The organism is Pseudoclavibacter helvolus (genome assembly GCF_014191305.1).
Classification (GTDB): domain Bacteria; phylum Actinomycetota; class Actinomycetes; order Actinomycetales; family Microbacteriaceae; genus Pseudoclavibacter; species Pseudoclavibacter helvolus.
Map to the genome: position 1 here is coordinate 1 of NZ_JACHWJ010000002.1, position 56,236 is coordinate 56,236.

The following is a 56,236-nucleotide window of genomic DNA, read 5'->3' on the forward strand; positions in this document are numbered from 1 at the left end:
CAGGAAGATGCCAGCAACAGAAAAGAGTAGCCAGATGCCCGCGAAGATGGAGAAGATAGCGGAATAGGCCATGCCACCCGCAAGGACCGAGGCACTCCTCGCCCCGAAATGGGCGAAGACTCGGGCGGGGCGGGTAGCTTGAGCCCAGGCGATCAGCGCTTTCATGCGCTCGCCGAACGGCGCCTCCGGGGGGAACTTCGGAAACGGCGGCGCGAACGTGGAACTGCGCGAACTCTTAGCTGAGTCTTGCTCGGTCACGGTCGAAGCCTACGTTGCTGTGCCGATACGCTGTCTGAGTTACCAGCACGAAGGAGTTGCTATGAAATACACGGGGTTTGGCGTCGGGACCGGCGTCGCTTTCGGTGAAGTCCTACGCATGCCTGATCCGCTCCCTGAACCTGCCGACGAGCTCGCCACAGGCGACGCCGCGACCGAGTACGAGCGGGCCATCACCGCACTCCGTGAAACCGGCGAGGGTTTGACTGCTCGCGCGGCCACCGTCGACGGCGCCGCGAAGAACGTGCTGGAGTCGCAGGCCATGATGGCCGCAGACCCGTCTCTCGCCGAAAGCATCAAGGCAGCGACCGAGGCGGGCAAGACCGCCGAGCGTGCGGTCTTCGAGTCCTTCTCCTCCTTCGCCGAGATGCTGAAGAGCCTCGGCGGCTATCTCGCTGAGCGTGCCACCGACCTCGGAGACGTCTCGCAGCGAGTCATCGCCCTACTCCGCGGCGTCCCAGCTCCCGAGGTGCCCTCGAGCGACACCCCGTTCATCCTCGTCGCGCACGACCTCGCGCCGGCCGACACGGCGAAGCTCGACCTGTCGAAGGTGCTTGCCCTCGTCACGCGCGACGGCAGCCCCAAGGCGCACACGGGCATCCTCGCGGCCGAGAAGGGCCTCCCGGCCGTCGTCGCCGTCAAGGAAGCGGACAGCCTGCTTGACGGCATGACGATCCTCGTCGACGCCGCCAAGGGCCAGGTCATCACCGAGCCCACCGCCGAGCGCATCGCAGAGGCGCAGGCCGAGATCGACCGCGTCGCGGCGATGAAGGCCGCTCCCGTCGAGCCGGGCGAGCTCGCCGACGGCACGCCGGTCCAGATCCTCGCGAACATCGGCAAGCCAGCAGATGCCGAGCGTGCAGCTGCGCTCGGAGCCGAGGGTGTTGGCCTCTTCCGCACCGAGTTCCTCTTCCTCGACAGCGACACCGCACCGACGGTCGAGAAGCAGACGGCCGACTACACGGCGGCGCTCGCGCACTTCCCAGGCAAGAAGGTTGTCGTGCGTGTGCTCGACGCCGGCGCCGACAAGCCCCTCGCGTTCCTCACGGAGGCTGACGAGCCGAACCCGGCGCTCGGGCTCCGCGGCATCCGCGTGCTCATGAAGAAGGAGCAGATCCTCCGCGACCAGCTCCAGGCGCTTGCCAACGCGCAGGCTGCAACCGAGGCGAAGGTCTGGGTTATGGCCCCGATGGTCTCCGACGCGCACGAGAGTGAGCACTTCACATCGCTCGCCCGCGAGTACGGGCTCATGACGGCGGGAAGCATGATCGAGGTGCCTTCCGCTGCGCTGCTTGCTGAGCAGGTGCTCGAGTCGAGCGACTTCGTGTCGGTCGGCACCAACGACCTCACGCAGTACACGCTCGCTGCCGACCGCCTCCTCGGAAGCGTCGCGGCATTCCAGGACCCGTGGCACCCCGCCGTGCTGCGCCTGATCGAGCGCATCGGCGAGGCTGGCGAGCACCACCAGAAGAGCGTCGGCGTATGCGGCGAGGCTGCGGCTGACCCGAACCTCGCGATCGTGCTTGTCGGACTCGGTGTTCGTTCGCTCTCGATGGCGCCTCCCGCGTTCGTCGAGGTCCGTGCAGCGCTCAAGCGAGTCACCCTCGAGCAGGCGAAGGAGATCGCACACCTCGCGATCTTCGCGAAGTCGGCCGTCGAGGCCAAGGGCCGCGTCGTGGACGCGCTCGCGACTCGCGGCGTCATCACGACTGCAGTGCCGGTCGTCGAGGTCTAACCACACAACCTAAGGCCTGGCGGTTCGCCGCCTGGCCAGTAGATCCCGAGCGGGGTGCATCCGGAGCTTTCCGGATGCACCCCGCTTTGCTGTGCGGTCGGCGTCTGCCGTCTGCCGCCCACCGCATATCCCGAGTCACGAGCGGACGCTCGACCGGCACTGCGAGCACGTGACGCGTATAGTTGTGCAGAATCCAGAAACGTTCGGAGTGTGCATGCCTGAACCCGGCCCCGTGGCCGCTCTCGAACGCGTCACGGTGCGATACGGAGCGGGGGCGCCAGCGCTCGACGGCATCGATCTGGAGATTCAACGCGGCGAGATCATCGGGATCGTTGGGGAGTCGGGCGCGGGCAAGTCGACGCTGCTTCGGCTGCTCGACGCCGACGAGACGCCGACGGAGGGGCGGGTGCTCATCCAGGGCACCGACCCGGCTACCATGCGTGAGCGCGACCGGCGAGGGCTTCGCCGACGCATCGGCATGGTGTTCCAGAGCTTCAACCTGCTCGCGAATCGAACCGCGCGGCAGAACGTCGAACTCCCGCTGCGGCTCCAGCGTCGCCGCGACCCGGCGCTCGTCGGCGAGCTCCTCGACTACGTGGGGCTCGGTGACCGCGGCGGCGACTACCCGGCGCAGCTCTCAGGAGGGCAGAAGCAGCGGGTCGCAATCGCGCGCGCCCTCGTGACGAGGCCGCCGCTGTTGCTCTGCGACGAGCCGACGTCAGCGCTCGACGAACGGACGACGAGCGACATCCTTCGCCTGCTCGCCTCGACGCGCGACGACTTCGGCACGACCATCGCGCTTGTCACACACGAACTCGCCGCGGTGAAGGCGATCTGCGATCGGGCTGCGATCCTCGACAGAGGCCACCTGCAAGGCATCGTCGCAGTGGAACACAGCGCTCGTGACGACCGCGGCTCCTACGTCGAGCACGCGAAACGGGTGCTCGGGTCGTGATCGAGCTCGTCGACAGCATAGTCACCTCACTCACGGCCAACGCCGACGCCATCTGGCAGGCGCTCGCCGAGACCGGCTACATGCTCGTGTTCTCCCTGGTCGCCGCCATTGTGCTCGGGCTGCCACTCGGCGTGCTGATCTTCCTGACCAGGCCGGGAGGCGTGCGCGAGAACCGGACGCTGTGGCGGGTCGCGAACCTCTACGTCACGGTCGTGCGATCGTTTCCGTTCCTCCTGTTCGTGGTGTTCCTCATCCCACTCACCCGCCTCGTGTTCGGCACCACGTTCGGCACCCAGGCGGCGACGTTCCCGCTGTGCTTCGTCGGTGTCGCGATCTACGCGCGGCTCGTCGAGCAGATACTGCTCGAGGTGCCATCCGGTGTGCTGCACGCGGCGAGGTCGATGGGCGCGGACACGGGGCAGGTGGTCACGCGCTTCCTGTTCGTGGAGGCGCGCAGCGGACTGGTCTACGCACTCACTTCCGCGGCGATCAGCCTGCTTTCGTACTCGACGGTGCTCGGCGTCGTCGGTGGCGGAGGGCTTGGCGACTTCGCGCTGCGCTACGGCTACCAGGAGTACGACTACCCGCTCATGTACACGACGATCGTGATCGTCATCGTGTGCGTGCAGCTGCTCCAGACCGGCGGCCACAGGCTTTCGGTGGCGCTTGACCGCCGGTGACCTTCATCTCAAATTCTTGCTCACCAACATCCACGACCAACTGCATGCACGACCCGCAAAGGAACCAACAGCCATGACACTTCGACTTCGCACGATCGGGGCAGCGCTGGCCGTCGCATCCCTCGCCCTTCTCACGGCCGGATGCGCCCCGTCGGCCGGTCAGACGGACGGCGGCGGCGACGTGGTCACGATCAAGGTCGCGGCCACGGTGACCCCCATGACGGACGTCGTGGAGGCGGCGGCCGAGGCGATCGAGGAGGGTTACGAGATCGAGCTGGTCCCCGTCTCCGACTACGTGCAGCCGAACGTGCTTGTCGAGAACGGTGAGATCGACGCCAACTTCGTGCAGTTCGTGCCGTTCATGGAGGAGTTCAACACGAAGAACGACGCGTCGCTCGCGGGCGTGAAGCCGATCTACTCGACGGTCGTCGCCTTCTACTCCAAGAGTCTGGGCTCACTCGACGAGCTGCCGCAGGGTGGCAGCGTCGTCATCCCGAACGACAGCGCCAACGCGGCTCGCGCACTGCAGTTGCTCGCCGACGATGGCGTCATCACGCTTGACGAGGGTGTCGAGCGATTCAAAGGCAAGGTTGCTGACATCACTGAGAATCCCCGGGAGCTGACGATCACGCAGGTCGACCTGCTGCAGCTCAACACGGCCTACGAGGAGGCGGATGCGGTCTTCAACCTGCCGTCGTTCGCGCGTCAGCTCGGGTTGACGCCCGTCGACAACGGCCTCGCGGTCGAGCAGGACCCTCAGTTCGCGGTCACGCTCGTGACGCGCGAGGACAAGCTCGGCACCCCGAAGATCGCTGCGCTCGAGAAGGCGTTCACGAGCGACAAGGTGCGGGAGACGCTTGAGTCGCTGGACGTGCCGCCCGCGTTCTAAGCCGACGTGCTCGTTGGGAGTGACCGCTGCCGGTCGGTTCACCACCTCGGGCCCATTGAAGTCGATCGCTGCCCGGCGATTCCCCCTCTGAGTGGGCGCTCAGAGGGGGACTCGCCGGGCAGCGATCAGCTTGTTGAGCTGAGTTCAGCGGAGTTGAGTTGAGCGGGCCCGGGCCTGGGCTCGGCTGGGAGCGAAGCGAGCTGGCTCGGCGGGGTGGCGCGAGAGGTCAGGCGTCGAACTCGCGGAGCAGCAGCGAGGCATTGTGCCCGCCGAAGCCGAACGAGTTCGAGAGCACGGTGCGGATGCGCGCTGGCCGGGCCTCGCGGGCGACGACGTCCAGTTCTGGGAACTCGGGATCGTCGAGGTTGAGCGTCGGCGGGATCACCGAGTCGCGCATCGTCAGCAGTGAGATGACGGCTTCGAGAGCCCCGGCGGCGCCCAGCAGGTGACCGGTTGCCGACTTATTGGCCGTCACGGGAACCCCGCCGAGACGGGCGCCGAGGAGCTCGCGCAGGGCGGCCGTCTCCATGGCGTCGTTCAGTGGCGTGCTGGTGCCGTGCGCGTTGACGTGCTCGAGGTCGCCTGCGTCGAGGCGGGCGTCGTCGAGGGCCGCTCGCATGGCGGCGAGGGCGCCGCTGCCGTCGGGTCTCGGAGCTGTCGGGTGGTAGGCGTCCGACGTCGCGCCGTAGCCGGCGACCTCGCCCAAGATCTCAGCACCACGTGCATGCGCGCCCTCTTCCGACTCCACGAGCAGGGCGGCCGCACCGGCCGCCATGACAAACCCGTGGCGCGCGCGGTCGAAGGGCCTGCTGGCCGTCTCCGGTGCGTCCTCGTGTCCGAGTGCTAGGGCGCCGAGGGTCGCGTTGACGGCCAAGTTGACCCGGTTGAGGCAGTCATCGGCCGCGACGACAAGGACGGCGTCGGCGTACCCGTGCCGGATGGTGCGCATCGCCTCGCCGAGCGCGACGGTGCCGCTTGCGCACGTCGCGGAGAGCCCGGCGCTCGCGCCGCGGGCCCCGTAGCGCTCGCTGAGGTAGGCGGCAGCCGCGTCCGGCCCGCCGTAGACCACGACGCCTGGCGGCACTCTGCGCGGCCCTGAGGCGTCGAGGATGCGCGCGGCGTCCTGCGTGAGCGAGACGGGGCCGGAGCCGGTCGCGATGGTCACGGCGAACCTCGTCGCGTCGAACGGGAGCGAGCCAGGCGCGATGCCGGTCGAGCGCATCGCCTCGTCGGCGGCCGCCACGGCGTAGTGCGCGTGGCGGTCCAGGCGCGCGACGTCACGCTTCGGCAAGTGGGCCGCGGCGTCGAAGCTGCGCACCTCTCCGGCTACCCGCACGGCGAGGTCGGAGACGTCGACGCTCTCGATGAGCCGGATGCCGCTCTGTCCCGCGAGCAGTGACGACCACGTGCTCGTGACGTCGAGCCCGTTGGGGGTGACGGCGCCGACGGCGGTGACGACGGCGCGCCTCATAGCCGCACCGCCTCGCCAGCGGTGACGAGGTCGAGGACTGCAGCACGGCGGATCTTCCCACCGGCCGTGCGCGGGAGGAGCTGCGCACGGTAGAGGCGGTGGGGCACGAACTGGGGTGCTAGGTGCGCGCGCAGGTGGCCGAGCATCTGCGCCTTGGTGGGGAGTGCATCCGCGTCGCCTTCGACGACAACCGCGACGATCGAGCCGAGCTTGCTGTCCGGCAGCGCGACGGCGCAGCACGCCTCGCAGCCTGGGAGCGAAGCGAGTGCGCGTTCCACCTGGGGGAGGGACACTTTGTGCCCGCCGGAGACAGCGACGTCGCCTGCCCGGCCGAGCAGCTGGATGCGCCCGTTCGCGAACGCCGCGAGGTCGTTGACGCTCGCCCAGCCGTCGGCGTCGGTGATGCGGTCCGCGCTCGTCGCGGAGAGGTAGCGCTCGACTGCCGAGCCCACGCGGATGTGCAGGGTGCCGGTCTCGCCGGCAGGCACCTCAGCCCCCGCTTCGTCCCGCACGCTCACCTCGACGCCACCGAACGGAGTCAGGTTGGTGCCGTCACCCTCGTCGCTGAAGCCGATGAAGCCGATCTCTGAGGCCCCGTAGTAGCTGCGCAGGTGCGCCTCGGGAACGGCTTCCTCGAAGCCGCGGCGGATGTGCTCCGGCTGGTTCGCCCCGCCCGTGATGACCTCGACCAGCGAGTCGAGCGGCAGGTGCCCGCGGCGGGACGCCTGCAGGACGGCAAGCAGCATGGCCGGCACCCCGACGAGGCGCTCCACGTGCTCACCCGCGATCGTGCGAGCCGCGGCCTGCGCGTCGAAGCCGCTCTGCAGGTAGAGCGAGCCGCCGGTGGCGAGCACCTCGACAAGCGCGTAGAGGGTGAGGCTGTACGAGAGAGGGCCGGGTGCGATCGTCGAGCGTCCGTCGGTCGTTCCGAGGTACCGGCGGCTGATGTCGACGTTGTGGTCCCAGCTGCCGCGAGTGCGCAGGAAGCCCTTGGGTAGGTCGGTGGTGCCGGAGGTGAAGAGCAACAGGAAGGGCTCGTCGCGCGGGCGGATCTCTGGGCCCGGGGCCGACGCGCCCCGCTCGGCAAGCGCATCCGCCGCTGCCAGGTCGAACGCTGCCAACGAGGTGACTGTTCCTCCCCACGACGTGGCGTCGAGTTGGGCCTCGAACTCCGGATCGTCGGTGATGACCAGCGCGGGCTCAACCCGCCGCAGGATCTCAAGGCGATGCTCGAGCGGCCACAGGGGGTCGAGCACGGCCGCGACGGCGCGGAAGCTGATGACTCCCGTGAGGAGGCGGGCGGCGTCGATGGCACGCGAGAGGGAGACGGTGACGATTGGCACGCCGCGTGTCTCGGAGGCGGAGGCGCCGCTCGCGATCGGCTCGGAGGAACCGAGCAGGGCCTCGACGCCGGCCCTGACGGCCGCGCACGAGCGGGCGAGGTCGCCGTAGCTGAGTCGCTCGCCGTCACCGGCAAGCGCGGTGCGCGTGGGTGAGTGGGCTGCGGTGGTGATGAGCGTGCGAGTGATGGGCACCAGGCGAGTCTAGAACGTGCACTGGCCCGCGCCTGAGTCTGTGCCGCAGTCGTGTGGAGTGTCCTCGCTGGCCGCTTCGTTCCCCGGCGCGCGAGTGGCAGCTCTGAGGGTCCAGAACGTCAGTCGACGGCACCGTTCCGCAGCTCGCGGCCCTTTGCGACGTCCTTCTCGATCTGCTCGAGCCGCTTCGCGCTCGCCTTCGTGTCCCGAGGGGGCAGCTGGATGCTCTGCTCGGCCGGGATACCCCCGCGCAGCTGTCGCACGCGCTCGATCTCCGCGTCGCACTGCGCACCGAACAGGAGCGCGAGGTTGACGATCCAGAGCCACAGCAAGCCGATGATGACGCCGGCCACGCTGCCGTAGAGGCGCTCGTAGCTGGTGAAGTTCGCGACGTAGAAGAAGAACCCCGCGCTCGCGACGCCGGTCACGAAGAGCGCGATGAAGGCGCCGAGCGTCATCCACTTGAACTTCGGCAGCTTCACGTTCGGCGTCCCGTAGAAGAGCACGGCGATCATCACGATCACCACCAGTAGGACGATGGGCCACCGCGCGACGCTCCACACGGCGAGTGACGCGTCGCCGAGGCCGATGAGGCCGCCGACCGCGGACGCCACCGGGCCGGAGAGCGCGAGGATTGCGAAGATGACGAGCATCAGCACGAGGAGGACGATCGTCCAGAGCATCATGATCGGCCGAAGCTTCCAGAACGGGCGGCCCTCGTCGATCTCGTAAACCGTGTTCATGGCGTGCGAGAAGCAGTTGACGTAGCCGGACGCCGACCAGAGCGCGCCGAGGAGACCGACCACAAACGCGGTGCCGGCGCCGCTCGACTCGCCAAGCTGCTGCACCGTGTTGCGCAGCGTCTCTGCGAAGGTCGTGTCGGCCAGGTGGGTCGCCATCTCGTCGATGAACGACACGGCTGTCGCAGTGAGGCCGAAGAGGCCGATGACCGACATGAGTGCGAGCAGAGCGGGGAAGAGCCCGAGCAGCATGTAGAACGTGAGGGCCGCGGCGAGCACAGTGCTTTTGTCTCGCAGGAACTCGCGGATCGCTCGCATCAAGATGTACCGCCAGGCGGGTTTCAGGACTGGGCCGAGCCCTTCCGGCTTCCGCGGGTCGCGTGCATCCGGCGCGGTGTGCGCTTTGACGACACTGGTCTCGTGGGGTGAGCCGGGGGTGGTCATAGACGAAGGCTAGGCGCGGTCGGAGTGCACCGCACGGAGGGCGCGCGCTCAGGCCGCACCTCGAGACGAGACTTGCTCTCCTGGAGACGAGAAAGGGAGCAGCCGAACCCGGCTGCTCCCTCACTCACGTGCTGCTCTTGGCTAGACGCGGCCCTTGAGCATCGCCTGCTTGACCTCGGCGATCGCCTTCGTGACCTGGATGCCACGCGGGCAGGCCTCGGTGCAGTTGAAGGTCGTGCGGCAGCGCCAGACGCCCTCGCGGTCGTTGAGGATGTCGAGGCGAACCTTCGCGTCCTCGTCACGGGAGTCGAAGATGAAGCGGTGCGCGTTCACGATCGCGGCCGGACCGAAGTACTGGCCGTCGGTCCAGAACACGGGGCACGACGTGGTGCACGCGGCGCACAGGATGCACTTGGTCGTGTCGTCGAAGCGCTCACGGTCGGCGATCGACTGGAAGCGCTCCTTGCCCTTCTCGGGCTTCGACGTCGTCTGCAGGAACGGTTGGACCTCGCGGAAGGCCTCGAAGAACGGCTCCATGTCGACGATGAGGTCCTTCTCGAGGGGAAGTCCCTTGATGGCCTCGACGTAGATGGGCTTCGAGATGTCGAGATCCTTGACGAGCGTCTTGCAGGCGAGGCGGTTACGGCCGTTGATGCGCATGGCGTCGGAGCCGCAGATGCCGTGCGCGCAGGAGCGACGGAACGCGAGCGAGCCGTCCTGGTCCCACTTGATGCGGTGTAGCGCGTCGAGGATGCGGTCAGTCGGGTACATCTCGACGTCGAACGCCTGCCAGTACGGCTCCGTGTCCGTCTCGGGGCTGTAGCGGCGCACGTTGAGCGTCACCGTGAACGGCTTGGGAGCCTCGATGGGCGCCTCTGGTGCTTCAGTAGTTGCAGCAGTCATTCGATGCGCCCTTCCTAGTACTTGCGCTCGGTCGGCTCGTAACGCGTCACGCGCACGGGCTTCTTGTCGAGACGGATGTGATCGGCGGGGTCGGGGGATTTCCGGTCGCCGGTGAGGTACGCCATGGTGTGGTGCATCCAGTTGACGTCGTCGCGCTTCGGGAAGTCGTCGCGCATGTGTCCGCCACGGCTTTCCTGGCGGTTGAGCGCGCAGTACACAAGCACCTCGGCGAGGTCGAGCAGGAAGCCGAGCTCGATGCCCTCGAGGAGCTCCGTGTTGTAGCGCTTGCCCTTGTCGAATACCGCGATCTGCGTGTACCGCTCGCGCAGCGAGTGGATGACCTTGGTCGCCTCGGTCAGGGTGTCCGCCGTGCGGAAGACCTGGGCGTTCTTGTCCATCGTCTCCTGCAGCTCGCGGCGCAGGCCGGCGACCGACTCGGTGCCGGTGGATGCCTGGAGGTCGTCGACCATGCCCTTGACGAACGCTGCCGCGTCGTCTGGGAGCGGTGCGAACTCGGCGGTCTTGACGTACTCGACGGCGTTGCGGCCGCTTCGCTTGCCGAAGACGTTGATGTCAAGTAGCGAGTTGGTGCCGAGGCGGTTCGAGCCGTGCACGGAGACGCAGGCGCACTCGCCGGCGGCGTACAGGCCGGGGATGACGGTCTCGTTGTCGGAGAGCACCTCGCCCGCGTTGTTCGTGGGGATGCCACCCATCGCGTAGTGCGCGGTCGGGTAGACGGGCACCGGCTCGGTGACTGGGTCCACGCCGAGGTAGGTGCGCGCGAACTCGGTGATGTCTGGCAGCTTCGTCTCGAGGACCTCGGCGCCCAGGTGGGTGCAGTCGAGGTAGACGTAGTCCTTGTGCGGGCCAGCGCCGCGCCCGTCGAGCACTTCCTGCACCATCGAGCGGGCGACGATGTCACGAGGCGCGAGGTCCTTGATGGTCGGCGCGTAGCGCTCCATGAAGCGCTCACCCGAGGCGTTGCGAAGGATCGCGCCCTCGCCGCGTGCGCCCTCGGTGAGGAGGATGCCGAGACCGGCGAGGCCGGTGGGGTGGAACTGGTAGAACTCCATGTCCTCGAGTGGGAGGCCGCGGCGCCAGACGATGCCCATGCCGTCACCCGTCAGCGTGTGGGCGTTCGACGTGGTCTTGAAGACCTTGCCGAAGCCACCCGTCGCGAAGATGAAGGCCTTCCCCTGGAAGACGTGCAGCTCGCCGGTCTTGAGCTCGAGCGCGACGATGGCCGCGGGGACCTCCTGGCCGTCGACCTCCGTCATGACGATGTCGAGCGCGTAGAACTCGTTGAAGAACTTCACGTTGTGCTTGACGCAGTTCTGGTACAGCGTCTGGAGAATCATGTGACCGGTGCGGTCTGCCGCGTAGCAGGCACGGCGGACGGGCGCCTTGCCGTGGTCGCGCGTGTGTCCGCCGAAGCGACGCTGGTCGATCTTGCCCTCAGGCGTGCGGTTGAACGGGAGGCCCATGTTCTCGAGGTCGATGACCGCCTCGATGGCTTCCTTCGCGAGGATCTCGGCAGAGTCCTGGTCGACGATGTAGTCGCCGCCCTTAACGGTGTCGTAGGTGTGCCACTCCCAGTTGTCGTCCTCGACGTTCGCGAGGGCGGCAGCCATGCCACCCTGGGCCGCGCCGGTGTGCGAGCGGGTTGGGTAGAGCTTCGTCACGACGGCCGTGTCAGCGCCCTGTGCGGCCTCGATGGCCGCGCGCATCCCGGCACCGCCAGCGCCGACGATGACGATCTCGTGCTGGTGGTAGTGGACGCCGTCGACGGTTCGCGTCGGAGCGAGCTTCTCTGCCATATGTCTGTGGCTCTTCTTTCTCAGGTGGTGGAAGTCGTGTGGCCGAACGCTGCGGCTAGGCCGAGCAGAAGCTCGGCAGGTTCTCGGCAGCGCCGTTTGCGGGGCACGGGTCGAACGTGTAGATCACGAGGAGGCCGAGGACGATAAGCACCGTCGTGACGATGAACAGCGTGACCTGGAGTGCGCGACGCGTGGTCGCCTTCGACACGTAGTCGTTGATGATGGTGCGCATGCCGTTGGCGCCGTGGATGAACGCGAGGACCAGCATGAGCGTGTCCCAGACGACCCAGAACGGGTCGGCCATCTTGCCGGCGACGAACGCGAAGTCGATAGCGGCAACACCCTGTCCGACCATGAGGTTCGTGAACAGGTGGCCGAAGATGAGGATGACGAGCAGCACGCCGGAGACGCGCATGAACGCCCAGCCGATGCGCTCCCAGTTGGTGCTGTTCTTGGCGGCAGCTGCAGCGCGCGGGTACTCGATGGTTTCGATAGTCATGGCAACTCCCTCCTAGTGGCTGAACACGTTGATGAGGTGGCGGGGCGTGAAGCCGATCATCGTGACGACGCAGAGGCCGATGACGATCCAGAACATGAGCTTCTGGTACTTCGCGCCGCCAGGCAGGAAGTCGATGAGGATGATGCGGATTCCGTTGAACGCGTGGTAGCAGATAGCCGCCACGAGCCCGACCTCGCCGATACCCATGATGGGGGTCTGGTACGTGTGGATCGCCGCGTTGTACGCCTCGGGGCTCACTCGAACGAGCGACGTGTCGAGCACGTGCACGATCAGGAAGAAGAAGATGGAGACGCCGGTGATGCGGTGGAGAACCCAGGACCACATGCCCTCGTTCCCCCGGTACAGCGTGCCGCCACGATGCGGCTTCTTCGCTGTGTTCTTCGGGGCTGTCGAGCCCGCCGGAGCTGGTGTCTGTACGGCTGACACGGGTTTGCCCTTCTGTCGCGTTGCGTTCTTCCGCTCAGGACTCTTGCGCCGAGGAGGTGAAGATGAGCGGCAGGCCCCAACCACACTGCGTTGGGCATGTTGATACCCGCCTAGACTACGCCTCCCGCGGTTTTCGGCTGGGAAGGTAAGCCTTCCTTCGGCCGGATCGCGAGAGGCGATTCAGCCTGGACCGGGACGCTCAGGAGAGAGGAAGCGTGGTCGGCTGTCGTGCATCCGACATGACCGATGCGTAGTGGCCGAGGAGCTCGTCACAGACGCTCGCCCACGAGCGTGAGAGCACCCTGCGCCGGCCGGCTTCGCCCATCCTGGCTCGGAGGGCCGGGGAATCGGCGAGGTGCTCAAGCATGCCTCTGAGGTCGAGGTCGCCCGCGCGGTCCGGGTCGAAGTGGAACCCGTCGACGCCGTGCTCGATGAGGTCGATCGGGCCGCCAGCGTATGGCGCAACGACGGGGAGCCCGCTCGCGTGCGCCTCCTGGATGGTCTGGCCGAACGTCTCCTCTGTCCCCGTATGTACAAACACGTCGAAGCTCGCGTACGCAAGAGCGAGGTCGCGCCCGCCGAGTCTTCCGGCGAAGTGGGTCGGCACGCCCTTGAGGGCTCTGCGGATGCTGGGCTCGGAGGGGCCGTCGCCGACCACGACAAGCTGCACGTTGTCGAGGCCGCGCAGGGAGGAGAGGCGCTCGACCTGCTTCTCCGGTGCCAGTCTGCCGACGTAGCCGACGACTGTGCGCGAGTCGGCTCCCAGTCGGCGGCGGCTGTTCAGGACGGCCGGTTCGTGCTTGTTGCGGGGGTGGTAGGTCTCGAGGTCGACCCCGCGGCCCCATCTGATGGCGTTCGTGATCTTCGCGCGGCGCAGATCGCCGAGGGCGGCGGTGGACGGCGCGAGTGTGAGGTCGGCGTTGTTGTGCAGCCAGCGGATGAACCACCAGGCGAAGCCCTCCATAGCGCTGAGCCGGTTGCGCTTCGTGTAGCCGGCCACGTCGGTCTGGAAGACGGCAACGCTCGGGATGCCTCGGCGCTTCGCGGCGGCGATGGCCTGCGACCCCAAGAAGAGAGGACTCGCGGCGTGGACGACATCCGGGGCGAACTCGGCGAGCAGTCGATCAACCCTGGGGGAGGGGAGGCCGACCGGGAACTGCCGGTAGTCGAGCGCAGGCACTTCCACGACCCGGAAGCCCCGGTACTCCCTCGGCGAGCCCGCCGCCGGGGTGATGACGATGGCCTCGTGCCCACGGAGCGCGAGGTGGTCGAGCACCTTGCACACGCTGTTCGTCACGCCGTTGACAGTGGGGAGGAAGCTCTCGGTCACAACCGCGATGCGCATAGGGCGAACGTAGGCGCAGGGTGTGGCGGCGAGGTGAACTCCCGGCGACACCTTCTCGACGAGTTATCCACAGCTTCGTCATGCCGAAACGGGCCGGTGACGGTGTTCCCCTATGGTGTTGCGCATGGCAGATGCGATCGATCGGTTCTATGGCGTGATCCCAGCGGGAGGCGTCGGCTCACGGCTGTGGCCGCTCTCGCGGGCTGAAGCCCCGAAGTTCCTCCACGACGTCGTCGGAAACGGCTCGACCCTTCTAAGGGCGACCTGGGACCGACTTGCGCCTCTGTGCGCGGAAGACAGGCTCCTCGTCGTGACAGGCGAGGCCCACGCCAAGGAGGTGCGTGCCCAGCTCCCGGAGCTCATCGACGAGAACATCGTGCTCGAGAGCGAGGGGCGAGAGTCCACGGCTGCCATCGGCCTGGCGGCGGCCATCCTGCAGCGTCGCGTTCCAGACGCGATCATCGGGTCCTTCGCCGCTGACCACCTGATCGGCGCGACCGACCGATTCGCGGCCGCGGTGCGCGAGGCCGTCGAGGCGGCTGACGCCGGCGCGATCGTGACGATCGGCATCCAGCCGATCGAGCCTTCAACGGCCTTCGGGTACATCCGCGCGGGCAAGCCGCTCAGCATCCCCGCGGCGCCGAGCGCACGCAAGGTGGATGCGTTCGTCGAGAAGCCCAAGGAGGCAACCGCCCGTCGCTACCTCGCGTCTGGCGAGTACCTCTGGAACGCAGGCATGTTTTTCGCTCGCGTCGACCGCCTCATGGAGGCGCTCGCGGAATCCAACCCGGTGCTGGCTGCCGGTATCAACGAGATCGCGGATGCGTGGGGCACCGATACGCAGGCCGAGGTCACGGCTCGCGTCTGGCCTGGCCTCGAGAAGATCGCCATCGACTACACGGTCGCGGAGCCAGCGGCCGCACGCGGCGAGCTCGCGGTGATCCCCGGCTACTTCCAGTGGGACGACGTGGGTGACTTCGCAGCCGTGAGCCGCCTCCGCAAGAGCACGAACGGCAACGGCGTGACCGTCCACGGCGACGAGAACAACGTCGTCGTTGTCGACGGCTCCGGCCTCATCGTCAACCACACCGACCGCGTTGTCGCCATCGCCGGCATCAAGGACATCGTCGTGGTCGACACCCCGGATGCGCTGCTCGTGACGACGGCCGCAAACGCGCAGAAGGTCAAGCAGCTTGTCGCCGAGATCAAGGCGTCGAAGCGCCCCGAGGTGCTCTAGGCCTCAGCGCAGAGATAAACGCCAGGCGCGCACGGATCGTAGCTTCACAACGATCGGTGCGCGCCTGTAGCGGTCCCAGCTCGGCTCCCACTACTCTTCCGGCATGTCACGCTCTCGCATCCCAGGCGCCATCGGCGCCCTCGCTGTCGCAACGCTCGCACTGACCGCCTGCCAGGCACCGCCAGAGGCGCCGAGCTCGACGGGCGAGGCGTCCGCTGGCAGTGACTACCTCGCGTGCATGGTCGCCAACAGTGGCAACATCCAGGACCGCTCCTTCAACCAGGCCGTCTTCGAGTCGCTCGAGGCCGCGCAAGCGGAGTACGGCGTGGAGATGCGCGAGACGGTCTCGCAGTCGCAGGCAGATTACGAGACGAACCTCGAGACGATGGTCGGCGAGGGCTGCGACTACATCGTCACCGTCGGATGGGAGCTCGCCGACGCGACAAGGGCATCCGCCGAAGCGAACCCGGACATCACCTACTCGATCGTCGACGAGGTCGTCGAGGGGCCGAACGTGGCCTCGATCGTGCACGACACCGCGCAGGCCGCATTCCTTGCCGGCTATCTCGCGGCGGGCGTCAGCAAGACCGGCGTTGTCGGCACCTTCGGCGGAGGGAACCAGCCGCCCGTCACGGTGTTCATGGACGGCTTCGCTGCAGGCGTCGAGCAGTACAACACGGCGAAGGGCGCTTCGGTGCGCGTCGTCGGCTGGGACCCGAAGACGCAGCAGGGGTCGTTCACGGACGACTTCACGAACACCAATGCTGCGCAGACCACGGCGCAGGGGCTCATCTCCCAGGGCGCGGACATCATCATGCCCGTCGCGGCCCAGGCGGGCGAAGGCGCGGCCGCGGCCGCGCTGGCCGCTGGCGACGTCGGAATCATCTGGGTCGACTCCGACGGCTACGAGCTCCTCGGTGAGGAGTACCGCCCCCTGCTCGTCACGACGGTAGAGAAGCGCATGGAGCCCGCCATCCTCGGCGTCATCGGCGCCGACATCGACGGCACCTTCGAGGCGGGCAACAACGTCGGCACGCTGGAGAACGACGGTGTCGGCCTCTCCTCCTTCCACGATTGGGACTCGAAGGTTCCTGCAGAGCTGAAGTCGGAGATCGAAGACCTCAAGGCCAAGATCATCTCGGGGGAGATCGTCGTCGAATCTCCGTCGTCGCCCACGGGCGCGAACTGATCCATGAGCGGTGGCATGCGCTCCTCACCGACCGATTGGCCCGGATTTTTCCGGCCTCGTGAGAATCGCTGGCCGACGCGCCGAGAAACACACCCGTAACTGTGCAACGGTCGGGTTTCGATTCCGAATTCGACCGAATTTTGACGCCGAGCTACGGCTATGCTCGGGCAATCACCAGCTCCGCCGGAGTCCGCGTTCTGCGGTCCGACGGACATCCAACTCAGGAGGACCGAGAGTGGCTATCTCTTCGAAGCAGCGTTTCGCTGCAATTGGCACGGTGGGCGTCGCAGCTCTCGTGCTCGCCGGTTGTGCACCTGCTCCAGAAGCGGGCGACGCTCCCGCTGAAGGTGCATCCGACTTCACCGCGTGCATGGTTTCTGACGAGGGCGGGTTCGACGACCGCTCCTTCAACCAGCTCGCACACACTGGACTCGAGAACGCGGAGTCCGAGCTCGGTGTCAAGGTACTCGAAGCTGAGTCCGCGACACCTGACGACTACGCGGCGAACCTGACGACCATGGTCGACCAGGGCTGCAGCATCATCGTTCCCGTCGGCTTCAAGCTGGCAGACGCGACGGCAGCAGCCGCTGAGGCTAACCCTGAGGTCGACTTCGCGATCGTCGACGTCGAAGGCCTCGGCATCCCGAACGTCCTCGAGCTCAACTACGACACGGCTCAGGCCGCGTTCCTCGCGGGCTATGCAGCTGCCGCGTACTCGAAGACGGGCACCGTCGCCACCTACGGCGGCGCGGCCATCCCGACCGTCACGATCTTCATGGACGGCTTCGCCAACGGCGTCAAGCACTACAACGAGGTCAAGGGCAAGGACGTCAAGGTCATCGGCTGGGACGTCGCAGCACAGCAGGGCTCGTTCGTGGACGACTTCACGAACGTCTCCCGCGCCAAGGAGATCTCCACCGGCTTCCTGAGCCAGGGTGCAGACGTCATCCTCCCCGTCGGCGGCCCCCTCTACCAGGGTGCAGCTGAGGCAATCCGCGAAGGCGGCCAGGATGCAGTCATCCTCGGTGTCGACTCCGACCTCGCCGTCGCAGACGAGCAGTACGCGGACATCATCCTCGTGTCGATCATGAAGGGACTCGACGTCACGGTTCTCGACGCGATCTCGCAGAGCCTTGACGGCACCTTCGAGGGTGGCACGACCTACACGGGTGTCCTCGAGAACGAGGGTGTTGGCCTCTCCGGCTTCGGTGACTTCGAGTCGAAGCTGCCGGCAGGCACGACCGACGAGATCGACGCGCTGAAGCAGGAAGTCATCGACGGAAAGTACCCAGACCTGTCGCCTTCCTCTCCTAAGGTCTAAACCTCTGCACGTCCGGATTGGCCTCCGGGCACAACATGAATGCGGGGCCGTCGCGCAACTCGCGGCGGCCCCGTAGCATGCCTACGCATGCATTCCGAGGTGGAGCGGCAACCCGCCGCCCGCCTCGAGCACGACCGGCCCAACCGGCCGTTTCCCGCACTACCGCACAGCGAAGTGGACCGCTATGAAACTCGAGCTTCGAGGCATCACCAAGCGATTTGGTGCCTTCACGGCCAACGACAACATCAACCTCACGATCGAGGGGGGCGAAATTCATGCGCTCCTCGGTGAAAACGGTGCTGGCAAGTCGACCCTTATGAACGTGCTCTACGGCCTGTACCAGGCCGATGAGGGCGAGATCCTGCTGGACGACGTCGTCCAGCACTTCTCCGGTCCTGGCGATGCCATGGCCGCGGGCATCGGCATGGTCCACCAGCACTTCATGCTCATCCCCGTCTTCACCGTCGCGGAGAACCTCATGCTCGGGCACGAGCCGGCGAACGGGGCCGGGGTCCTCGACATCGACAGCGCGAGGCAGAAGGTGCGCGACCTCTCCGCGCAGTTCGGCTTCAACATCGACCCTGACGCGCTGGTCGAGCACCTGCCCGTCGGCGCGCAGCAGCGAGTCGAGATCATCAAGGCCCTCTCGCGCGACGCGAAGATCCTCGTGCTGGATGAGCCCACAGCCGTGCTCACGCCGCAGGAGACCGACGAGCTCATCGTCATCATGGACCAGCTGCGCAAGGCTGGCACCTCGATTGTCTTCATCACGCACAAACTGCGTGAGGTCCGCAAGGTCGCGGACCGCATCACCGTCATCCGCCGAGGCAAGGTCGTCGGGACTGCGCTGCCAAGCGAGTCCAACGAGGAGCTCGCTGCGAAGATGGTCGGCCGTGCGGTCGACCTCGACGTCGACAAGGAGGCACCGAAGCTCGGTGACACGACGTTTGTCGTCTCTGAGCTGACGGTCTTCGACGAGGTGGGGGCCAAGCAGGTCGACGAGCTCAGCTTCGACGTGCGCGAGGGGGAGATCCTCGTCATCGCCGGCGTGCAGGGCAACGGGCAGACGGAACTCACGGAGGCCATTCTCGGCCTGCACAAGAAGGCCCTCGGTTCGATCACGCTCGACGGCAACGAGCTCATCGGGCAGTCGGTCAAGAAGACGCTGGATGCGGGACTCGGCTTCGTGCCGGAGGACCGCACCGAGGACGGCATCGTCGGTGACTTCACGATCGCCGAGAACCTCGTCCTCGATCGCGCCGACCGTCAGCCATTCTCGAACGGCATCGCGCTCAACCTGCGCGAGATCACGGCCTTCGCGGAGAAGAACGTCAAGGACTTCGACGTTCGCGCACCCTCCATCGAGACAGCCGTCGGCCGCCTTTCCGGCGGAAACCAGCAGAAGGTCGTCCTCGCGCGTGAGCTCGGCCGCGACCTGCGGATGTTCATCGCGTCGCAGCCGACCCGCGGACTCGACGTCGGATCAATCGAGTTCGTCCACGAGCAGATCGTGCGCGTGCGCGACTCGGGCATCCCGGTCATCATCGTCTCGACGGAACTCGACGAAGTTGTGCAATTGGCGGATCGGATCATGGTCATGTACCAGGGCAAGAGCATGGGAATCGTTGGACCGGACACGTCTCGCGACGTACTCGGCCAGATGATGGCGGGGGTTGAGGTATGAGTCAGCTTCAGAACGTGACGGCAGAGACGCCGCCGCCACCAGGCACTCAGGTGCCAGTAGCTGCGAGCGAGCAGTCGCCGTGGCACGGCCTCTGGCGAGACATCCTCGGAGGCGGGCCGCTGCGCTCGATCCTCGCGATCGTGCTCGCACTGCTCATCGGCTCGCTCCTCGTCGTCTTCACGAGCGATGAGGTCCTCGAGACCACCGGCTACTTCTTCTCCCGACCGATGGACCTCTTCGCCGCGGCCGGCGGAGTCATCGGCGGCGCGTTCCGCGCGCTGTGGGAAGGCGCGATCTACTCGCCCCGCAACGGCTTCGTACCGCTGACGAACACGCTCATGTGGGCGACCCCGCTCATCACTGCTGGCCTCGGCGTCGCATTCGCGTTCCGCGCCGGACTGTTCAACATCGGTGGCCAGGGGCAGATCCTCATCGCCGCGCTCTTCACGGGCTTCGTGGGCGCGAGCCTGCAGCTTCCCTTCGTCGTACACGTGCTCGTCGCAACGTTCGCCGGTATCGTCGGCGGCTCGATCTGGGCTGGCGTCGCCGGCTGGCTGAAGGCGCAGACGGGGGCCCACGAGGTCATCGTCACGATCATGCTCAACTGGATCGCGTTCTGGGGCATCACGTACCTGCTCAAGACACCGCTCTTCCAGGCTGAGGGCGCTGGTGGAAACGCCAAGGCCAAGCCGATCGTCGAGTCGGCGCAGCTGCCAGACCTCGTGGGTGCCGCCGACTGGGGCTTCATTCTCGCGATCATCGCCGCCTTCGTCTACTGGTGGATCATGGAGCGCACGACGGTTGGCTTCAAGGTGCGTGCCGTTGGCCTCAACCCGAGCGCTGCTCGAACGGCCGGCATCAACGTCGCGTTCATCACCTTCCTCACGATGGCGATCGCGGGTGCCTTCATCGGCCTCGCGGGAGCCACGCAGGTGCTCGGTCGCGCAACCGCCGGCTACGACCCGGGCGTGCACGCCGGCATCGGATTCGACGCCATCACGGTGGCGCTTCTCGGAGCGGGCCACCCCGTCGGCATCATCCTCGCGGGCCTCCTCTTCGGAGCGCTCAAGGCGGGCTCGTTCCCGATGCAGGTCGTCGAGGGCATCCCGATCGACATCGTCGCCGTCATCCAGGGGCTCATCGTTCTCTTCATCGCCGCGCCTCCGCTCATTCGGGCGATCTTCCGCCTGCCGAAGCCATCCGGCATCCGCCTGCTCGACCGCATCCGCGCGTCGCGCGAGGGTCGGGATGACGCAAGCTCGGGCAAGAAGGACGACAGCCGTGGCAAGAAGAACGAGGTGAACGCATGACCGCAGTGACGCCAAGCACCGAGGAGCAGATCCCGGTGGGCGCGAGCACCAAGGCTGAGGTCCGCTCCACGCGCAGCTGGAAGGCGCCCATCGCGTACGCCTTCTTCAGCGCCCTGGTGCTGGTCGTCTTCGGGCTGCTCGCTCCTGCGGGCGCCTCGAGCACGATCGACCTGAACTCCGACGGCGTGCCGCTCAAGTTCGACCCGCTGGTCCTCCCGACCATGGTCACCAACCTCATCATCGGCGTGATCCTCGCCGGCATCACGGTCGTCGCGTTCCTGCGCACTGCAGCCGGCAACAAGCTGCCGATGTGGGTCATGGTCGTGTTCGGCATCCTCTGGGTGTGGGCGCTCATCGTCTTCATCGGCGCCAACGCCAACGTGCCGCTCACGTGGCTCCTCACGGGAACGCTCGCGATCTCGACGCCGCTGATCTTCGGATCCATGGCCGGCCTCGTGTCCGAGCGGGTCGGCGTCGTGAACATCGCCATCGAGGGCCAGCTCCTCGCCGGCGCGTTCACCTCCGCGCTCATCGGCTCGATGACGGGCAACCCGTTCCTCGGCCTCCTCGGCGCGATCCTCGCGGGCATGCTCGTGTCGCTCATCCTCGCCGTCTTCTCGATTCGCTACCTGGTCGAACAGGTTGTTGTCGGTGTTGTCATCAACATGCTCGTGATCGGCCTGACGAACTTCCTCTACTCGGGCGTCATGACGCGCGACAGCGGGTTCCTCAACACGATCGCGCAGAACGAGAAGTACCCGCGCTTCGCGATCCCGTTGTTGAGCGACATCCCTGTCATCGGGCCGCTGCTCTTCGACAACACCTTCATCGTGTGCCTGATGTTCCTCACGGTGCCTGCGCTCACCTTCGCGCTGTTCAAGACCCGCTGGGGCCTGCGCCTCCGCGCCGTCGGCGAGCACCCGAAGGCTGCGGACACGGTTGGCATCAAGGTCAACAAGACGCGCTTCTGGAACGTCCTGCTCTCCGGCGCCATCGCCGGCGCAGGCGGCAGCTTCTTCACGCTGGGAAGCGTCGGCTCGTTCAGCCAGGAGATGACAAGCGGTCAGGGCTATATCGCCCTCGCAGCCCTCATCTTCGGACGCTGGCACCCGGTCTACGCCACCCTCGCCGCGCTGCTCTTCGGCTTCGCCTCGAACCTGAAGACCCTCGTGAGCCAGGTCGGGGCGAACATCCCGCCAGAGTTCATGGCGATGATCCCGTACATCGTGACGATCCTCGCGGTCGCCGGTTTCGTGGGCCAGTCCCGCGGCCCGGCCGCCGCTGGCAAACCCTACGTAAAGGCCTAGCAATGACGGCAACAGGAACCGAAGCGCTCGAGCCCGACTGGGCGATCCTCCGCCAGGCGGCGCACGACATCATGACGAAGGCGTACGCGCCCTACTCGAACTACTCGGTCGGGGCGGCCGCGCTTGTCGACGACGGTCGAATCGTCGTCGGCTGCAACGTCGAGAACGCGAGCTACGGTGTCGGCCTCTGCGCCGAGTGCGGACTCGTGTCCGCCCTCCAGGCGAGTGGTGGCGGAAAGCTCGTCGCGTTCACCTGCTGCAACGGCGATGGCGACGTCATCATGCCGTGCGGCCGCTGCCGTCAGCTGCTGTACGAGTTCTCGGCGCCAGGGATGCTCCTGGACACCGTCTCGGGCATCCGCACCATCGATCAGGTACTGCCGGATGCGTTCGGCCCAAGAGATCTCGAAAGGATCGCATGAGCTCCACCCCCGCCCAGTCCGCAGTCGAGGCGTTCGACGCCGTTGACCTCATCAAGGCGAAGCGCGACGGTCGTTCGCTGTCGACGCCTGAGATCGACTGGCTCATCTCCCGCTACGCAAATGGCTACGTGGGCGACGAGCAGATGGCCGCCATGGCGATGGCGATCTTCCTCAACGGTATGGAGCGCACCGAGATCCGCGACATGACGTTGGCGATGATCGCCTCTGGCGAGCGGATGAACTTCGACGGGCTTGGCAAGGTCACTGTCGACAAGCACTCCACCGGTGGCGTCGGTGACAAGATCACCCTCCCGCTCATGCCCCTCGTCGCGTCCTTCGGGGTCGCCGTGCCGCAGCTCTCCGGCCGTGGGCTCGGGCACACGGGCGGAACGCTCGACAAGCTCGAGGCCATCCCCGGCTGGCGTGCCGAGCTCTCCAACGAGGAGATGTTTACCCTCCTCCAGGAGATCGGTGGCGTCATCTGCGCGGCCGGCGCAGGCCTCGCTCCTGCCGACAAGAAGCTCTACGCGCTGCGCGACATCACGGGAACCGTCGAGTGCATCCCGCTCATCGCCTCGAGCATCATGTCGAAGAAGATCGCGGAGGGGACCGACTCGCTGGTGCTCGACGTGAAGTTCGGCTCCGGCTCCTTCATGGGCGACATCGAGCGCTCGCGTGCGCTTGCCGAGACCATGGTGGCGCTCGGCGAAGACGCGGGGGTGCGCACCTCGGCGCTCCTCACGAACATGAACGTGCCGCTCGGCCTCGCGATTGGAAACGCCAACGAGGTGCGCGAATCGGTCGAGGTACTCGCAGGCGGCGGTCCCGCCGACGTCGTGGAGCTCACGGTCGAGCTGGCGCGCGAAATGCTCCGCCTGGCTGGAAAGCCGGACGCGGACGTCGAGGGCGCGCTCAAGAACGGTGCTGCGATGGATGTGTGGCGCCGCTGGGTCTCCGCGCAGGACGGCGACCCCGACGGTGCGCTGCCCGTTGCGCGCGAGATGCATGAAGTGCGCGCGGACCGCGACGGCGTGCTGGTCCGCCAGGAAGCGCTGCCCTTCGGTATCGCCGCCTGGCGCCTCGGCGCCGGACGGGCACGCAAGCAGGACCCGGTCATCCACGCAGCAGGCATCGACCTCGTCGCGAAGCCGGGCGACACCGTGAAAAAGGGCGACGTGCTCTTCACCCTGTCGGCCGAGGATGCAGCGCGCTTCCCGCGTGCGCTCGACGCCCTCGAAGGAGCGTACGAGATCGGCGACGCCGGCTCGGAGATCCTCACTGGCGGCCCGCTCATCGCCGGCCGCGTCGGCGCAGAGTAGTTGGACGGGCGGTGTGGAGAAGGGAAACCTTCTCCACACCGCCGCGCCAAGTCGCGCGCGCGTTGCCTCTGCCGGATAGAATCATGGCTCTGGACGGCCGCACTTTCTGGATCGCGGCCACATTCGAAGGGGAACACCGTGTCTGTGCAGAGCTCCGCGCCATTCGACGAGGGCGATTTCACGCTGCGGGACGGCACCAACATCCGTGCGCTGCCGAAGGTCTCGTTGCACGACCACCTCGACGGTGGGCTGCGCGCCCAGACGATCATCGAGCTTGCCGACGAGATCGGCCTCGAACTTCCAGCGACAAATGCGCCCGAGCTCTCGAACTGGTTCGCCGACCAGTCCGACTCGGGGTCGCTCGTCGAGTACCTGAAGACCTTCGACGTGACCACAGCAGTCATGCAGACCTCGCACGGCCTGCGTCGCGTCGCCCGCGACTTCGTCAACGACCTCGGCGCCGACGGCGTCGTCTACGGCGAAGTCCGTTGGGCTCCAGAGCAGCACCTCAAGCGCGGGTTGAGCCTCGACGACGCGGTCAACGCGGTCCAGGCCGGCATCAACGAGGGTATCGACGACGTGCGCTCGCACGGCAAGCGCATCCGCGTCGGCCAGCTCGTGAGCGCCATGCGGCACGCGGGCAACGGGCTCGAGATCGCGAAGCTCGCCGTCCGCCACCGCGAGCAGGGCGTCGTCGGCTTCGACATCGCGGGCCCTGAAGACGGTTTCCCGCCCACCAACTTGCAAGAGGCGTTCGACTACCTCATGTCGGAGCGCTTCCCAGCGACCGTCCACGCAGGCGAAGCGGCCGGCCTTGACTCCATCGAGAGCGCCATCTTCGACGCGCATGCCCTCCGCCTCGGCCACGGCGTGCGCATCGCCGAGGACATCGACCTCGAAGGCGAAGACGAGGACGGCACATACGTCTCTCTCGGTCGGCTCGCGCAGTGGGTGCGCGACCGCCGAATCCCGCTTGAGCTCAGCCCTTCCTCGAACCTGCAGACCGGCGCCATCACCGCGTGGGGCGAGAACATCGAAGACCATCCCTTCGACCTGCTGTACCAGCTCGGGTTCACGGTGACCGTCAATACGGACAACCGACTCATGAGCGCGACGAGCGTCTCGCGAGAGCTGACGTTGCTCGCCGACACCTTCGACTACGACCTCGCTGACCTCGAGACCTTCCAGCTGAACGCCGCCGAAGGTGCCTTCTTGCCGATTGAAGACCGCGAAGAGCTGGCCGAGATCGTGAGCGAAGGGTTCGACGAGGCGGGAGCATGAACGCGCAGGCCACTCCTGAGCTGCAGTTCGACTCCACCAGCGTGCGCCTCGCCGAGCATGCCCTCGACTGGCGCCAAGCAGTCGGTCAGATGGGGGAGCTGCTCGCCGAGCGCGGATTCGCGAAGAGCGGGTACACGAGCAATATGGTTCGTGTCATCGAGCGTTTCGGCCCGTACGTCGTTGTCGGCCCCGGCGTTGCGCTCGTGCACGCGCGGCCAGGTGAAGAGACGATCGAGAACGGCCTCGCCGTCATCACCTATCCGGAGGGCGTCGGCTTCGGCCACGCGCGCTACGACCCCGTAAGAGTTGTTGTCGGTATGACCGCGACGAGTGCATCCGAGCACCTGAAGCTCATCGCGGCGCTCGCCAAGACCTTCGACAACGACGCCGTCCTCGGCGAGCTCATCGCGGCGGCGTCGCCCGAGTCGCTCGTCGAACTGCTCAAGCCGAGGCTCGTCGCAGCTGGGCTTCTCGTCGCCTGAGGTTCTTTCGCTGAGGGACGCTGAGCTGGGCTGACGTGTCCTGCCAGCTCGCCACTCGAGCCTGCCAGCGATCGCCCACCGTCGTGTCCGATTTCCGCGAGCGATGGTCGGTTGAACCTGCCAGACTCGTCACATGGCAAGCACCACCCTGACCAGAGAAGACCGGTACCGCGCGATCCTCGCCAAGGACCGCCGCTTCGACGGGCAGTTCATCACCGCGGTCGGCTCGACCGGCATCTACTGCCGGCCGAGTTGCCCGGCGCGCACGCCGAAACGTGAAAACGTCACCTTCTACCCGACGAGCGCGGCAGCGCATGAGGCGGGCTATCGTGCCTGCAAGCGCTGCCTGCCGGACGCTGCTCCCGGTGACCCCGCGTGGAACGTGCGCGGCGACGTCGCGGGCCGCGCCATGCGGCTCATCGCGGACGGCGTCGTCGAACGGGAGGGCGTCACGGGCCTCGCGGCGCGACTCGGCTTCTCTTCACGCCACCTCGGTCGTGTGCTCGCGGCAGAGCTCGGCGCGGGCCCGCTGGCCCTCGCGCGTGCGCAGCGGGCGCGGACGGCGGCGGCACTCCTCGGCGCGACCGAGCTGCCGCTCGCGGACGTGGCGTTCGCGGCAGGCTTCGCCAGCGTGCGGCAGTTCAACGAGACGGTGCAAGAGGTCTTCCAGTTGACCCCGACGCTTGTTCGCGCGAAATCGCGTGGACGGTCGACGACAGGCGCAGACCAGCTCGGCGGCGCGAGCGCCTTCGGCAGCGGGCTCGCTCTGGGTGACGGCGCCGTGCCGCTGACCCTTGCCCTCGCCTATCGAGAGCCGTACGACGCGGCTGGCGTCTTCGCCTGGCTCCGTGAGCGAGCCATCGCCGGCGTCGAAGTCGCGACCGAGAACAGCTACGAACGCAGCCTCAACCTGCCGGGTGGGCCAGCGTGGTTCGGCGTGGATGCAGCTGGCTCGCAGTCGTCGTCGCTGCGGCTTCGTGCGCGACTCACCGACCTCAGCGACCTGCAGACCCTCGTCACGCGTGTGCGACGGCTCTTCGACTTGGATGCTGACCCGACGGCCATCGACGGGGCGCTCTCCGTGCATCCCGCCATCGCAGCCCGTGTGCGCCTGCGCCCCGGCCGCCGCCTCCCTGGCGCCGTGGACCCCGACGAGATGCTCTTCAGGGCGATCATCGGCCAGCAGATCACCGTCTCGGCGGCGCGGACGGCCCTTGGTCGGCTCGCGGCGCGGGCGGGAACGTCGCTGACGCAGGAGGGCGACGCCGAGGAAACGAGCGCGGACCAAGGCGTGACCCGACTCTTCCCGCGTGCATCCGCCATCGCGGCGCTCGGCGAAGAGTCGTTCGCGGGTCCGCGGTCGCGATCGGCGACCATCACGAGCATCGCCGAGGCGCTCGCGAGCGGAGAGCTGCAACTCTCGGCGGGTGATGACATCGCCGAGCAGCATGCAGCGCTCACGGCGTTCAAAGGCATCGGCGACTGGACGGCCGGATACGTGAGCATGCGTGTCCTCGCCAACCCCGACGTGCTGCTCACGGGTGATGTCGCTCTGCGGAGCGGCGCGAAGGCCCTCGGGTTGCAGTCGGAACCCAAGGCGCTGATCGAGGTCACGGAGCAGTTCAGGCCGTGGCGAAGCTACCTCTCGCTCCACCTCTGGGGCGCGACTCCGCCCAGAACGCGGGCAGGCGCCACGAAGAGCGCCGTCGCACAGACCACACCTCTCACTACGGAGACACCAGCATGAGCACACAGACCACCCCAAGCGCACCCAGCCAGGACTGCGCCGTCATCGAGACGATCAGCACCCCAGACGGTCCGTTCACGATCATCGCCAGGGAGAGCGACGGGGCGGTCCTCTCCTCCGGCTGGAGTGACGATGAGCAGCGCGTCGTGGCCCGCATCACACCCAAGGCCAGGCCTGCTGCCCTTGTGCGCGGCCGCACCGCCGCCTCCGCGGCAGTTCGGGCCTACTACGACGGTCAGCTCGACGCTATCGACGACGTGCTGGTGGCCCAGTTCGGGGCGGAGTTCCGGATGCAGGGTTGGTTCGGGCTGCGCGACATCGCGGCAGGGCATCCGCTCACCTACACGGAGTTCGCGACGGCGCTTGGACGTCCGACGGCCGTTCGAGCCGCGGCTAGCGTGTGCGCATCCAACGCCCCGGCGCTCTTCGTGCCGTGCCACCGCGTGCTGCGATCTGACGGCACGCTCGGCGGCTTCGCCTGGGGCGTCGACGTGAAGCGCTCGCTCTTACAACGGGAGCTCACCCACGCGTCCTGACGCGCGCATCCGCTCGCTACCGTTTTGCCCGTGCTCGCCCGTGTTCGCAACTGCGCTCCGCCCTGCGCGCGCAACCCAACTCCCGAGACGGCTGCGGGCGCCGGGGCGGGAGCGACAGCGAGGGTTCGACGGCAAGAACGGCAAGAGCCCCTCGGGGCGGAAAGATCTCCAACCCGAGGGGCTCTGTGGATGCGAAGGGCGCTGCCTACGCGCTGGTGAGCGTCACACGCAGCGCTTCGCCAGCCTGGGCGGCCTTCGCCTCGGCGTCTGCGGCGCGCTCGGCGGGTGAGCCATCCTCGCTGGATGCGTCGACGTAGACCTTGATCTTCGGCTCGGTCCCCGAGGGGCGCACCATGACGCGGGTGCCGTCGGCGAGCTGGTAGCGCAGCAGGTCGATAGGCACTTCATCACCGGACAGGTCTCCGGTCTCGACGACGGCAACGCCGCCGACCTCGGTCGGGGTGTGGCTGCGCAGCACCGCCATGACCCTCGGGATCTCGGTGATGTCGTCGAAGCGCACGGACACCTGCGTCGACACGAACGTGCCGAACCGCTCCGCAAACGCGTCGTCGTGGTCGATGAGCGTGCGCCCCTCGGCCTGCAGACCCATGATGAGCTCGAGGATCGCGACGGATGCGGAGATGCCGTCCTTGTCGTGCACCGTCTCGGGGTTCACGAGGTAGCCGAGCGCTTCCTCGTAGCCGTAGAGGATGTTCGGGGCGCGAGAGATCCACTTGAATCCGGTTGGGGTCTCGGCGTAGTCGAGCCCGTACTCGTGGGCGATGCGGCCGAGGGCCGGGGCTGAGACGACCGAGGTGGCAAGCGTGCCGTGCACGCCGTCCGCCTTCGCCTGCTCTGCCGCTCGCCAGCCGAGGATCTTGCCGATGTCGTTGCCACCGAACCGGCGCCACCCGGATGTGTCCTTGACGGCAACCGCGAGCCTGTCGGCGTCGGGGTCATGCGCGATGACAAGGTCGATGCCGGCAGCATCCGCCGTCTCGTAGGCGAGGTCCAGGGCGCCGGGCTCCTCCGGGTTGGGGAAGTCGAGCGTTGGGAAGGCGCCGTCCGGTTCCACCTGCTGTGCGACGACGACGGGCTCATGGATGCCGAGCTCGGCCACGACCGCGCGGAACGTCTCCCAGCCGACGCCGTGCAGCGGCGTGTAGACGAAGCGGATGTCGCTCGGCGTGCCGCGCAGGAGCGCGGCGGTGGCGGAGACGTACTCGCTCACGACGGACTCGTCTGCCGTGGCGTAGGCGGGAGAGCGCGGGATCTCGGGCACCGTGGTGCCCGCCGCGACGGCGGCGATGGCCGAAGCGATCTCGAGGTCGACGGGAGCGACGATCTGCGAGCCGTCGTCGGCGCCGCCGAGGTAGACCTTGTAGCCGTTGTCCCACTTCGGGTTGTGCGAGGCGGTGACCATGACACCGGCGGATGCACCGAGGCGGCGAACCGCGAAGGCCAGGACGGGTGTCGGCAGCTGCCTCGGCAGGATCGTCGCGGCAACACCAGCGGCCTGCATGATCTCTGCCGTGTCCTCGGCGAAGCGCTTCGAGTTGTTGCGAGCGTCGTAGCCGATCACGATGGACGGCGAATCCTCGCGCGAAAGCAGGAAGTCGGCGAAGCCGCGGGCCGCCTGGGCGACGAGGACCCGGTTCATCCGGTTGGGGCCGGCGCCGAGCCTGCCGCGGAGGCCCGCAGTCCCGAAGGCGAGGCGCGCAGAGAAGCGGTCGTGCAGCTCGCGCCAGGCGTCGGCGCGATCGCTTGTGTCGCTCTCCTCGATGACCGTCAGCTCAGGAGAGACGTCGCCAGCGGCGTCGAGCAGCTGCTGCAGCTCGGCGCGCGTGACCTCGTCGGGGTCCTGGGACAGCCAGGAGGTCGCGTTGTGGCGCAATGCGACCTGAAGCTGGCGTGCGAGGCCGCTCATCAGAGCTTCACCACGATCTGCGAGAGCAGTTCGGCGAGGTCGGCCTCAGCGGCCTTGCCTGCCTCCAGCACCTCGGTGTGGCTCAGCGGGTTCGGCGAAACGCCAGCGGCCGGGTTCGTGATGAGCGACATGCCGAGCACCTCCATGCCAGCTTCGCGGGCGGCGATTGCCTCGAGTGCCGTGGACATGCCGACGATGTCGCCACCGATGGTGCGGGCCATCTTGACCTCGGCTGGCGTCTCGTAGTGTGGGCCGCGGAACTGCACGTAGACGCCCTCATCGAGGTCGCGCACCGTGATCGCCAGCTCGCGCAGGCGGGCCGAGTACAGGTCGGTCAGGTCGATGAACGTGGCACCTTCGAGGGGTGAGTCGGCCGTGAGGTTGATGTGGTCGGAGATGAGGACCGGCGTGCCAGGGCCCCACTCTGGCCGCACCCCGCCTGCCCCGTTCGTGAGGATCATGACGGAGGCGCCGGCAGCTGCCGCGGTGCGGACGGAGTGCACGACGCGGCGGACGCCCTTGCCCTCGTAGTAGTGGGTGCGAGCGGCGATGACAAGTGCGTGCTTGCCGTTGGCAAGGCGGATCGAGCGCAGCGTGCCCGAGTGGCCCGGAATGTCTGACTTCGCGAACCCGGGCACTTCGTCGGCCGGGATGGTCGCGATCGTCTCGCCGAGCATCTCGGCTGTCTGACCCCATCCGCTGCCGAGGGTGAGCGCGATGTCGTGACGTTCGACACCTGTCTTCTCGGCGATAACCGCGGCGGCTGCCTGCGCGAATTCGAAGGGTGAGGTGGCTGGATCGTCGATCGACTCTGATACGTGCGTTGACATGCTCCCCAGAGTAGCGACCGGGAAGCGGCGAGCGGGGACCACGAGCGGATGAACGCCAGGGTCGTCAGGAAATGGCCCGGATACTCGCCCGGTTTGGCGGGTTCATGCGGGAGGAGGACAATAGCCGCATGGCCACGCCTTTTGATCGTAAGCACCGCATCGTTGTCGTCGGCGGGGGGCCAGGCGGGTATGAAGCCGCACTCTCGGCAGCCCGCCTCGGCGCAGAAGTCACTCTCATCGAACGTGTTGGGGTCGGCGGCTCCGCCGTCCTCACCGACGTCGTCCCTTCCAAGACCCTGATCGCCAGCGCAGAGGCCGCCACCGCGATCCGCGAGTCCGGCGAACTCGGCGTGCAGTTCTTCGCGAAGGGCGACACGGGCAAGCCCCTCAAGCCCGAGGTCGCGGTGAACCTCTCGAAGCTCAACAAGCGCCTCCTTCGTCTCGCGCAGAACCAGTCGGATGACATGCAGCGCACCCTCGAGGAGGCTGGCGTCAACGTCATCCAGGGCGAGGGCAAGCTGGACGGCAACTCGGCGGTCACGGTGGGCACGGGCTCCGGCGGGCAGGACTTCGATCGCATCGAGTTCGACTCCGCCGTCATCTCGGTGGGTGCTCGCCCGCGCACCCTCGACTCGTGCAAGCCGGACGGCGAGCGCATCCTCACCTGGACCCAGCTGTACAACCTCAAGGAGATGCCGAGCCATCTCATCGTCGTCGGATCCGGCGTCACGGGCGCCGAGTTCGCCTCGGCGTACTCGGCGTTGGGCGCGAAGGTCACGCTCGTCTCGAGCCGCGACCGCGTGCTTCCCAACGAGGACGCGGATGCGGCTGACGTGATCGAGGACGTCTTCAAGCGGGGCGGCATGACGGTTCTGTCCAAGTCTCGCGCGGCGACCGTCGTCCGCGACGGCGACGAGGTCGTGGCGACGCTCGACGACGGGCGAGAGGTGCGCGGCTCGCACTGCCTCATCGCGGTCGGCTCCATCCCGAACACTTCGGGCATCGGCCTGGAAGGCGCCGGCGTCGAGGTCACGCCCTCCGGTCACATCCGCGTCAACCGCGTCGCCCGCACCTCTGTGCCGAATATCTACGCGGCGGGCGACTGCACGGAGTTCTTCCCGCTCGCGTCCGTCGCGTCCACGCAGGGGCGCACGGCGGTCTTCCACGCGCTGGGTGACGAGGTGCGTCCCATCAACCTCCGAAACGTGGCCTCGAACATCTTCACGTACCCGGAGATCGCGACCGTCGGCTGGCAGCAGCGCTCGATCGAGGACGGCACCCGGGAGGGGCGCGTCTACAAGCTGCCGCTGAGCGAGAACCCGCGTGCCAAGATGCAAGGTGTCCGCGACGGCTTCGTGAAGCTCATCGCGGGCAACGATCTCGGCACGGTCATCGGCGGCGTCATCGTCGCGCCGCGCGCCTCCGAACTCGTGCTGCCACTGTCGATCGCGATCGAGCAGCGCCTCACGGTCGACCAGGTTGCGCGCGCGTGGGCCGTCTACCCGTCGCTCGCGAGCAGCATCTCGGATGCGGCTCACGCCATGCACGTGCCCTACTCGGAGCAGACGAAGAGCTAGGCGGCCTCTGCGGGCGCTCGCTGCTAATCCGCATTATCCTTTTCGCGCTCCGCCAGCGTTTTGGCGGGCAGTCCCGTCGAGCGCAGGTATCGTGACGATTGGCTGCGCGTTGTGCGTGGCTGGCGGAATCCACGATTGGGGAGCGATGATCGATGTCGAGCAAGTGAATGGAGTCTGGGCGTTCGACCCTGAGCACACCCGTATCGGGTTCTCGGCGCGTCACGCCATGATCACCACGGTGCGAGGGGCGTTCAATGACGTCGAGGGCGAGCTTCTGGTCGACGCCGACGCCCCCTCGAAGTCCGAGGCCACGCTGACGGTGAGAGCGTCGAGCATCGACACCCGGAACGCGAAGCGTGACGAGCATCTGCGCAGCGCGGACTTCTTCGACGTGGATCGCTGGCCGGACATCACGTTCGTCAGCAGGAAGATCGAGGAGATCGACGAGGGCTCGTACGCCGTGACCGGAGATCTCACGATCCGCGACGTCACCCAGGAGGTCATGGTGCCGATCTCGTTGGTCGGGGTCGAGACGGATGCGTTCGGCGTGCTCCGAGCGGGCTTCGAGGGGAGCCGCCGATTGCTGCGGCGCGACTTCGGACTCGAATGGAACATGCCGCTGGACTCCGGCGGGGTGCTCGTGTCGGAGCGCATCACGTTGGAGTTCGAGATATCGGTCATCAAGACCGAGTAGTCGGGCCCGCACGGAGGCCGACGATCCGCAGCATCCCCCTCTGCGGATCGCGGTGCGCTCAGCCGCCGAAGTACTCGTTCCAGATGTCGATGGCGAGCTTGACGAAGAGCACGCTCACGACGATGAGGAAGACCCAGCGGATGAGCTTGCTTCCGCCGCGGATGGCGGTGCGCGCGCCGAGGTAGCCGCCGGCGACATTCGAGATGGCGAGCACGGCGCCGAGCGCCCAGAGGACGTAGCCCTGCGGGGCGAAGAAGAGCAGCGCGCCGAGGTTCGTCCCGAAGTTGACGATCTTCGCCTTGGCGCTCGCCTGCAGGAACGAGTAGCCGAGCAGCGAGACCAGGGCGATGACGAGGAACGAGCCGGTGCCCGGCCCGAGCACGCCGTCGTAGACGCCGATCGCGAAGCCGATGAGCCCCGCGACGACGTGGTGCTTGCGCCCCTCGTACTTGAGCTTGTCGAGCTGCCCGACGCTCGGCTTGAACGCCGTGAAGATGCCGATGCCGAGGATCGCGATGGCGATGATCGGTTTGAAGGCGGCTGCAGGGATGCTCGACGCGAGGATCGCGCCGCCGTAGGCCCCGAAGAGCGCGATCGCCGCCATCGGCAGCGCCGTGCGCAGATCCGGCTTCACTCGCCTGAAGTACGTGATCGAGCTGGTCGTAGTCCCGGCGATGCTGCCGAGCTTGTTTGTCGCGAGCGCCTGCACCGGCGTGACACCGGGCAGCGTGAGGAGCATCGTGAGCTGGATCAGCCCGCCGCCCCCGACCACCGCATCCACCCACCCGGCCGCGAAGCCGCCCGCGATGACCAGCGCGAGCAACCAGCCGTTGAAGCCCTCGAGGCCGGTGAACGACTCGAGCCAGCTCGGGTCGGTCGCCGCGGTCGTCGCGTGGATCGGTGGTGAGAGCAGCGCGGGGGTCAGGAAGGAAGCGTCGAGCACCTGCTGAGGCTACTCGGCGTCGGCGAGCTCGAGCAGCTTCGTGCCGCTCGAGACCGTCTCGCCTGCCGCGCCCGTGATGGACGCGACGATGCCGTCGCGCGGAGCCTGGATTGGCTGCTCCATCTTCATGGCCTCGAGCACAACGAGGAGGTCGCCCTTGACGACCTTCTGGCCCTCCTCGACGGCGAACTTCACGATGGTCGCCTGCATGGGCGCAGTGATGTCGCCGCTCGAGTGGGTCTCGACGTTGGTGTGCGACCGGCGCTTGGGGGCGTGACCGGCCATGGTGCGGCCGGCGCCGCCGTGGCCCGCGCCGGTGACGGCGAGCAGGCGCTCTGGCAAGGAAACCTCGAGGCGCTTGTCGTTGACCTCGACGACGACGTTGCGGCGGGCCACTGGCTCGTTGACATCGCCGGCCTCGCCACCCCAGGGCTCGATCGTGTTGTTGTACTCGGTCTCGATCCAGCTCGTGTACACGCCGAATTCGCCGTTCTCGGCGGTGAAGGCGGGGTCGCGCACCACTGAGCGGTGGAACGGCAGCACGGTTGGCATGCCGTTCAGCTCGAAGTCCTCGAGCGCACGGCGGGAGCGCTCGAGCGCCTCCTCGCGGGTTGCGCCGGTGACGATGAGCTTCGCGAGCAGCGAGTCGAACGCGCCGGAGACGACGTCTCCCTCGCGGACGCCGGAGTCGACGCGGACCCCTGGTCCGCCGGGAACGCGGAACGTCGTGACGGTTCCTGGCGCCGGGAAGAATCCGCGGCCCGGGTCCTCGCCGTTGATACGGAACTCGAAGGAGTGGCCGGTGACCTGGGGGTCGTCGTAGCCGAGCGCTTCGCCCTGTGCGATGCGGAACTGCTCGCGCACGAGGTCGATGCCCGTCACCTCTTCGGAGACGGGGTGCTCGACCTGGAGGCGGGTGTTGACCTCGAGGAACGCGACGGTGCCGTCGGCGGCGAGCAGGAACTCGCAGGTCCCGGCGCCCACGTAGCCGACCTCCTTGAGGATGGCCTTGGACGCACGACGCATCTCGGCTTCCTGCTCCGCCGTGATGAACGGGGCAGGGGCCTCTTCCACTAGCTTCTGGTGGCGGCGCTGCAGCGAGCAGTCGCGAGTCGAGACGACAACGACGTTGCCGTGCGCGTCTGCGAGGCACTGCGTCTCGACGTGGCGGGGCTTGTCGAGGTATTTCTCGACGAAGCACTCGCCTCGGCCGAAGGCCGTGATGGCCTCGCGAGTGGCAGATTCGAAGAGCTGGGTGACCTCGTCGCGTTCGCGTGCGACCTTCAGACCTCGACCGCCGCCGCCGAACGCCGCCTTGATCGCGACGGGCAGGCCGTGGACGTCGATGAAGGCGAGCACCTCGTCGGGGCCGTCTACGGGGTTGAGCGTGCCTGGAGCAAGAGGTGCGCCGACCTTCTCCGCGACGTGGCGGGCGGTGACCTTGTCGCCGAGTGCCTCGATGGCCTCGGGGGACGGCCCGATCCACGTGAGGCCCTGGCCGATGACGGCGCGGGCGAAGTCGGCGTTCTCGGCGAGGAAGCCGTAGCCGGGGTGCACGGCGTCTGCGCCGGAGCGGCGGGCGATGGAGAGCAGCTTGTCGATCACGAGGTACGTCTCGGCGCTTGTCGTGCCGCGCAGCGCGTAGGCCTCGTCAGCGAGGCGTACGTGGGGGGCGTCGCGGTCCTGGTCTGCGTACACGGCGACGGAGGAGATACCCGCGTCTCGAGCCGCTCGTGCGATGCGTACGGCGATTTCGCCACGGTTGGCGATGAGGAGCTTCGAGATTCGCGACATGGTTCCTAAGCCTATTGAGGTCGGGGCGGCCGGATTTGGCTCGATTCGACAAACTTATCCGGAGAAGGTTGTCAGATGCGCCCGGTTGGAGGTTCTCACCACGCCGAAGCGCTGTCAGGTGGACGACATTGGTCTTGCGGCACGTTCCCACAGGGCGGGAACGTGATTGCACAGAGTGTTACCTCGTGTTTAGCTACAGGGCTACAGTTTTTAGCCAGCCAGGCACCTAGCCAGTAATGGTCAAGCGTGCCAGGTCCGATCTGGGCCCACCCCATTGCCGTCCACTCCGCGTCTTCAGTGACGCGCATCCACCACGTTAGTGGATGCGTCGCTCGAGACGCCTCGTCGTTCCGGAGAATCGATGCTCGGTAAGCTCCTCGCCCGTTACCTACGGAAGTACTGGCCGCTCCTCGCGGGCGTGCTCGTCTTCCAATTTCTACAAGCGCTCGCGTCGCTGTACCTTCCGCGACTCAACGCCGACATCATCGACAAGGGCGTCGCCAACGCCGACACCGACTACATCTGGTCGACCGGCGCCGTCATGCTCGCCATCTCGCTCGGGCAGATCACCTGCTCGATCATCGCGACGGTCTTCGCGGCCCGCGCCGCCATGGCGCTTGGCCGTGACATCCGCGCCGATGTCTTCGCCCGCGTGAGCAGCTTCTCCGAGCGCGAGGTCTCGCGCTTCGGTGCGGGCTCGCTCATCACGCGCAACACGAACGACGTCCAGCAGGTCCAGATGCTCGCGATGATGGGCTCGACGATGCTCGTCTCCGCCCCGATGCTCGCGATCGGCGGCATCATCATGGCCCTGCAGCAGGATGTCGGCCTCTCCTGGATCATCGGCGTCGCGGCCCCGGTGCTGCTTGTCCTCGTCGGCATCATCATCAGCCGCATGGTGCCGCTCTTCCGCCAGTTCCAGGTCAAGCTCGACAACATCAACCGCATCCTGCGCGAGCAGCTCACGGGCGTTCGCGTCGTCCGCGCGTTTGTGCGCGAGCCCATCGAGGAGAAGCGCTTCGAGGTCGCGAACAACGACCTCTTCATCCTCGGCAAGCGAGTCGGTGACCTCTTCGTCACGCTGTTCCCGCTCGCGATGCTCGTCCTCAACATCACGGTCGTCGGCGTCATCTGGTTCGGTGGCATCCAGGTCGACCAGGGCACCGTCGAGATCGGCACGCTCTTCGCGTTCATGGCCTACGTCATGCAGATCCTCATGGGTGTGCTCATGGCGAGCTTCATGACGATCATGATCCCGCGCGCGGCGGTGAGCGCGGATCGTATCTCCGAGGTGCTCGCGACCGAGTCGACGCTCATCATGCCGGCCAACCCGGTGACCGACTTCCCTCAGCCTGGCGTCGTCGAGTTCGACGACGTCGAGTTCACGTACCCGGGTGCAGAGGAGCCGGTACTCACGGGCATCTCGTTCCGCGCCGCCCCCGGAGAGACGGTCGCCGTCGTCGGATCGACGGGTGCGGGCAAGACGACGCTCGTGTCGCTCATCCCGCGCCTGTTCGATGCGACGGGTGGCACCGTCAAGGTCAACGGGGTCGACGTGCGCCAGGCGGATGCGGAGCTCCTGTGGGACGGCATCGGCCTGGTCCCGCAGCGCCCGTTCCTCTTCACCGGCACGATCGCCTCCAACCTCCGGTACGGCCGCGAGGCCGCGACGGACGACGACCTCTGGAAGGCGCTCGAGATCGCGCAGGCCACGGCGTTCGTCCAGGAGAAGGACAAGCAGCTCGAGTCGCGCATCGCCCAGGGCGGCACGAACGTCTCTGGCGGACAGCGCCAGCGACTCGCCATCGCTCGCGCGATCGTGCACGAGCCGCAGGTGTTCGTCTTCGATGACTCCTTCTCGGCGCTCGACCTCACGACCGACGCCAGACTGCGCCGCGCCCTCTGGGAGAAGCTGCCGCATGTCACGAAGATCGTGGTCGCCCAGCGCCTCTCGACCATCGTCGACGCCGACCGCATCGTCGTCCTCGACGACGGGCACATGGTCGGTCTCGGAACGCACGACGAGCTGCTCGAGAGCTGCACGACGTACAAGGAGATCGTGGATTCCCAGCTTGCAGTGGAGGCACAGTCATGAGCCATGACGCAGAGAACCAGAACCAGGATCCCAAGAGCGCCCGCCGTGGCAGGCGGAAGCCCAAGGAAGTCGTCGAGAAGGTCCTGACGGAAGAAGAGCAGCTCGAGCTGGAGCTTGCCGAGCAGGCGAGGCAGTCCTCCGGCGACTGGGACAGCGTCGCACCAGGCAAGGCGAAGAACTTCGGGCAGAGCTTCGGTCGACTCCTCGGTCGCCTCCGCCCGTACCGCGCGGCGCTCATCATCGTGTCGTTCCTCGGCGCCGTCGGCGTCGTGCTGTCGGTCATCGCGCCGAAGGTGCTCGGCGAGGCCACGAACCTCATCTTCGAGGGTGTCGTCTCAAGCCAGCTGCCTGCTGGCGCGTCCAAGGACCAGGTCGTCGCGGGCCTGCGCGACTCCGGCCAGACCCAGTTCGCCGACATGGTCGCGGCGATGGACATCACACCAGGCGACGGCGTGAACTTCGAGCGCCTCGGCACGGTGCTGCTGTCCGTGCTTGCGCTGTACGTCTTCTCCGCGCTGCTCATGTGGCTGCAGGGCTACGTCATCAACATCATCATGATGAAGGCGATGTTCAAGCTGCGCGAAGACGTGGAGCGCAAGATCAACGCGCTCCCGCTGAGCTACTTCGACCGCGTGCAGCGCGGCGAGCTGCTGAGCCGCGTCACCAACGACATCGACAACATCACGCAGACCATGCAGCAGTCGCTGTCGCAGGTCGTCACGAGCGTGCTCACCGTCGTCGGCGTGCTGGTCATGATGTTCTCCATCTCGTGGCAGCTCGCGCTTGTCGCGCTCATCACGCTGCCGCTCATGGGCGTCATCTTCGGCGTCATTGGGCCGAAGTCGCAGAAGAACTTCGCCGAGCAGTGGAAGAAGACGGGGCGCCTCAACGCGCGCGTCGAGGAGTCGTTCTCGGGCCACGCCCTTGTGCGCGTCTTCGGCCGTGAGAAGGATGCACGCGAGCAGTTCCAGGTCGACAACGAGCAGCTCTTCCAGGCCGCATTCAAGGCGCAGTTCTGGGCTGGCGTGATGATGCCGGCGATGATGTTCATCGGCAACCTCTCCTACGTCGGCATCGCGGTGCTCGGTGGCCTCATGGTCGCGAGCGGCAACCTCCGCCTCGGTGACGTGCAGGCGTTCATCCAGTACTCGCAGCAGTTCACGCAGCCTCTCGCGGAACTGGGCGGCATGGCCGCTGTGCTGCAGTCGGGTACTGCGTCGGCCGAGCGCGTGTTCGAGCTGCTGGACGAGGAGGAGCAGGAGCCCGATTCGAAGGATGCGCCCAAGCCGGTGAACGGTGCGGGCGAGATCGTCTTCGACGACGTCACCTTCTCGTACTCGCCGGAGCAGAAGCTCATCGAGAACCTCAACTTCTCGGTCGAGCCAGGCCAGACGGTCGCTATCGTCGGGCCGACGGGTGCAGGCAAGTCGACGCTCGTGAACCTCATCATGCGGTTCTACGAACTCGACGGTGGCCGCATCCTCCTCGATGGACAGAACATCGCCGAGCTCAGGCGCGACGACGTCCGTAGCCGCACCGGCATGGTGCTGCAGGACCCGTGGCTCTTCGCGGGATCCATCCGCGAGAACATCCGCTACGGGCGGCAGGACGCGACCGACGAGGAAGTGCTCGCAGCCGCGACCGCCTGCTACGTCGACCGCTTCGTGCACTCACTCCCTGAGGGCTACGACACGGTGCTCGACGAGGACGCGTCGAACGTCTCCGCCGGTGAGCGCCAGCTCATCACGATCGCTCGCGCGTTTGTCTCCGACCCACAGGTTCTCATCCTCGATGAGGCCACGAGCTCGGTCGACACCCGCACGGAGCTGCTGCTGCAGCAGGCGATGGCGGCGCTCCGTCAGGGCCGCACGAGCTTCGTCATCGCGCACCGCCTGTCGACGATCCGCGACGCCGACCTGATCCTCGTCATGGAGCACGGCTCCATCGTCGAGCAGGGTACCCACGACGAACTCGTGAAGCAGGGCGGCGCGTACGCGAGGCTCTACAACTCGCAGTTCGAGCAGGCCGTCAGCGACCTCGACGCCGAGCAGAGCCAGCTCACCTCGTAGTCCTGATTCGCTGACCGGGCTCGTCCCGGAATCCGGCTTGGCCGGGTGCATCCGCTTTCCCGCGGATGCACCCGGCCATTTGCGTTGGTGCCCCGGGTGTTCGACGCGGCGGCGCCTCGCGCGCGAAACCTGACTCGGACAGGATGGGAAGCAGCTCGTTCCCCGTTCCCCGTTCCCCAACGAAGGGCAGCCATGTACTACAGCAAGGGCAACTACGAAGCGTTCGCGCGTCCGAAGAAGCCGGCGGGGGTCGACGAGAAATCGGCCTACCTCGTTGGGGGCGGGCTCGCGTCGCTCGCGGCGGCGGCGTTCCTCATCCGCGACGGCCAGATGGCCGGCGACCGCATCACGATCCTCGAGGCGTCCAATGCGGATGGCGGGGCCCTCGACGGCGCGGGTGATGCCGAGACCGGCTGGCTCATCCGGGGCGGCCGCGAGATGGAGAACCACTTCGAGTGCCTGTGGGACCTCTACCGTTCCATCCCCTCGCTCGAGATCGAGGGTGCCTCCGTGCTCGACGAGTTCTACTGGCTCGACAAGGAGGACCCGAACCGCTCCCCTCGAGCGCGCAACGGTCAACCAGGGCGAGAGCGCCAACACGGGCATGGACTTCACGCTGAACACAAAGGCGACGAAGAACATCATCGACCTCGTGCTCTCGCTGCCTGAGACCCTCTACGACAAGCGCATCAACGAGGTCATGAGCAAGGACTTCTTCGAGTCGAACTTCTGGCTCTACTGGCGCACGATGTTCGCCTTCGAGGAATGGCACTCGGCTCTCGAGATGAAGCTCTACGTCGAGCGCTTCATCCACCACATCGCCGGCCTCCCCGACTTCAGCGCGCTGAAGTTCACGAAGTACAACCAGTACGAGTCGCTTGTGCTGCCGCTCATCACGTGGCTCTTCGCGCAGGGTGTGACCGTGCAGAACGGCACGCGGGTCGTCAACGTCGAGTTCGACATCACGCCGGAAAAGAAGGTCGCGAAGGCGATCGAGTTGATCCGCGACGGCGAGCACGGCGGACTCGACCTCACGGAGAACGACCTCGTGTTCGTCACCAACGGCTCGCTCGTCGAGAACTCCAACTGGGGCGACCACCACACGCCCGCGCAGTACAACCCAGAGGTGCTCGAGGGAGGCAGCTGGTACCTGTGGCGCAAGATCGCGGCTCAGGACCCGTCGTTCGGTAACCCCGACAAGTTCTGCACCACCCCGGAGGAGTCGCAGTGGGAGTCGGCCACCGTGACGACGCTGGATGCTCGCATCCCGGCCTACATCGAGAAGATCGCGAAGCGCCCCACGCGTTCCGGGAAGGTCGTGACGGGCGGCATCGTCTCGGCCAAGGACTCGAAGTGGCTCATGAGCTGGACGGTCAACCGCCAGCCGCACTTCTCGCAGCAGCCTGACGACCAGACCGTCGTGTGGGTGTACGCGCTCTTCACAGACGTGCCTGGCGACTACGTGAAGAAGCCCATGCGCGACTGCACGGGCGAGGAGATCACGCGTGAGTGGCTCTACCAGATCGGGGTTCCCGACGGCGAGATCGACGAGCTCGCCGCGACGGGCGCCATCACGAGGCCGTGCATGATGCCCTTCATCACGGCGTTCTTCCTGCCGCGCAACGGCACCGACCGCCCGCAGGTCGTGCCGGAGAAGGTCGTGAACTTCGCGTTCATCGGCCAGTTCGCGGAGTCGTCTCGCGACTGCATCTTCACGACGGAGTACTCTGTGCGCACCGCGATGGAAGCCGTCTACCAGCTCCTCGGCGTAGACCGCGGTGTGCCAGAGGTGTTCGGCTCGATCTACGACGTGCGTGAGCTCATGAAGTCGACGTCATACCTGCGCGACGGCAAGAAGCTGCCCATCCCGGGCTTCGCGTGCCGGTTCGTCGACAAGACGATCAGCGGGCGGATGCTCGAGCAGTACAACGTGATCTAGCGGCGCCGCCCGCCCCGCCGTTTTGGCGCCGATCCTGGCCGTTCGTTTCGCGCAGCTCCCGGCCGTTCGTCTCGGGATGGGTTCCGCACTTCGGGATGGGAAAGAACCCATCCCGAAGTGAGAAACCCATCCCGAGATTAAGTGGGACGCTCGCGCGCGGGAGAGCGCGCGAGGGGGAGAGCGAGTGCTAGACGAGCATCTCGTAGACGCCGGAGCCGATGAAGATCAACGCGATCACGACGAGGCCGATCCAGAAGAACTTGCGTGTGCGCGTGACGGGTTTGCTCATGGGGGAAGCCTACGTGCGGAGCGCCCGCCGCGTGGCGGGCGCTCCTGCGCGTCCGGGCTAGGCGGCCGACCAGCCGCCGTCCGAGGGCAGGATGACGCCGTTGACGTTGACGCCGTCATCGCTCAGGAGGAAGGTGATGGATGCGGCGAGCGCGGTGCCCGTAGTGGGGGTCGGCAGGATCGCCATGGCCTGCTGCACGCGCTTCGCGCCGAGCTCCGAGTCGAAGCGCGCCTCGATGTTGGTCGCGACGCCGCAAGGCGCGACGGCGTTGATGCGGAGTCCGCTTGGGCCGTACATGAAGGCGCTCGACTTGGTGAGGCCCGCGACGGCGTGCTTGGACGCCGTGTAGGCGGCGCCGGCGGCCGACCCGCGGAGGGCTGCCTCGGAGGCGACGTTGACGATCGAGCCCTTGCCGGCGGCGAGCATCGCTGGGACGACGGCGCGCATGAGCTTCATCGTTCCGGTCACGTTGACGGCGAAGACGCGGTTCCAGATCTCGTCGCTGACCTCGCCGACCGGCGTCATGTTGTCCATGATGCCTGCGATGTTCGCGAGGCCGTCGATCTGTGAGCCTGCCGCCTCGACGATCTGGGCGACGCCTGCGTCGTCGGTGATGTCGGCAGTGAGGGTGACGATGTCGGCGCCATCGTGCTCCGTGACGAGGGTTGCCAGGCGCTCAGCGGAGACATCGACGGCGATCACGCGACCGCCCTCGCGCGCGATGCGCGACGCCGTGGCCTTGCCGATGCCGGAACCGGCGCCCGTGACGATGACCGTCTTCCCGGCGAAGCGGCCGCCGGTGATCGCTTCCACCCACGCCGCGGCCCGGGGCGCTCGCGGGGCGTCGAGGTCGGTGACGGGGCCGAACGCTCCTGGCTCAGCGGGGGTGACCTCGCCGCTGTTCACGCGCGCGATCATCGCATCCACCATCTCCTGCGGGAACTTGCCCTGGCTGAGCTCGACGAGCTGCGAGAGGGGCACGCCCGCGACTGGTGCGAGGGAGGAGGCGTCCTGGCCGCCCTGAGCGAGGATCTCGCGGATGACGACGCCGCCCGTCGGGTCGGTGAGCCATTCGCCGATGGTGTTCGCGGAGGTGAGGGGGTACGCGTTCGAGGTCATCTGGATGCCAGCTTTCTGCTTGGTCCGCCAGTCAGTGCTCGGGGAGCGCCTTCTCGGGCGGTGACAGCTTCGGATCGAACGAACCGGACAACACTGTCCGGATTATGCTATCCCGGTGTCGACTCCAGCGAAAGCCAATCGGGGACCGAGTGCGGGGCCCGAGAATCGTCGTGCTCTCATCGAGGCCGCAAGGGTCGTGTTCGCCGAAGGGGGAGTCGACGCGCCGCTCAGCGCGGTCGCCAAACTGGCGGGGGTCGGCCAGGGGAGCCTCTACCGGCACTTCCCTGACCGGGGAGCGCTTGCCCTCGCGGTGTTCGGGGAGGCGATCGTCGAGCTCGAGGACCTCATGGCGGCACCTGATTCCGATCTTGCCGAGCTCCTCGAGCTCATCGTGCAGCAGATGCTCGTGTCGGTCGGGCTCATCCAGCTCACGTTGACCGACACGGCAGATGCGCACGGCGCGAGCGTGCGCGACCGGATGCTCGCCTTGCTTGGTACCGCCCTCGCGCGTGACCGGCCGGCCGGTCGAGTGAGCGATGACATCAGTGCGGAGGACGTCCTCCTGCTGCTCTCGATGCTCGCCGGCGTGCTGCCTCGCACGCCGCGCGATGAGCGCGAGGGCGTGGCCCGCCGCTCGATCGAGCTGTTCTGGCGGTCCTTCGCCCCCTGAGTGAGGTCCGTCAGGCGCCTTCCGAGAACTGGCGGAGCACGCGGCGAATGCCGCGGAAGCCGATCACGAGGCCCTGCAGTTCTTCGTCGCTGAGGTGGGCGGCGAACTCGTCGGTGTCTGTGCGGAGCCCGAGGAAGCGTTCGTGCAGCCGGATGGCCTTGCAGGTGGCGGTGAGGTGTCTGATGCGCCGGTCGGGCTTGCCCTCCGTGCGGGTCAGAAGACCGTTCTCGACGAGCTTGTCGATGCTCGCGGATGCTGTGGGCACGGCGACCCCGAGCTGCTCGGCTGCCTGCGAGACGGTCGTGACGATGCCGGTCGTGACGAGGAACACGGTCTTCAACTGCTGCGCGGTGATGTCGAGCTCCAGGAAGGGTGCCATGTGCCTCGCGGAGAGCCCTCGCGTGAGCTCGGCCTTGACCTCGTTCAGCTGCGCAAGCAGCTCTTCGCGGGACTCGTGTGCCTGCATGGGAACCTCCTGGGATTGCGAGTCTCTCACTAATAGTGAGGACTTTCCTAAGTATAGTTCGGAGGGCGGCACCAGAGCTGGTGTTGTGAGGAGAACGGAGCAGACCATGACGAATCAGACCTGGTGCATCGCCGGCGGCGAGGACGGAGCAGATCGGCAGCTCGCCGATGCGCTGCTCCGCGGCGGAAACACGGTCGCTATCGTCGGCCGTAACGTGGCGCCCTTCGCCCTGCTCGTCGACGACTACGCCGACGCGGTCATGCCCGTCGAGATCACGGCGACGACCTCTGAGGCTCTCGCCGAGCTCCGGGAGAGCATTGAGCTCAACCTCGGCGAGGTGACGCACTTCGGTGTGCTGCTTGGTGGGCTCGGCGAGGGGACGCCCGAGCAGGTGGCCGAGCGCCTCCTTGGCAAGCTCGACAGGGCGGGCAAGCATCGCGGTGCTCAGCACAGCGATGGCCAGGTCTCGCAGAGCTGGCCGACAGACACGCAACTGATCCTCGTGCGCGGCACAGCCGAGGGGACCAGCACTGGGAACCGAGCCGCCGAGAATACGGACATCGAAGCTCGCATCCAGCTCGGGGCTGCGCACTCCAGGCAGCCGATGCCGACTGTGCACGTGCGCGAGCTGGCAGAGCTCATCCGCGGCGAGTCCGCCGTCGCGCTCAGCTAGCTCGATGCCGGGCCGGCTCGACCTCTGACGGCTAGGCTGACCGGGTGATCTCCCGTGCCAAGAACCTCGTCAGAGCAGTGCGATCGCGCGCGGCGCGCGCCCTCGGCAGCGGCGCGGGGGAACGCCCACTGACGTGGGCCATCAAGGTGCCGGCCCCGGACTCCCCAGAAGGCGACGTCTGGGGAGACGTGTTCTACGCCGAGGATCTCGCCAAGGCACTGCGCCGCCTCGGTCAGACCGTCTATGTCGACCGCTGGGAGACGCGCAATCGGCCCGACCCGAGCATCCCGGACGACGTGGCAGTGCACCTGCGCGGCTTCCACCGGCCAGAGCTCGTCGATGGGTCCGTCAACATCCTCTGGATCATCAGCCACCCGGACTGGGTGAGTGAGGACGAGCTCGACCTGCCCTTCGACCTGCGACTCGCGGCGAGCGTGCCGTGGGCAGCCGTCATGTCGCGTCCTGATCGAGAGATCCGGCCGCTGCTGCAGGCGACCAACGCTGACCGGTTCACGCCAGCGCCGCAGCCGGGTGACCTCGAGTCCGATGTGCTGTTCGTCGGGCGCTCGCGCAACGTCTTCCGGCCGATCGTGCGGGACTCGATCGCCGCGGGCGCCGACCTCGACGTCTACGGCGACCTGTGGGAGCAGTTCATCGACAAGCGCCACATCAAGTCCGAGTACCTCGACAACGCTGCCGCCCCGGGCGCGTACCGTGGCGCGCGCATCGTGCTCAACGACCACTGGGACGACATGGCGCGGCACGGCTTCGTCTCCAACCGCCTGTTCGACGCCGTGGCAGCTGGCGCCATCGTCGTCTCCGACGAGATCACGGGTGGCTTCCCCGTCGAGTTCGGCGACTCCGTGCGCACCTACTCGTCGGTTGACGAGCTCCGTGGCCTGCTCGCTGCGGGAAACCACGGATGGCCAACTGAGGAACAGCGGGCGGCGACCGCGCGCAAGGTCGCCGAGTTCCACTCCTTCGATGCGCGCGCGATGACGCTGCTCGTCTCGGCGCGCGAACTGCTGGCTGCACGCTCCTGACCTGCGTCCCCCACCACGCGAGACAAGCCGACGCAGCTAGACCTCGCTGGGGGCCGTCGCCTTGGTCACCGCCTCCAGGATCGGCGTGCCGACCTTGCCGCTTCCGAGTCCGACCGCCTCGACCGAAGCGAAAGCGGCAGCGTTCAGCACGATGACCGGAGTGATGAGCGAGAAGCCCGCCGCTTCGACGATGTCCCTGTCGAACTCCACGAGCACCGTCTCCGGGGTGACCTTGTCGCCGACCTTGACCCTCACGTCGAACCCCTTGCCGTCGAGCTCGACCGTGTCGATGCCGACGTGGATGAGGATCTCGAGCCCGTTGTCGAGCTGCAGCCCGAAGGCATGCCCCGTCGTTTGGGCAACGGCGACGGTGCCGGTCCCCGGGGCGTAGACGACGCTCCCGCTCGGCTTGATGGCGGCACCTGGGCCCATGATGCCCTGGCTGAAGACGGCGTCAGGTACCTCCGAGAGCGGAACGATTTCTCCCTCGAGTGGGGGAGAACACCTCGACCGTGCGGGGTGCGGACTCGCGCGCGCGGAGCGCGGACGCCGCGATGACGTCTTCAGTGGTCTCGCCCTTCTTCGCCGTCTCCAGGTCGGCGACAGGCACACGTGCCGCCTCGAACGCGGCCTGCTGCTCCGGGCTGCGGTAGCCGGAGAAGATCACGAGGAACATCGACACGAAGAACGCTGCGCCAACGGCGGCGGCGTACAGCGGGATGTTGTCGAAGGCCGGGATCGTGAGCAGGGAGGTGAACACGAACGCGCTCGTCTTCACGCCGCCGCCGATTCCGATGATGAGCCCACCTACGAGGCAGCCGACGAGCATCCGCCCGTAGATGCGCTTGAACCGCAGATGGATGCCGTACAGCGACGGCTCCGAGATGCCGCCGAGGAGGCCAGCGGCGAGGGCGCCCGTCGAGGTCTGCCTCATCTGCGCGTCCTTCTCGCGGATCGACAGGTACAGCACGCCCGCCGTGGCGCCGAAGCACGCGAAGTTCCAGGCACCCATCGGGCCCTGGATGTAGTCGTAGCCGAGCGTCTGGATGTTGAGGAGCATGATCGCGTTGATGGGCCAGTGCAGGCCGAGCGGGACCATGAACGGGTACGCGAGCGGGATGACAATGGCGAAGATGAGCGGCGAGAAGTCGTTGATGGCGCGCAGCAGGTTGGCGAGCCCGGCCCCCGTGTAGACCCCGATCGGGCCGATGAGGAACGCCGTCATCGGGATCATGATGAGCATGCTCAGGAACGGCACGAAGATGAGGTGCAGGTCTTCAGGGATGAGTTTCTTCAGGCCCTTGTAGAGCGGCCCAAGCAGCGCGGCCATGAGCAGCGGCGGGAACACCTGCGAGCTGTAGTCGAAGACCGTCAGAGGGAGCCCGAAGATCGGTACGACCGACACCTGCGAGCCGAAGACCTCGATGGGGTCTATGCCATCCGCGAGCCCCGTGAAGCCCGGCAGCATGACGACGCCCACGATGGCGAAGCCGATCCAGGGGTCGGCGCCGACCCGCTTCGACGCGTTGTAGGCGATGTAGAGGGGGAGGAAGATGAAGACCGCCTGCCAGCACAGATTGAGGAAGCGCCACGACGGCGGGAGGTCGGTGCGCGGGTCGGCCCAGTTGGGGATGACACCCAACGTGCTCATGAGGGCCATGAAGGTGATGAACAGGGATGCGCCGAGCAGCGCCCCGAGGATCGGCCGGAACGAGTCGGAGAGGAACTCGAAGACGCTGTCGAGCCACGCGAACTTGCCGCGGGGCCCCTTCGCCCTGGCGGCGGCCTTGATGGAGGCTGCGTCCTCCGGGTCGGCGGGTGCCCCGCCGCCCGCCATCGCTGGGAGCGCCTGGATGTCGTTGTAGACGTTCTGCACGCCGCCGCCGATGACCACCTGGTAGCGCTCGCCCGACTGCGGGACGACGCCCATCACGCCAGGGATGGCTTCGACCGCCGCCTGATCGATGCCGGATGCGTCGCGCAGCTGGAACCGAAGCCGGGTTGCGCAGTGCGTGAGGTTCTCGATGTTCCCGGCGCCGCCGAGCTGATCGACGATCGCCCGGGCTGGCCCCGAAGCGCCAGATGGGTCTTGTGGCATGGCTGGACCTCCATCGCGGGGCGTCCTCGTTGACGTCTGGATCGCGATGCTACGCCCGGCCCCCGACATTCACCAGGGGCGAGAGAAGTCTGTGCTCATTTCGTGTCCGAATACGCGGACTGTCCGATCGATGGGCACCGCGAGCCGCTGAGTTGCGGGGCGTCAGGCCCGATTCCAGAGCTCAGGCCAGCCGATCCCGTATCCGCGCACGAGGCGTCGGAGGGCCGGAAGCGACAGTCCAACGACCGTCGACGGGTCGCCCTCGATGCGCTCGATGAAGGGTGCGCCGAGCGAGTCGATCGTGAACGCGCCCGCCACGTGCAGCGGCTCGCCAGAGGCGACATACGCATCGATCTCAGCATCGTCCAGGTCGCCCGCGAAACTCACGCTGGCGCTCGCGGTGCTGCCGACACCGTCCCCCGCGGAAGCGCTGCCACCACGGCGGTCGACGAGCCAGTGCCCCGACCACAGTGTGCCCGTCTGGCCACGCTGCGCGAGCCAACGTTCACGGGCGATCTGCGGCTCGTGGGGCTTGCCGAGCATCCGGCCGCCGATCTCGAACATCGAGTCGCCGCCGAGCACAAGTCCATCGAGCGGTTCGCCCGTCGTCGGGTCGGGAGCATCCGCAACCGCCAGCGCCTTCGCGCGTGCCAGCAACTGGACGTACTCGCTCGGCTCGAGTGGACCCTCCCCAAGGCGCGCCTCGATCACGGCATCCTCATCCACGCTCGACGGGATGACGATCGGCTCGATGCCTGCCTGGCGGAGCAGCATGAGGCGGGCGGGCGACGTCGAGGCGAGGTACAAACGCATGAGGCGAGAGTACCGGGGGAGCGGCCACCCCAGAGATCGAGCAGAAATCGAACCGGGGCCGAGTAGGGGCCGAGTCGCGTTCGATCCTGGGTCGGGCATCTCGGCAGCTGGCACGCATGCGGCAGTCAGGGGGCGGTCAGCCAACGCGCCACCTCCTGCCAGAGTGCGTCAAGGCCGCTTGCATACGATCTGTCGCATGCTCATCAGGCTCCTCACATCGGCCACGCGCCCAGATTCCGAAGGGAAGGGCGCTTGGTGACCCGCCTCGAGTCGCGGTACCGCGCGCCGAAGCAAACTAGGTTCTCCCGTTCCTCGGTCGTGTGGGATGCGCCCGGCGTCGAGGCGGTTGCCGCACCCTCCACGCTCGCCTGGGTGGCCGAAGCGACCGGGTACGTTGAGGCCGCGAGTGTCGTCGAGAACGCCGTCGGCGGGATCACCGCGAACTCTCGAATCTCGGCCCCCGTCTCCGAGAGCACGGACTCGGGCGCGCAACCGCACCTCGAGTATCTGCTCGAGACGGACCCGGTGCTGCGAACGCGGCTCGTTTCGCTACGCCGCCCTGGCACCGGCGAGACTCTCACTATCACCTCGAACGGTCGCGGCGACTGGCGCGTCGGCGATCAGGCGGCCCCAGAGCTCAGGGGCGCCCTCGACGTCGACATCCGCGCGACGCCTCTGACCAACACCTTCCCCATGCGCAGGCTCGGACTCGAAGTCGGAGAACAACGAGAGATCGAGGTCGCCTACATCGACACGGACACGTTCGCGGTCTTCCTCGACCGACAGCGCTACCGGCGACTCGGGCGAACTCGCTACCTGTTCCAAGCCGTCGACGGTTCGTTCGAGCGCGAGATCGCGACGGACAAGCAGAGCTTCGTCGTCACCTACCCTGGCCTGTTCACGCGCCTCTGAACCGCAACCGCGAAGATCGGTGGATGCGCACGGCTAGGCTCGAGCGCATGACCCAGGACGGCACGACCCAGGACACTCCGGCGGAGATCAACCCAGGCGACGAGATCGAGCTCGAGGTGGGCGACATCGCGCACGGGGGCATCTTCGTCGCTCGCCACGAGGGCAGAGTCGTGTTCGTCGCCGATGCCGTGCCCGGCGAGCTTGTCCGCGCCCGCGTCACCGAGGTGCGGAAGTCGTTTGCGAGGGCCGTCGCGACCGACGTGCTGCGTGCATCCGCCGACCGGCAACCGCACGTCTGGCAGGAAGCCGCCATCGAGCGGGCTCCCGAAGAGCGGGCGGGTGGCGCCGAGCTCGGCCACATCCGACTGGCGCGCCAACGGGAGCTGAAGGCGCAGGTGCTCAGCGAGTCAATGGCGCGCTTCGCCGGCCATGAATGGCAGGGCACCGTCGAGCCGCTCCTCGGCGACGACGAGAACGGTGGCACGCGCTGGCGCACCCGCGTCACGCTGCACGTCGACAAAGACGGCAGGGTCGGCCCATACGCGGCCCGCTCGCACCGGGTCATCGAGACTGAGACGCTGCCGCTCGCGCACGGAGACATCGAAGAGCTCGCTCCCCTCGGTGAGCGGCTCGCGGGCACCGGACGCATCGAGCTCGTCGCTCCCGCCGAACTCGACACACGCATGCGCACGATCCTCGACGGTGCGCACGGCCGTAAGCCAGGTGTGGTCACCGAGGTCGTCAACGGGCGCGAGTACAAGGTCGACGAGGACGGGTTCTGGCAGGTGCACCGCCTCGCCGCTGAGACGCTTTCCAACGCGGTCGCAGATGCCCTCGACCCCGCGCTCGTCGACCCCGACGCCGTGAACCTCGACCTCTACGGCGGCGTCGGCCTGCTCGCCGCCGCCTTCGCGCAGGAGGCCGGTCCTGGCGCGTTCATCGAGACCGTCGAATCGAACGCGGCGGCGACGGGCCATGCGACGGCGAACCTCGCCGAGTGGCGTGGAGCGAGTGCCGTCACGGCACGCGTCGACCAGTACCTCGCGCGCCTCGAACGCGACGCAACGCACCTCGACCGCGAGGGCGTTCGCCGCGGAACCGTCATCCTCGACCCGCCACGCTCTGGTGCAGGCAAGGATGTCATCGATCGCCTCGCCGGCTTCGGGCCAGCTCAGCTCGTCTACGTCGCCTGCGACCCGGTCGCCCTGGCTCGAGACACTGGGCTGCTCCTCGCGCACGGCTACTCACTCGAGTGGATGCGCGCCTACGACCTCTTCCCGAATACGCACCACTTCGAGACTGTGGCGCGCTTCGTGCGGGTCTGAGCCCGGTCGAGCGGAGCGGGTGCGATCTCGAGCATCCGAAATTGAGAACGCCGGGCACCCGCGAAAGCGAGGTGCCCGGCGTTCTGTCGTCTCGGCGGGGCCGAGAGGTGGGATCTTGCCCGTCTAGCGCGCTGCGCCGGCGAGCGTGCCCGTCGTCTGCGTGGCCTGGTCGGTGACGATGCACTGGATCAAGCGGTCGCCTGCGTCATCCCAGCTCTGCTGCGTCGGAGTCAGGTACGAGAAGTACAGCGAGCTCTGGTCGTAGGGGAGCCCGATGAAGGTGGCGAACTGCGCCGTGCAGTCGGCTTCGGCCTGCGTCGTGATCGCCTCGTCACCGGGGAAGTCTCCTGCCGGCATTTCGACCTCGTGGTAGACCTCGTAGTCGTGCGGGTCCGAGCACGGCACGACGGGGATCTCGCTGACCATGGTGCTGCCCGCATCGTTGAAGCAGTCGCCGACGGCGAGCTTGAAGACGTCGAGGTCACCCGACTCCGTGACCTCCTGCGTCTCGCCGTCCCGGACCTCGCTCTCGCCTCCTGAGAGCTCGCCCTCGACCGAGTCGACGATCTCCTGAGCAGCGGAGCAGCCGCTGAGGCCGAGTCCGAGCAGGGCGATAGCCCCAATCACGAGTGCAGATTTGACGGTGGTCTTCGGCATATTTTCTCCTGGGAGTTTGGTGGTTTTCGCTCACTTTAGCGACAAACGCGAAGGTTTTAGAGTCGCTTCTCGAGCAGCAGGGTGACGGCGCGCTCCTTGAACTCGACTGGGCAGTCTCCGAAGTAGGCGGAACTTGGTGTCAGGGCCTGCGTGTAGCACTCAGCGTGCCCTTCGACGGCGGGGACGGCATCGCCGCCATGGCCGGTGAATTGGCCGTAACCCTCCTCCTCGAGTACGCGGAGCATCTCGTCGGGATTCGGGAAGACATAGGCCTGCTGTGCGTGGCCGAGCTCGTGGATGAGCACGGCAGCTCCGACGTCGGTGATGACTGGGAACAGGGTTGCGTCGTCTGCTCTCAGATGGATGCTCGCCGTCGGCTGTTCAACCGGGCACCCGTTGCCCTCGCACCACGACTGCTTCGTGCAGGCCTGCGCCTCTTCTGGGCAGGCCGTCTGCCCGTCGGTCGCCCACGTTGCCGGCACGCCGGTCGCCGCGATGAACGCTTCGATGCCGGCGTCCCCCTCCGGCCACGGGCCAACTGGGGCCGCGACGAGGGGCGGGTAGGCCAATGAATCGCTCCTCGCCTCGTCGTCAGGCACGACGACTGGCTCGAAGCCGCTCTCGGTACCGAAGACGTGCACGCCGAACCACTCGCGGATGCCCTCGGGCCCCCACGGGTCGGCCGCTGTCGAGCCGCTCCCGTCAGCCTCTGGCAGCCCGGCCGGCGTCGCGAACACGAGCATCACTGCGATCAGCGCCACGACGGCCAGTACGAAGCCGCCCGATGATCGCTCTGTGCGCATGCGCCGGGAGTCAGCTCCGGTAGGAGCCGCCGAACGGGTCACTCGCGGAGCCGCCTCCGCGCATCCCACGCTGTGACAGCTGCCACGCGGTGCGCCGCTTGACGATGTCGCGGGGGCGATCGAGGTCCTGCGCCGACTCGATCATCGAGGCGAGCACAAGCGTCGCCGCCGCGAGCTCGTCCTCGCTCGGGTTGCCGCTGACCGTTCGCACGATGTGCTCGAGGCCCACGTGCGACGGAATCTGCTCCTGGCTCACAGTGGGATGTTCCCGTGCTTCTTGGGGGGAAGCGATGCCCGCTTCGTGCGCAGCGTGCGCAGGGCCTTCGTGACGATGACGCGCGTCGAGGCCGGCTCGATGACGGAGTCCAGCTCGCCGCGCTCCGCCGCAAGGAACGGCGAGGCGACGTTGTACGTGTACTCGTTTGCGAGACGCGTGCGCACGGCGGCGACGTCCTCGCCTGCCTCTTCCGCCCGCTTGATCTCGCCGCGGTACAGGATGTTGACGGCGCCCTGGCCGCCCATGACCGCGATCTCGGCCGTCGGCCAGGCGAAGTTCAGATCTGCGCCGAGCTGCTTCGAGCCCATCACGATGTACGCGCCGCCGTAGGCCTTGCGCAGGATGACGGTGACAAGCGGGACGGTCGCCTCCGCGTACGCGTAGAGCAGCTTCGCGCCACGACGGATGACTCCGGACCACTCCTGGTCAGTGCCGGGAAGGTAGCCGGGCACATCCACCAGCGTCAGGATCGGGATGGAGAACGCGTCGCAGAACCGCACGAAGCGGGATGCCTTCTCACCGGCTTCGATGTTCAGGGTGCCTGCCATCGCGTTCGGCTGGTTCGCGACGATGCCAACCGAAGTGCCGTCGACACGAGCGAAGCCGATGATGATGTTCGGCGCGAACAGCGGCTGCACCTCGAGGAAGTCGCCGTCGTCGACGATGAGCTCGATGACCTGCTTCACGTCGTACGGCTGGTTCGGGGAGTCGGGGATGACGGTGTTGAGCTTCTTGTCGAGATCCGTGATCTCGAGCTCGGTGTCGATGTCGTAGCTCGGGAGCTCTGCCTGGTTGTTGTCCGGCAGGAACGAGAGCAGCTGGCGCGCGTAGTCGAGCGCGTCGTCTTCATCCGCCGCGAGGTAGTGGGAGACGCCGGTCGTGCGGTTGTGGGCGAGCGCGCCGCCCAGCTCCTCGAACCCGACCTCTTCACCCGTGACCGTCTTGATGACGTCTGGCCCCGTCACGAACATGTGGCTCGTCTTGTCGACCATGATCACGAAGTCGGTGAGCGCGGGGGAGTAGACGGCGCCGCCTGCGGCCGGGCCCATGATGATCGAGATCTGCGGGATCACGCCGGAGGCCTGCGTGTTGCGGCGGAAGATCTCGCCGTACTTGCCAAGCGCGACCACACCCTCCTGGATGCGCGCGCCGCCGGAGTCGAGCATGCCGATGATCGGCACCCCAACCTTCATGGCGTGGTCCATGATCTTGATGATCTTCTCGCCGGCAACCTCGCCGAGGGATCCGCCGAACGTCGTGAAGTCCTGCGAGTACACGGCGACGCCACGACCGTGGATCGTGCCGGTGCCCGTGATGACGGCGTCACCGTACGGACGTCGCTTGTCCATTCCGAACGCGGTGGTGCGATGGCGCACGAACTCGTCCAGTTCGACGAAGGAGCCGGGATCGAGGAACTCGAGGATGCGCTCGCGCGCCGTCTTCTTGCCCTTCGCGTGCTGCTTCTCAGCCGAGATCTCCTCCGCCTGAGTCACCGCTTCCGCGTGCCTCGCCCGAAGGTCGGCGATCTTTTCGGCCGTCGTCGAGATCGCCGGGGTGGAAGCGGTCGGTTCAAGTGGTGCGGAGTTCACCCGCGCTACTTTACCGGGCAACGGCTCACATGCGGCCGTACGGGTTAGCCTGATTCCCTGGTGAAGTGCAAGAGGAACGCACGACGCACGACATTTGAGAGGTTGGCGGTATGACTCAGGGGACTGGCGCACCGAACGGGGCCGCGCCCCGACCGGGCGCCGAGGTTGTACCGCTGGCACCGGATGCACAGGCGCAGCAGTGCATGTTGCTGTCGAGCGCGCCCGTCGTCCCTTACGACTCTGGCGTTCGCGGTGCTGCTCCGGCTGCTCCGGAGGAGTCGCGGCGCAGCGTCTGGGGAATGTGGGCGCTCGGCGTCGCCGCCCTCTCTCTTGTGCTCGCGTTCATCCCGGTTCCAGTTCTCAACATCGCCCTCGCGGTCTCCATCGCGGCCGTCGCATTTGTGCTCGCGATCGTGGCGCTGTGGCAGAAGCGGCGCTCCAAGGCGCTCGCCATCGCCGCGCTCGTGACCCTCTTCGTCGCCGGCCTCGCCTCCGTCGTCATGACGTTCGTGTACCTGTCCGTCATCGGCTCGGCGATCGCGGGCGCGCAGTGAGCGCCCCGGCCATCACTCAGCTCCTTCTCGGAGGGCGCGCCGCCGGAACCGAGCTCCGCCTCATCTCCGTGCCAGAAGCCACCTCCACCAACGACGTGCTCGCCGACATCTGGGAGCGCACCGGCGGGGAAGCGAGCCAGAACCCCGCGCTCAGCACGCTGGTCACGTACGCGCAGACCGCTGGCGTCGGTCGCCACGGACGCGAGTGGATCTCCCCTCGCGGCAAGTGCCTCGCCGCATCCACGCTCGTGAGGCTCGTCGACGACGAGGCTGCGCCCCGCATCCTCGGCTGGCTGCCCCTCATCGCCGGCCTCGCGCTCCGCAGCGCGATCCTCGAGCTGTCGCCGCCAGCACCCGGATTCCGGCCGGACGAGCAGGCCGCCCGGGTCGAGATCAAGTGGCCGAACGACGTCCAGATCGACGGCAGCAAGGTCGCGGGCATCCTCGGGCGGGTCCTTGGCACGCGCGATGGAGAGCTCTCGTGCGTCGTCGGCACGGGCGTCAACATCACCCTGCAGGCCGACGAGCTCCCGACTCAGCAGGCGACCTCGCTCGCGCTCAGTGGCATGCTCCCCGCGCGCCAGGCGGAGCTCCTGCCCGCGTACCTCTCCGAGTTCGTGGCTAGGCTCGAAGCGCTCCGCGAAGCCCGCGGCGACGCTGTGGCCAGCGGCGCGCACGGGGAACTAAGCGACGTCTGCTCGACGCTCCGCGCCCGAGTGGCGGCCACCCTCCCCTCCGGAGAGGTCCTGCACGGCTTCGCGACCGAGCTCACGCCAGAGGGCCACCTCGTGATCCGAAGCGACGACGGCGAGACCAGGGCCGTCGCGGCGGGCGACGTCGAGCGGGTCCGCCCCGAGAACGGGGTCTGATGCGCGGCCGTCCACCGCACCCCAGCGACCAGTCCTGGGATCAGATCTTCGGAGCCCCGGCCAGCGCGCAGCAGCCAGGCCAGCAGTACACCGCGCAGCCTCAGGCCGCCCAGTACCCAAGCCAGCAGGCGCCTTGGCAGCAGGCCGCGCCCGCCCAGTACGGCGATCCCAACCAGCAGCACTACCAGCAGTCGCGTCAGCAGCACCCGGGGCAGTCATACGGCGGATACGCGCAGCAGACTGGGGTGCAGCCCGACGGCCACCAACAGCGCCCCTACGAGCCGCTCGGCATGCGCCTCCCCGAACAGACGATCATGCGCGTCCGCAAGCACGGTCGGTGCCTTCTCCTGCCGTCTCTCGTGCTCATCGCTGGCTTCGCGGCCGCCGGCTACAACCTCGGAGCGCTGCAGGAAGCGACCATCGGCACCCGTCACGCCTGGCTGCTGATCTCGCTCGCCGCGATCGTACTGCTCGGCATCGTGCCGATCGTGGTCTGGCTGCAAGCGCGCAACCGCATCACCACCCACCGAGTTGTGCTCTCGCACGGCACGCTCACGAGCGAGACCCGCGAGATCTACATGAACTCGATCGTCGACGTGACCGTGCGGCGCAACCTCTGGCAGGCGATGTTCCGCTCAGG

Annotated in this window: 50 protein-coding genes and 2 pseudogenes (1 of these 52 cut by a window edge); 30 read left to right on the forward strand and 22 right to left on the reverse strand. The window is 67.3% G+C overall.

The features are described from left to right. Window positions 1–258: pseudogene (locus tag FHX72_RS07015) on the reverse strand (hypothetical protein); the annotation flags it as partial. Window positions 259–319: 61 nt separating this feature from the next. On the opposite strand from FHX72_RS07015, the gene ptsP reads away from it, so the two are divergent. From ptsP to FHX72_RS07035, 4 genes are all read left to right on the forward strand, one after another. Then, a complete protein-coding gene (ptsP, locus tag FHX72_RS07020) occupies window positions 320–2,011 on the forward strand; it encodes a phosphoenolpyruvate--protein phosphotransferase (protein WP_183624061.1) in 1,692 nt (563 codons plus the stop codon). Between the two features lie 214 nt (window positions 2,012–2,225). Continuing rightward, window positions 2,226–2,966: a methionine ABC transporter ATP-binding protein gene (locus FHX72_RS07025; RefSeq protein ID WP_068476837.1), complete on the forward strand. Its 741-nt coding sequence runs from the start codon at window positions 2,226–2,228 to the stop codon at window positions 2,964–2,966. Further along, complete coding sequence (locus FHX72_RS07030) at window positions 2,963–3,646, forward strand: methionine ABC transporter permease (protein WP_068476839.1); 684 nt, start codon at window positions 2,963–2,965, stop codon at window positions 3,644–3,646. The genes FHX72_RS07025 and FHX72_RS07030 overlap by 4 nt, the downstream gene beginning before the upstream one ends. A 73-nt stretch (window positions 3,647–3,719) precedes the next feature. Then, on the forward strand, window positions 3,720–4,535 hold the full coding sequence (locus tag FHX72_RS07035; RefSeq protein ID WP_068476841.1) for a MetQ/NlpA family ABC transporter substrate-binding protein: 816 nt from the start codon (window positions 3,720–3,722) through the stop codon (window positions 4,533–4,535). Between the two features lie 226 nt (window positions 4,536–4,761). Here the strand turns inward: FHX72_RS07035 and FHX72_RS07040 are convergent, their stop codons facing one another. The 8 genes from FHX72_RS07040 to FHX72_RS07075 form a co-directional block, all read right to left on the reverse strand. Next, window positions 4,762–6,006 (reverse strand): beta-ketoacyl-[acyl-carrier-protein] synthase family protein, encoded by a 1,245-nt coding sequence (locus FHX72_RS07040; RefSeq protein WP_183624063.1) that lies wholly within the window; start codon window positions 6,004–6,006, stop codon window positions 4,762–4,764. After that, window positions 6,003–7,541, reverse strand: a complete 1,539-nt coding sequence (locus FHX72_RS07045) for an AMP-binding protein (protein ID WP_183624065.1) — start codon at window positions 7,539–7,541, stop codon at window positions 6,003–6,005. Before FHX72_RS07045 ends, FHX72_RS07040 begins: the two co-directional genes overlap by 4 nt. Before the next feature lie 119 nt (window positions 7,542–7,660). Beyond that, entirely contained in the window at window positions 7,661–8,725 is a 1,065-nt protein-coding gene (locus FHX72_RS07050; RefSeq protein ID WP_183624066.1) for a YihY/virulence factor BrkB family protein, read from the reverse strand. A 141-nt stretch (window positions 8,726–8,866) separates the two neighbouring features. Beyond that, entirely contained in the window at window positions 8,867–9,628 is a 762-nt protein-coding gene (locus FHX72_RS07055; RefSeq protein ID WP_068476849.1) for a succinate dehydrogenase iron-sulfur subunit, read from the reverse strand. A gap of 14 nt (window positions 9,629–9,642) precedes the next feature. Further along, window positions 9,643–11,445, reverse strand: a complete 1,803-nt coding sequence (sdhA, locus tag FHX72_RS07060) for a succinate dehydrogenase flavoprotein subunit (RefSeq protein WP_068476851.1) — start codon at window positions 11,443–11,445, stop codon at window positions 9,643–9,645. Between the two features lie 55 nt (window positions 11,446–11,500). Further along, window positions 11,501–11,944, reverse strand: coding sequence for a succinate dehydrogenase hydrophobic membrane anchor subunit (locus FHX72_RS07065; RefSeq protein WP_183624068.1), 444 nt, complete (start codon window positions 11,942–11,944; stop codon window positions 11,501–11,503). 12 nt (window positions 11,945–11,956) lie between these two features. Then, complete coding sequence (gene sdhC, locus FHX72_RS07070) at window positions 11,957–12,289, reverse strand: succinate dehydrogenase, cytochrome b556 subunit (protein ID WP_104252310.1); 333 nt, start codon at window positions 12,287–12,289, stop codon at window positions 11,957–11,959. A 301-nt stretch (window positions 12,290–12,590) separates the two neighbouring features. Then, a complete protein-coding gene (locus tag FHX72_RS07075) occupies window positions 12,591–13,736 on the reverse strand; it encodes a glycosyltransferase family 4 protein (RefSeq protein ID WP_183624072.1) in 1,146 nt (381 codons plus the stop codon). A gap of 124 nt (window positions 13,737–13,860) precedes the next feature. On the opposite strand from FHX72_RS07075, the gene FHX72_RS07080 reads away from it, so the two are divergent. From FHX72_RS07080 to FHX72_RS07135, 12 genes are all read left to right on the forward strand, one after another. Continuing rightward, on the forward strand, window positions 13,861–14,973 hold the full coding sequence (locus FHX72_RS07080) for a mannose-1-phosphate guanylyltransferase (RefSeq protein WP_068476896.1): 1,113 nt from the start codon (window positions 13,861–13,863) through the stop codon (window positions 14,971–14,973). A gap of 103 nt (window positions 14,974–15,076) precedes the next feature. Then, on the forward strand, window positions 15,077–16,162 hold the full coding sequence (locus tag FHX72_RS07085) for a BMP family lipoprotein (protein ID WP_068476854.1): 1,086 nt from the start codon (window positions 15,077–15,079) through the stop codon (window positions 16,160–16,162). Between the two features lie 235 nt (window positions 16,163–16,397). Beyond that, the gene (locus FHX72_RS07090) at window positions 16,398–17,483 is read left to right on the forward strand and encodes a BMP family lipoprotein (protein WP_338110075.1); all 1,086 of its coding nucleotides are present in this window, start codon (window positions 16,398–16,400) and stop codon (window positions 17,481–17,483) included. Between the two features lie 184 nt (window positions 17,484–17,667). Next, complete coding sequence (locus FHX72_RS07095) at window positions 17,668–19,167, forward strand: ABC transporter ATP-binding protein (RefSeq protein WP_183624074.1); 1,500 nt, start codon at window positions 17,668–17,670, stop codon at window positions 19,165–19,167. After that, window positions 19,164–20,477: an ABC transporter permease gene (locus tag FHX72_RS07100; RefSeq protein ID WP_183624076.1), complete on the forward strand. Its 1,314-nt coding sequence runs from the start codon at window positions 19,164–19,166 to the stop codon at window positions 20,475–20,477. The genes FHX72_RS07095 and FHX72_RS07100 overlap by 4 nt, the downstream gene beginning before the upstream one ends. Further along, window positions 20,474–21,784: an ABC transporter permease gene (locus tag FHX72_RS07105; RefSeq protein ID WP_183624078.1), complete on the forward strand. Its 1,311-nt coding sequence runs from the start codon at window positions 20,474–20,476 to the stop codon at window positions 21,782–21,784. Before FHX72_RS07100 ends, FHX72_RS07105 begins: the two co-directional genes overlap by 4 nt. 2 nt (window positions 21,785–21,786) lie before the next feature. Continuing rightward, complete coding sequence (locus tag FHX72_RS07110) at window positions 21,787–22,206, forward strand: cytidine deaminase (protein WP_183624080.1); 420 nt, start codon at window positions 21,787–21,789, stop codon at window positions 22,204–22,206. Beyond that, window positions 22,203–23,525: a thymidine phosphorylase gene (locus tag FHX72_RS07115; RefSeq protein WP_068476865.1), complete on the forward strand. Its 1,323-nt coding sequence runs from the start codon at window positions 22,203–22,205 to the stop codon at window positions 23,523–23,525. Before FHX72_RS07110 ends, FHX72_RS07115 begins: the two co-directional genes overlap by 4 nt. Window positions 23,526–23,663: 138 nt before the next feature. Beyond that, window positions 23,664–24,806 carry an adenosine deaminase gene (locus tag FHX72_RS07120; protein WP_068476867.1) on the forward strand — a complete coding sequence of 381 codons (1,143 nt, stop codon included), beginning with the start codon at window positions 23,664–23,666 and terminating at the stop codon, window positions 24,804–24,806. Beyond that, window positions 24,803–25,288, forward strand: coding sequence for a PTS sugar transporter subunit IIA (locus tag FHX72_RS07125; RefSeq protein ID WP_068476869.1), 486 nt, complete (start codon window positions 24,803–24,805; stop codon window positions 25,286–25,288). The genes FHX72_RS07120 and FHX72_RS07125 overlap by 4 nt, the downstream gene beginning before the upstream one ends. Window positions 25,289–25,421: 133 nt before the next feature. After that, complete coding sequence (locus FHX72_RS07130) at window positions 25,422–27,035, forward strand: AlkA N-terminal domain-containing protein (protein WP_183624082.1); 1,614 nt, start codon at window positions 25,422–25,424, stop codon at window positions 27,033–27,035. Next, window positions 27,032–27,571: a methylated-DNA--[protein]-cysteine S-methyltransferase gene (locus FHX72_RS07135; protein ID WP_183624084.1), complete on the forward strand. Its 540-nt coding sequence runs from the start codon at window positions 27,032–27,034 to the stop codon at window positions 27,569–27,571. Before FHX72_RS07130 ends, FHX72_RS07135 begins: the two co-directional genes overlap by 4 nt. 205 nt (window positions 27,572–27,776) lie before the next feature. On the opposite strand, the gene FHX72_RS07140 is transcribed toward FHX72_RS07135, so the two are convergent. Together FHX72_RS07140 and FHX72_RS07145 are read right to left on the reverse strand one after the other, a co-directional pair. Then, entirely contained in the window at window positions 27,777–29,498 is a 1,722-nt protein-coding gene (locus FHX72_RS07140) for a phospho-sugar mutase (RefSeq protein ID WP_183624086.1), read from the reverse strand. After that, window positions 29,498–30,328 (reverse strand): purine-nucleoside phosphorylase, encoded by an 831-nt coding sequence (locus tag FHX72_RS07145; RefSeq protein ID WP_183624088.1) that lies wholly within the window; start codon window positions 30,326–30,328, stop codon window positions 29,498–29,500. The genes FHX72_RS07140 and FHX72_RS07145 overlap by 1 nt, the downstream gene beginning before the upstream one ends. A 128-nt stretch (window positions 30,329–30,456) precedes the next feature. Between FHX72_RS07145 and FHX72_RS07150 the strand changes: the two genes are divergently transcribed. Next, window positions 30,457–31,905 (forward strand): NAD(P)H-quinone dehydrogenase, encoded by a 1,449-nt coding sequence (locus FHX72_RS07150; protein ID WP_068476878.1) that lies wholly within the window; start codon window positions 30,457–30,459, stop codon window positions 31,903–31,905. A 145-nt stretch (window positions 31,906–32,050) separates the two neighbouring features. Beyond that, window positions 32,051–32,599, forward strand: coding sequence for a YceI family protein (locus tag FHX72_RS07155; RefSeq protein WP_183624090.1), 549 nt, complete (start codon window positions 32,051–32,053; stop codon window positions 32,597–32,599). Between the two features lie 58 nt (window positions 32,600–32,657). Here FHX72_RS07155 and FHX72_RS07160 read toward each other — a convergent pair whose 3' ends face one another. Then, window positions 32,658–33,422, reverse strand: coding sequence for a sulfite exporter TauE/SafE family protein (locus FHX72_RS07160; protein WP_183624625.1), 765 nt, complete (start codon window positions 33,420–33,422; stop codon window positions 32,658–32,660). A gap of 129 nt (window positions 33,423–33,551) precedes the next feature. Next, a complete protein-coding gene (locus FHX72_RS07165) occupies window positions 33,552–35,336 on the reverse strand; it encodes an ATP-binding protein (protein ID WP_068476882.1) in 1,785 nt (594 codons plus the stop codon). Between the two features lie 361 nt (window positions 35,337–35,697). Between FHX72_RS07165 and FHX72_RS07170 the strand changes: the two genes are divergently transcribed. From FHX72_RS07170 to FHX72_RS07180, 4 genes and pseudogenes are all read left to right on the forward strand, one after another. Then, the gene (locus FHX72_RS07170) at window positions 35,698–37,431 is read left to right on the forward strand and encodes an ABC transporter ATP-binding protein (RefSeq protein ID WP_183624092.1); all 1,734 of its coding nucleotides are present in this window, start codon (window positions 35,698–35,700) and stop codon (window positions 37,429–37,431) included. Then, a complete protein-coding gene (locus FHX72_RS07175; protein ID WP_183624094.1) occupies window positions 37,428–39,500 on the forward strand; it encodes an ABC transporter ATP-binding protein in 2,073 nt (690 codons plus the stop codon). The genes FHX72_RS07170 and FHX72_RS07175 overlap by 4 nt, the downstream gene beginning before the upstream one ends. Window positions 39,501–39,692: 192 nt before the next feature. Continuing rightward, a pseudogene (locus tag FHX72_RS20005) lies at window positions 39,693–39,977 on the forward strand (oleate hydratase); the annotation flags it as partial. Further along, complete coding sequence (locus FHX72_RS07180; protein WP_478219667.1) at window positions 39,901–41,439, forward strand: oleate hydratase; 1,539 nt, start codon at window positions 39,901–39,903, stop codon at window positions 41,437–41,439. The pseudogene FHX72_RS20005 and the gene FHX72_RS07180, both read left to right, overlap by 77 nt. A 346-nt stretch (window positions 41,440–41,785) precedes the next feature. On the opposite strand, the gene FHX72_RS07185 is transcribed toward FHX72_RS07180, so the two are convergent. After that, window positions 41,786–42,847 carry an SDR family NAD(P)-dependent oxidoreductase gene (locus FHX72_RS07185; RefSeq protein WP_183624096.1) on the reverse strand — a complete coding sequence of 354 codons (1,062 nt, stop codon included), beginning with the start codon at window positions 42,845–42,847 and terminating at the stop codon, window positions 41,786–41,788. Window positions 42,848–42,962: 115 nt separating this feature from the next. Between FHX72_RS07185 and FHX72_RS07190 the strand changes: the two genes are divergently transcribed. Continuing rightward, the gene (locus FHX72_RS07190; RefSeq protein WP_183624098.1) at window positions 42,963–43,517 is read left to right on the forward strand and encodes a TetR family transcriptional regulator; all 555 of its coding nucleotides are present in this window, start codon (window positions 42,963–42,965) and stop codon (window positions 43,515–43,517) included. A 10-nt stretch (window positions 43,518–43,527) separates the two neighbouring features. Here the strand turns inward: FHX72_RS07190 and FHX72_RS07195 are convergent, their stop codons facing one another. Then, entirely contained in the window at window positions 43,528–43,983 is a 456-nt protein-coding gene (locus FHX72_RS07195) for a MarR family winged helix-turn-helix transcriptional regulator (protein WP_183624100.1), read from the reverse strand. Window positions 43,984–44,089: 106 nt separating this feature from the next. Between FHX72_RS07195 and FHX72_RS07200 the strand changes: the two genes are divergently transcribed. Further along, complete coding sequence (locus tag FHX72_RS07200) at window positions 44,090–44,656, forward strand: SDR family oxidoreductase (RefSeq protein WP_068476488.1); 567 nt, start codon at window positions 44,090–44,092, stop codon at window positions 44,654–44,656. A gap of 44 nt (window positions 44,657–44,700) precedes the next feature. After that, window positions 44,701–45,699 carry a glycosyltransferase family protein gene (locus tag FHX72_RS07205; protein ID WP_183624102.1) on the forward strand — a complete coding sequence of 333 codons (999 nt, stop codon included), beginning with the start codon at window positions 44,701–44,703 and terminating at the stop codon, window positions 45,697–45,699. A gap of 36 nt (window positions 45,700–45,735) precedes the next feature. Here FHX72_RS07205 and FHX72_RS18550 read toward each other — a convergent pair whose 3' ends face one another. From FHX72_RS18550 to FHX72_RS07215, 3 genes are all read right to left on the reverse strand, one after another. Further along, window positions 45,736–46,266: a PTS sugar transporter subunit IIA gene (locus FHX72_RS18550; RefSeq protein ID WP_244964121.1), complete on the reverse strand. Its 531-nt coding sequence runs from the start codon at window positions 46,264–46,266 to the stop codon at window positions 45,736–45,738. Further along, window positions 46,154–47,797, reverse strand: a complete 1,644-nt coding sequence (locus tag FHX72_RS07210) for a PTS transporter subunit EIIC (protein ID WP_221186841.1) — start codon at window positions 47,795–47,797, stop codon at window positions 46,154–46,156. Before FHX72_RS07210 ends, FHX72_RS18550 begins: the two co-directional genes overlap by 113 nt. A gap of 162 nt (window positions 47,798–47,959) precedes the next feature. Then, window positions 47,960–48,610, reverse strand: a complete 651-nt coding sequence (locus FHX72_RS07215; RefSeq protein WP_183624104.1) for a Maf family protein — start codon at window positions 48,608–48,610, stop codon at window positions 47,960–47,962. Between the two features lie 255 nt (window positions 48,611–48,865). Here FHX72_RS07215 and FHX72_RS07220 point away from each other — a divergent pair, with 255 nt between their 5' ends. After that, complete coding sequence (locus FHX72_RS07220; RefSeq protein ID WP_221186842.1) at window positions 48,866–49,522, forward strand: putative glycolipid-binding domain-containing protein; 657 nt, start codon at window positions 48,866–48,868, stop codon at window positions 49,520–49,522. A gap of 47 nt (window positions 49,523–49,569) precedes the next feature. Continuing rightward, window positions 49,570–50,847: a class I SAM-dependent RNA methyltransferase gene (locus FHX72_RS07225; protein ID WP_068476498.1), complete on the forward strand. Its 1,278-nt coding sequence runs from the start codon at window positions 49,570–49,572 to the stop codon at window positions 50,845–50,847. Between the two features lie 123 nt (window positions 50,848–50,970). Here FHX72_RS07225 and FHX72_RS07230 read toward each other — a convergent pair whose 3' ends face one another. From FHX72_RS07230 to FHX72_RS07245, 4 genes are read right to left on the reverse strand one after another with little or no spacing between them, the layout of a single operon-like run. Continuing rightward, window positions 50,971–51,504 carry a septum formation family protein gene (locus FHX72_RS07230; RefSeq protein ID WP_068476500.1) on the reverse strand — a complete coding sequence of 178 codons (534 nt, stop codon included), beginning with the start codon at window positions 51,502–51,504 and terminating at the stop codon, window positions 50,971–50,973. Between the two features lie 56 nt (window positions 51,505–51,560). Further along, window positions 51,561–52,307, reverse strand: a complete 747-nt coding sequence (locus FHX72_RS07235; protein WP_183624106.1) for a hypothetical protein — start codon at window positions 52,305–52,307, stop codon at window positions 51,561–51,563. Between the two features lie 10 nt (window positions 52,308–52,317). Continuing rightward, on the reverse strand, window positions 52,318–52,563 hold the full coding sequence (locus FHX72_RS07240; RefSeq protein ID WP_068476504.1) for an acyl-CoA carboxylase subunit epsilon: 246 nt from the start codon (window positions 52,561–52,563) through the stop codon (window positions 52,318–52,320). Then, window positions 52,560–54,173: a carboxyl transferase domain-containing protein gene (locus tag FHX72_RS07245; protein WP_183624108.1), complete on the reverse strand. Its 1,614-nt coding sequence runs from the start codon at window positions 54,171–54,173 to the stop codon at window positions 52,560–52,562. Before FHX72_RS07245 ends, FHX72_RS07240 begins: the two co-directional genes overlap by 4 nt. 110 nt (window positions 54,174–54,283) lie before the next feature. Here FHX72_RS07245 and FHX72_RS07250 point away from each other — a divergent pair, with 110 nt between their 5' ends. The 3 genes in view from FHX72_RS07250 to FHX72_RS07260 are tightly spaced (each overlapping or abutting the next) and all read left to right on the forward strand, a layout consistent with a single transcriptional unit that may run on beyond the window. Beyond that, window positions 54,284–54,727, forward strand: coding sequence for a DUF4199 domain-containing protein (locus FHX72_RS07250; RefSeq protein ID WP_183624110.1), 444 nt, complete (start codon window positions 54,284–54,286; stop codon window positions 54,725–54,727). Then, window positions 54,724–55,596, forward strand: coding sequence for a biotin--[acetyl-CoA-carboxylase] ligase (locus tag FHX72_RS07255; RefSeq protein WP_068476509.1), 873 nt, complete (start codon window positions 54,724–54,726; stop codon window positions 55,594–55,596). Before FHX72_RS07250 ends, FHX72_RS07255 begins: the two co-directional genes overlap by 4 nt. Continuing rightward, window positions 55,596–56,236: the 5' portion of a PH domain-containing protein gene (locus tag FHX72_RS07260; RefSeq protein WP_183624117.1), read on the forward strand. Its footprint extends 103 nt past the window's final position; the window shows 641 of its 744 coding nt (coding positions 1–641); the start codon lies at window positions 55,596–55,598; its stop codon lies off the right edge, out of view. Before FHX72_RS07255 ends, FHX72_RS07260 begins: the two co-directional genes overlap by 1 nt.

Excerpts from the sequence above, each read along its gene's own strand:
- FHX72_RS07100 (WP_183624076.1), top strand. The coding sequence starts at position 19,164 with ATGAGTCAGCTTCAGAACGTGACGGCAGAGACGCCGCCGCCACCAGGC.
- FHX72_RS07210 (WP_221186841.1), bottom strand. The coding sequence starts at position 47,797 with ATGCCACAAGACCCATCTGGCGCTTCGGGGCCAGCCCGGGCGATCGTC.
- FHX72_RS07180 (WP_478219667.1), top strand. The coding sequence starts at position 39,901 with ATGCCGAGACCGGCTGGCTCATCCGGGGCGGCCGCGAGATGGAGAACC.
- FHX72_RS07175 (WP_183624094.1), top strand. The coding sequence starts at position 37,428 with ATGAGCCATGACGCAGAGAACCAGAACCAGGATCCCAAGAGCGCCCGC.
- sdhC (WP_104252310.1), bottom strand. The coding sequence starts at position 12,289 with ATGTGGTCCTGGGTTCTCCACCGCATCACCGGCGTCTCCATCTTCTTC.
- FHX72_RS07050 (WP_183624066.1), bottom strand. The coding sequence starts at position 8,725 with ATGACCACCCCCGGCTCACCCCACGAGACCAGTGTCGTCAAAGCGCAC.
- FHX72_RS07200 (WP_068476488.1), top strand. The coding sequence starts at position 44,090 with ATGACGAATCAGACCTGGTGCATCGCCGGCGGCGAGGACGGAGCAGAT.
- FHX72_RS07025 (WP_068476837.1), top strand. The coding sequence starts at position 2,226 with ATGCCTGAACCCGGCCCCGTGGCCGCTCTCGAACGCGTCACGGTGCGA.
- FHX72_RS07145 (WP_183624088.1), bottom strand. The coding sequence starts at position 30,328 with ATGTCAACGCACGTATCAGAGTCGATCGACGATCCAGCCACCTCACCC.
- FHX72_RS07185 (WP_183624096.1), bottom strand. The coding sequence starts at position 42,847 with ATGACCTCGAACGCGTACCCCCTCACCTCCGCGAACACCATCGGCGAA.
- FHX72_RS07065 (WP_183624068.1), bottom strand. The coding sequence starts at position 11,944 with ATGACTATCGAAACCATCGAGTACCCGCGCGCTGCAGCTGCCGCCAAG.
- FHX72_RS07110 (WP_183624080.1), top strand. The coding sequence starts at position 21,787 with ATGACGGCAACAGGAACCGAAGCGCTCGAGCCCGACTGGGCGATCCTC.
- FHX72_RS07075 (WP_183624072.1), bottom strand. The coding sequence starts at position 13,736 with ATGCGCATCGCGGTTGTGACCGAGAGCTTCCTCCCCACTGTCAACGGC.
- FHX72_RS07150 (WP_068476878.1), top strand. The coding sequence starts at position 30,457 with ATGGCCACGCCTTTTGATCGTAAGCACCGCATCGTTGTCGTCGGCGGG.
- FHX72_RS07170 (WP_183624092.1), top strand. The coding sequence starts at position 35,698 with ATGCTCGGTAAGCTCCTCGCCCGTTACCTACGGAAGTACTGGCCGCTC.
- FHX72_RS07165 (WP_068476882.1), bottom strand. The coding sequence starts at position 35,336 with ATGTCGCGAATCTCGAAGCTCCTCATCGCCAACCGTGGCGAAATCGCC.
- ptsP (WP_183624061.1), top strand. The coding sequence starts at position 320 with ATGAAATACACGGGGTTTGGCGTCGGGACCGGCGTCGCTTTCGGTGAA.
- FHX72_RS07080 (WP_068476896.1), top strand. The coding sequence starts at position 13,861 with ATGGCAGATGCGATCGATCGGTTCTATGGCGTGATCCCAGCGGGAGGC.
- FHX72_RS07155 (WP_183624090.1), top strand. The coding sequence starts at position 32,051 with ATGATCGATGTCGAGCAAGTGAATGGAGTCTGGGCGTTCGACCCTGAG.
- FHX72_RS07215 (WP_183624104.1), bottom strand. The coding sequence starts at position 48,610 with ATGCGTTTGTACCTCGCCTCGACGTCGCCCGCCCGCCTCATGCTGCTC.
- FHX72_RS07055 (WP_068476849.1), bottom strand. The coding sequence starts at position 9,628 with ATGACTGCTGCAACTACTGAAGCACCAGAGGCGCCCATCGAGGCTCCC.
- FHX72_RS07115 (WP_068476865.1), top strand. The coding sequence starts at position 22,203 with ATGAGCTCCACCCCCGCCCAGTCCGCAGTCGAGGCGTTCGACGCCGTT.
- FHX72_RS07125 (WP_068476869.1), top strand. The coding sequence starts at position 24,803 with ATGAACGCGCAGGCCACTCCTGAGCTGCAGTTCGACTCCACCAGCGTG.
- FHX72_RS07250 (WP_183624110.1), top strand. The coding sequence starts at position 54,284 with ATGACTCAGGGGACTGGCGCACCGAACGGGGCCGCGCCCCGACCGGGC.
- FHX72_RS07195 (WP_183624100.1), bottom strand. The coding sequence starts at position 43,983 with ATGCAGGCACACGAGTCCCGCGAAGAGCTGCTTGCGCAGCTGAACGAG.
- FHX72_RS07040 (WP_183624063.1), bottom strand. The coding sequence starts at position 6,006 with ATGAGGCGCGCCGTCGTCACCGCCGTCGGCGCCGTCACCCCCAACGGG.
- FHX72_RS07085 (WP_068476854.1), top strand. The coding sequence starts at position 15,077 with ATGTCACGCTCTCGCATCCCAGGCGCCATCGGCGCCCTCGCTGTCGCA.
- FHX72_RS07140 (WP_183624086.1), bottom strand. The coding sequence starts at position 29,498 with ATGAGCGGCCTCGCACGCCAGCTTCAGGTCGCATTGCGCCACAACGCG.
- FHX72_RS07230 (WP_068476500.1), bottom strand. The coding sequence starts at position 51,504 with ATGCCGAAGACCACCGTCAAATCTGCACTCGTGATTGGGGCTATCGCC.
- FHX72_RS07095 (WP_183624074.1), top strand. The coding sequence starts at position 17,668 with ATGAAACTCGAGCTTCGAGGCATCACCAAGCGATTTGGTGCCTTCACG.
- sdhA (WP_068476851.1), bottom strand. The coding sequence starts at position 11,445 with ATGGCAGAGAAGCTCGCTCCGACGCGAACCGTCGACGGCGTCCACTAC.
- FHX72_RS07235 (WP_183624106.1), bottom strand. The coding sequence starts at position 52,307 with ATGCGCACAGAGCGATCATCGGGCGGCTTCGTACTGGCCGTCGTGGCG.
- FHX72_RS07130 (WP_183624082.1), top strand. The coding sequence starts at position 25,422 with ATGGCAAGCACCACCCTGACCAGAGAAGACCGGTACCGCGCGATCCTC.
- FHX72_RS07035 (WP_068476841.1), top strand. The coding sequence starts at position 3,720 with ATGACACTTCGACTTCGCACGATCGGGGCAGCGCTGGCCGTCGCATCC.
- FHX72_RS07225 (WP_068476498.1), top strand. The coding sequence starts at position 49,570 with ATGACCCAGGACGGCACGACCCAGGACACTCCGGCGGAGATCAACCCA.
- FHX72_RS07135 (WP_183624084.1), top strand. The coding sequence starts at position 27,032 with ATGAGCACACAGACCACCCCAAGCGCACCCAGCCAGGACTGCGCCGTC.
- FHX72_RS07105 (WP_183624078.1), top strand. The coding sequence starts at position 20,474 with ATGACCGCAGTGACGCCAAGCACCGAGGAGCAGATCCCGGTGGGCGCG.